Source organism: Bacteroides sp. D55t1_190419_B8, from assembly GCF_015558905.1.
Classification (GTDB): Bacteria; Bacteroidota; Bacteroidia; order Bacteroidales; family Bacteroidaceae; genus Bacteroides; species Bacteroides vicugnae.
In genome coordinates this window covers 1-57,671 of record NZ_JADMOU010000007.1, presented here as the reverse complement: position 1 = coordinate 57,671, position 57,671 = coordinate 1, and the positions used below count along the sequence as shown (strand labels likewise).

At 43.6% G+C, this 57,671-nt stretch carries 35 protein-coding genes (1 of these 35 running past the window's edge); 22 read left to right on the top strand and 13 right to left on the bottom strand.

Annotated features, from left to right (window positions below; all coding sequences use genetic code 11):
• The 6 genes in view from I2I13_RS08695 to I2I13_RS08670 are tightly spaced (at most 36 nt apart) and all read left to right on the top strand, a layout consistent with a single transcriptional unit that may run on beyond the window.
• On the top strand, nt 1–688 hold the final stretch of the coding sequence (locus I2I13_RS08695) for a LamG domain-containing protein (protein WP_195649263.1). Its footprint begins 1,286 nt before the window's first position; 688 of the gene's 1,974 nt are visible here — the last part of the coding sequence; the start codon falls outside the window, past its left edge; the stop codon is at nt 686–688.
• A 15-nt stretch (nt 689–703) separates the two neighbouring features.
• Nucleotides 704–1,951: a SusE domain-containing protein gene (locus I2I13_RS08690; protein ID WP_195649262.1), complete on the top strand. Its 1,248-nt coding sequence runs from the start codon at nt 704–706 to the stop codon at nt 1,949–1,951.
• A 14-nt stretch (nt 1,952–1,965) separates the two neighbouring features.
• A complete protein-coding gene (locus I2I13_RS08685) occupies nt 1,966–3,357 on the top strand; it encodes a glycoside hydrolase family 76 protein (RefSeq protein ID WP_195649261.1) in 1,392 nt (463 codons plus the stop codon).
• 36 nt (nt 3,358–3,393) lie between these two features.
• Nucleotides 3,394–6,639: a TonB-dependent receptor gene (locus I2I13_RS08680; protein WP_195649260.1), complete on the top strand. Its 3,246-nt coding sequence runs from the start codon at nt 3,394–3,396 to the stop codon at nt 6,637–6,639.
• A 13-nt stretch (nt 6,640–6,652) separates the two neighbouring features.
• Nucleotides 6,653–8,581 carry a RagB/SusD family nutrient uptake outer membrane protein gene (locus tag I2I13_RS08675; protein WP_195649259.1) on the top strand — a complete coding sequence of 643 codons (1,929 nt, stop codon included), beginning with the start codon at nt 6,653–6,655 and terminating at the stop codon, nt 8,579–8,581.
• Between the two features lie 36 nt (nt 8,582–8,617).
• On the top strand, nt 8,618–10,171 hold the full coding sequence (locus tag I2I13_RS08670) for a LamG domain-containing protein (RefSeq protein ID WP_195649258.1): 1,554 nt from the start codon (nt 8,618–8,620) through the stop codon (nt 10,169–10,171).
• A 105-nt stretch (nt 10,172–10,276) separates the two neighbouring features.
• Here the strand turns inward: I2I13_RS08670 and I2I13_RS08665 are convergent, their stop codons facing one another.
• The 7 genes from I2I13_RS08665 to I2I13_RS08635 all read right to left on the bottom strand — a co-directional run bounded on the left by I2I13_RS08665 (nt 10,277) and on the right by I2I13_RS08635 (nt 20,812).
• Entirely contained in the window at nt 10,277–10,543 is a 267-nt protein-coding gene (locus tag I2I13_RS08665) for a hypothetical protein (protein WP_167511699.1), read from the bottom strand.
• 271 nt (nt 10,544–10,814) lie between these two features.
• On the bottom strand, nt 10,815–12,377 hold the full coding sequence (locus tag I2I13_RS08660; RefSeq protein WP_195649257.1) for a sulfatase: 1,563 nt from the start codon (nt 12,375–12,377) through the stop codon (nt 10,815–10,817).
• Nucleotides 12,378–12,446: 69 nt separating this feature from the next.
• On the bottom strand, nt 12,447–12,677 hold the full coding sequence (locus I2I13_RS08655) for a hypothetical protein (protein ID WP_370540815.1): 231 nt from the start codon (nt 12,675–12,677) through the stop codon (nt 12,447–12,449).
• A 10-nt stretch (nt 12,678–12,687) separates the two neighbouring features.
• A complete protein-coding gene (locus I2I13_RS08650) occupies nt 12,688–14,070 on the bottom strand; it encodes an alpha-L-fucosidase (RefSeq protein ID WP_148363885.1) in 1,383 nt (460 codons plus the stop codon).
• A 17-nt stretch (nt 14,071–14,087) separates the two neighbouring features.
• Complete coding sequence (locus tag I2I13_RS08645; protein ID WP_229128594.1) at nt 14,088–15,545, bottom strand: sulfatase; 1,458 nt, start codon at nt 15,543–15,545, stop codon at nt 14,088–14,090.
• Between the two features lie 52 nt (nt 15,546–15,597).
• Nucleotides 15,598–17,532 (bottom strand): RagB/SusD family nutrient uptake outer membrane protein, encoded by a 1,935-nt coding sequence (locus tag I2I13_RS08640; protein ID WP_195649256.1) that lies wholly within the window; start codon nt 17,530–17,532, stop codon nt 15,598–15,600.
• Nucleotides 17,533–17,551: 19 nt separating this feature from the next.
• Entirely contained in the window at nt 17,552–20,812 is a 3,261-nt protein-coding gene (locus tag I2I13_RS08635) for a TonB-dependent receptor (RefSeq protein WP_195649255.1), read from the bottom strand.
• 179 nt (nt 20,813–20,991) lie between these two features.
• Here I2I13_RS08635 and I2I13_RS08630 point away from each other — a divergent pair, with 179 nt between their 5' ends.
• Nucleotides 20,992–25,086 carry a two-component regulator propeller domain-containing protein gene (locus I2I13_RS08630; protein WP_195649254.1) on the top strand — a complete coding sequence of 1,365 codons (4,095 nt, stop codon included), beginning with the start codon at nt 20,992–20,994 and terminating at the stop codon, nt 25,084–25,086.
• Nucleotides 25,087–25,306: 220 nt separating this feature from the next.
• On the opposite strand, the gene I2I13_RS08625 is transcribed toward I2I13_RS08630, so the two are convergent.
• Nucleotides 25,307–26,680 (bottom strand): sigma-54 dependent transcriptional regulator, encoded by a 1,374-nt coding sequence (locus I2I13_RS08625; protein ID WP_148363881.1) that lies wholly within the window; start codon nt 26,678–26,680, stop codon nt 25,307–25,309.
• A gap of 87 nt (nt 26,681–26,767) precedes the next feature.
• Between I2I13_RS08625 and I2I13_RS08620 the strand changes: the two genes are divergently transcribed.
• From I2I13_RS08620 to rodA, 15 genes are all read left to right on the top strand, one after another.
• Nucleotides 26,768–27,607: a peptidylprolyl isomerase gene (locus tag I2I13_RS08620; RefSeq protein WP_195649253.1), complete on the top strand. Its 840-nt coding sequence runs from the start codon at nt 26,768–26,770 to the stop codon at nt 27,605–27,607.
• Nucleotides 27,608–27,612: 5 nt separating this feature from the next.
• On the top strand, nt 27,613–28,851 hold the full coding sequence (locus tag I2I13_RS08615) for a pitrilysin family protein (RefSeq protein WP_195649252.1): 1,239 nt from the start codon (nt 27,613–27,615) through the stop codon (nt 28,849–28,851).
• A gap of 83 nt (nt 28,852–28,934) precedes the next feature.
• Nucleotides 28,935–30,293, top strand: coding sequence for an MATE family efflux transporter (locus I2I13_RS08610; protein WP_195649251.1), 1,359 nt, complete (start codon nt 28,935–28,937; stop codon nt 30,291–30,293).
• Between the two features lie 40 nt (nt 30,294–30,333).
• The gene (locus I2I13_RS08605) at nt 30,334–32,667 is read left to right on the top strand and encodes an ATP-binding protein (RefSeq protein ID WP_195649250.1); all 2,334 of its coding nucleotides are present in this window, start codon (nt 30,334–30,336) and stop codon (nt 32,665–32,667) included.
• Nucleotides 32,668–32,781: 114 nt separating this feature from the next.
• Complete coding sequence (locus I2I13_RS08600; RefSeq protein ID WP_195649249.1) at nt 32,782–37,293, top strand: translocation/assembly module TamB domain-containing protein; 4,512 nt, start codon at nt 32,782–32,784, stop codon at nt 37,291–37,293.
• A gap of 2 nt (nt 37,294–37,295) precedes the next feature.
• Nucleotides 37,296–39,638: a BamA/TamA family outer membrane protein gene (locus tag I2I13_RS08595; protein WP_195649248.1), complete on the top strand. Its 2,343-nt coding sequence runs from the start codon at nt 37,296–37,298 to the stop codon at nt 39,636–39,638.
• 128 nt (nt 39,639–39,766) lie between these two features.
• Nucleotides 39,767–40,678, top strand: coding sequence for a nucleotidyltransferase (locus I2I13_RS08590; protein ID WP_074558949.1), 912 nt, complete (start codon nt 39,767–39,769; stop codon nt 40,676–40,678).
• A gap of 142 nt (nt 40,679–40,820) precedes the next feature.
• Nucleotides 40,821–42,788 (top strand): ribosomal protection-like ABC-F family protein, encoded by a 1,968-nt coding sequence (gene abc-f / locus I2I13_RS08585; protein WP_195649247.1) that lies wholly within the window; start codon nt 40,821–40,823, stop codon nt 42,786–42,788.
• A 47-nt stretch (nt 42,789–42,835) separates the two neighbouring features.
• The gene (locus tag I2I13_RS08580; RefSeq protein WP_195649313.1) at nt 42,836–44,872 is read left to right on the top strand and encodes a M13 family metallopeptidase; all 2,037 of its coding nucleotides are present in this window, start codon (nt 42,836–42,838) and stop codon (nt 44,870–44,872) included.
• Between the two features lie 151 nt (nt 44,873–45,023).
• Nucleotides 45,024–46,547: a bifunctional phosphoribosylaminoimidazolecarboxamide formyltransferase/IMP cyclohydrolase gene (gene purH / locus I2I13_RS08575; protein ID WP_074637238.1), complete on the top strand. Its 1,524-nt coding sequence runs from the start codon at nt 45,024–45,026 to the stop codon at nt 46,545–46,547.
• 89 nt (nt 46,548–46,636) lie between these two features.
• Nucleotides 46,637–47,659 carry a rod shape-determining protein gene (locus I2I13_RS08570; RefSeq protein ID WP_004304915.1) on the top strand — a complete coding sequence of 341 codons (1,023 nt, stop codon included), beginning with the start codon at nt 46,637–46,639 and terminating at the stop codon, nt 47,657–47,659.
• Between the two features lie 7 nt (nt 47,660–47,666).
• Entirely contained in the window at nt 47,667–48,512 is an 846-nt protein-coding gene (gene mreC / locus I2I13_RS08565) for a rod shape-determining protein MreC (protein ID WP_122136129.1), read from the top strand.
• Entirely contained in the window at nt 48,509–49,006 is a 498-nt protein-coding gene (gene mreD, locus I2I13_RS08560; RefSeq protein ID WP_195649246.1) for a rod shape-determining protein MreD, read from the top strand. Before mreC ends, mreD begins: the two co-directional genes overlap by 4 nt.
• A gap of 2 nt (nt 49,007–49,008) precedes the next feature.
• Nucleotides 49,009–50,871, top strand: a complete 1,863-nt coding sequence (mrdA, locus tag I2I13_RS08555) for a penicillin-binding protein 2 (protein ID WP_148363874.1) — start codon at nt 49,009–49,011, stop codon at nt 50,869–50,871.
• Nucleotides 50,852–52,309, top strand: coding sequence for a rod shape-determining protein RodA (rodA, locus tag I2I13_RS08550; RefSeq protein ID WP_148363873.1), 1,458 nt, complete (start codon nt 50,852–50,854; stop codon nt 52,307–52,309). Before mrdA ends, rodA begins: the two co-directional genes overlap by 20 nt.
• A gap of 10 nt (nt 52,310–52,319) precedes the next feature.
• Here rodA and gldH read toward each other — a convergent pair whose 3' ends face one another.
• The 5 genes from gldH to I2I13_RS08525 all read right to left on the bottom strand — a co-directional run bounded on the left by gldH (nt 52,320) and on the right by I2I13_RS08525 (nt 57,100).
• Nucleotides 52,320–52,793, bottom strand: a complete 474-nt coding sequence (gldH, locus tag I2I13_RS08545) for a gliding motility lipoprotein GldH (RefSeq protein ID WP_195649245.1) — start codon at nt 52,791–52,793, stop codon at nt 52,320–52,322.
• Nucleotides 52,771–54,306, bottom strand: a complete 1,536-nt coding sequence (locus tag I2I13_RS08540; RefSeq protein WP_195649244.1) for a regulatory iron-sulfur-containing complex subunit RicT — start codon at nt 54,304–54,306, stop codon at nt 52,771–52,773. The genes gldH and I2I13_RS08540 overlap by 23 nt, the downstream gene beginning before the upstream one ends.
• 14 nt (nt 54,307–54,320) lie before the next feature.
• Nucleotides 54,321–55,445 carry a DNA polymerase III subunit delta gene (locus tag I2I13_RS08535; protein WP_195649243.1) on the bottom strand — a complete coding sequence of 375 codons (1,125 nt, stop codon included), beginning with the start codon at nt 55,443–55,445 and terminating at the stop codon, nt 54,321–54,323.
• Between the two features lies 1 nt (nt 55,446).
• Nucleotides 55,447–56,400, bottom strand: coding sequence for a methylenetetrahydrofolate reductase [NAD(P)H] (gene metF / locus I2I13_RS08530; RefSeq protein ID WP_074558936.1), 954 nt, complete (start codon nt 56,398–56,400; stop codon nt 55,447–55,449).
• Between the two features lie 187 nt (nt 56,401–56,587).
• Nucleotides 56,588–57,100, bottom strand: coding sequence for a ferritin-like domain-containing protein (locus tag I2I13_RS08525; RefSeq protein WP_004299950.1), 513 nt, complete (start codon nt 57,098–57,100; stop codon nt 56,588–56,590).
• Nucleotides 57,101–57,671: the final 571 nt, after the last annotated feature.

The window sequence follows — 57,671 nt, the reverse complement described above, 5'->3', positions numbered from 1 at the left end:
GCAATCGTTTATAGGTTTGGAAAGTGTATTCCTGCTTCGTGCAGAAGCTAAGGATGTGAATCCGCGTTTTGAAATAGCCACTAAAATTAATGGTAAGAGTGACCCCCGTTTCCGTAGTCAGCAGACTATTTATTGTGATGATCCGGAAGGTGGACGTAAGACTCCGGGTAAATGGTATCATATAGCCATTGTATATGATGGAACGAAATCAAGTACAAAAGAGGCTTATAAAATGTATATAAACGGAGTGAGAGAAACGTTGACTCCTGCAGATAACTCTTATGAAGATTGTGCCCCTAATTCATCTCTCAATCTGACAGATGTAGGTGGAAATGATAAGGCGTTGTTGATAGGACGTTCCGGAGATTCATATCGGGTAGGATATTGCAAAGTTTATCAGGCACGGATGTGGAAGAGAGCGTTGGACGAAAGTGAAATTAAAGCGAATATGTGCAAAATCCTTAATGCAGAAGAACACTCTGACTTGATGGGATATTGGGTATTCTCGAAAGGTGTCGGAGGTTCTACAGTTTTTGAAAATTGGGGAAATGGCGGTAGCGGATTGGATGCGCAAGTTTGTTTGCAGAATATAAGCGAAAATAAACCAGCTTGGGGAGCGGAACTTCCTGCAACTTATAATGGAGATAAGAGCCGCTTTGAACCAATTGGATGTCCTCATTCATACTAAAACTAGGAATATAATATGAGAAACAATATGATAACAAAGAAACTAATCAAATTTGCCCTGCTGTTTTTTCTTATCGGACTGACGGCCTGTGACAATAAACTGAATCCGGGCTTTGATCCGGATGATTATGAACCGATTGTTCCGCCTGAACCAGTCAGAACAATGGATGCAATGGCTAGCGGTGAGCGGGTAGTACTTTCGGGTGCTTCGTTAACGGATATTATCTTAAAATGGACGCCTACCGAGAAGCACGGAAATACTGTATATCGTTATGAAGTATTGATTGATACGATCGGGGGCGACTTTACCAAACCGGTAGAAACTTTTTTTTCGGATAATAATGGGCTGGAATCACAGCTGACTTTTACCCATTATCAGGCAAATACAATAGGTAAACTGGCTAAGTTCCGTTGCAATACCAACGGCACACTGCGTTGGAAGGTACGTGCTTATTGCGGATTGGATCAGGCTCTTAGTAGTTTGGAAGGCTATTTCGTAATTTTTATGATGGACGGCATCGATGATATGCCTTCTGAAAACGAGCCGGTTTATATCACTGGAGCAGGTACAGAAGATGATGGCGATGAAGCGGAAGCGCAGCAGATGCTTCGTCAGAATGAGGGAATTTATCAGACATTTACTCAATTGAAAGCTGATCAGCCATTTGTCTTTACATCTACTGTTGAAGGTCGCAAGTGCTATTATTATGTAGATGATAACGGAGTGTTGCGTGAACGTAATGACGGTGAAGATTATACAATTACGGTTCCTCAATCAGGCATCTACCGGATTACTATCAATATGGGTGAGCAGACAATCAGTTATGATGAAATAGGAGAGGTGTATCTTTATAACCATTCAGGCGGGTATAGACAGAACTTCAACTATCTGGGATATGGCAAATGGGGTGTGAAGAATTATACTGCCCGGAAACAAACGGAAAGTTGGGCAGGAAGCGGTGAAACCCGTCATAGCTTTAAGATGGAGATCAACGGAACAACCTACCGTTGGGGACATAAGGAGAAAGATAAAGGGCAACCGAATCTGACTACCGACAACAGCTATTATAATTTATATCAACTGGCATTGGGCACAGATCCATGGGATTACAGTTTCCGTTTTTGCGACGAGTTACTGCAATGGGGCGAAAAGCAGGGAAATGTCTATTATGCTACGGTGAAAACCGATGTGACCCTCTATTTCAATGCAGAGTTTGGAACGTATACCCACCGTTGGGTAGCTTCGGAAACGAATGAAGATTAAAACTGAATAATAATATGAAGAACTATATAGTATCATTATCAAAAAGAGCTTTGCTGTTAAGCGGTGCACTGGCAATATTTACAGCTTGTGACGACGGCGATTTGGGAGATATCTACAAGGGCAATTCGTCTGGCGAATATGTGTCGGATGTGAACTGGACAGATGCAGCCGACAAAAGTACGGGAACTTATATCAAATATTTTTATGAGAATGCCAGCGGACGGGATACCTTTTGCGGAAGCATTTACTGGGAAAAACCGAATACACCGGAAACCGGAGAACCGGCAAGCACAGGCGGTAGCGGTGGATGGTCGCAGGGACATGCATTGGATATCGTGATCGATGCTTATATCCGTCATGCAAACAATCCCGAATATCAGGCTCATTTGTATGAAAATATCATGAAACCTTTCCTGCCGGCTTTTGATGACTGGAATGAACATTGCGGTTATGGTGGCAAAGACTTCTGGAATAACTTCTATGATGATATGGAATGGATGGCACTGTCTTGTCTGCGGGTTTATGAGTTGACTGGCGATCAGGATTATTACAGTGCGTTGATGAAGATGTGGAACCATATTAAGGGAGCGAAGAATGACTATAAAGGGGTAGGAGGAATGGCATGGAAAACGGATGCGCCGGCTTCACGTATGTCTTGTTCTAATGGTCCCGGTTGCCTTCTGGCTATGAAATTGTATCAGCTTACCGTTAAAGAGGCTAAAGACGGCTGGGAAGAGCAGGCTGCTTATTACCTGAACTTCGCCAAAGAGGTATATAACTGGATGACGGCTTATCTGTGTGATATTTCCACCGGACAGGTATATGATAATCTTAGTATTAAAGATGACGGTACACCGGGAGATCCTGATAAAGTAGCCTTGTCTTATAATCAAGGAACATTTATGGCGGCTGCTCTGGAGTTGTACAACGCTACCGGTGAGGATGAATATCTTCGTAATGCAGTTGCTTTCGGCTCTTACCAGGTGAATAAGAAAATGGATTCCAACTATCCGGTATTCAGTGGTGAAGGAAATTCGGGAGATAATCTTTTATTCCGTGGAATATTTGTCCGTTACTTTTTGGATATGGTGAAACAGCCGACTAGCAGCCTTTATCCGGAAAAGACCAAGAATAAGTTTATTGCTGCATTGCGCAGCTGTTCTGATGTGCTTTGGACGTTGGCTCATCCCGAAGGCTATTATGTGTGGGAGTACGACTGGGCAAAAGCACCGGTCTTCGGTAATCGCGACAACAGGGAAGATCGTCTGACAATCTCCTTGAATGCGGAAGTCCCGGGAGCAACAATGATTGAAATCCGTGCCCGTTATGAAGACTGGGTGCAAGGTAAAGCAACGGAAAAGGCCAACTGGGTCGGACCGGATTTCGGTAAGAAAGCAGAGGAATAAGATTGATTTATTACACATAGAAAATCGAAAAGAAAGATGATACATATAAAAAGAAATATTTGTCTGGTGGCTGTTTCTTGCACTCTTCTTGCAGGTATACCTTTGCAGGGTGTGGCGCAAACGGGAAGAACGGCAAAGGTGCAGGCCACACAAAGCAATAAGATAACAGTGTCAGGTACGGTATTGGACAAGACGACAAATGACCCGTTGATCGGTGTGTCTGTTGTCGTGAAAGGAGTGGCCAATGCAGGTACGATTACGGATATGGATGGTAAGTTTACATTGAAACTGCCTTATGCAGAAGCTCCGTTGGTGTTTTCCTATCTGGGTTACCAGCCGCAGGAAATTGTTCCCGGTGCAAAGAAGGAACTGACTGTCTTACTACAGGAAGATACGAAAGCCCTGCAGGAAGTGGTTGTGGTAGGTTATACCAAACAACGTAAAGAAACCATGATCGGTTCTGTTGCTACCATTACGACAAAAGATTTGACGCAGAGTCCTACGGCTAATATCAACAATGCACTTGCCGGACGTCTGCCTGGTTTGATTGTAAACCAGTATGCGGGTGGTGAACCGGGTGTTGACCAAAGTGAATTGTTTATCCGTGGTAAGGCAACTTACGGTAATCAAAGTGCTATTGTCATTGTCGATGGAATCGAACGTGACATGAGTTACCTCGCACCAGATGAAATTGAAACATTCACTATTCTGAAAGATGCTTCCGCTACTGCCGCTTATGGTATCCGTGGTGCAAATGGTGTAATCGTTATTACCACCAAACGTGGTAAGGCAGCGGAAAAGGCAACCGTGAACCTGAAAGCCTCTATCGGTATTAACCAGCCGATCGGTTTCCCCGAATATTTAGGTTCTGCCGATTATGCAACCTTATATAATGAGGCCAGATTGAACGATGCCAAGATGACGGGTGCAGACATCAGCAGTTTGAACCTCTTCTCTCAACAGGCGATTGATAACTTCCGCCGCGCCAAAGGAGATAACTCCGATGGCTTGGGATATGACTGGGATTATTATGATTTTGCCTTTAAACCGGGCTTGCAGGAAGATGTAAGCCTCTCCATCCGTGGAGGTACGGACAAGGTACGTTATTATGTATTGGCTAATTACTTCTCACAAGGAGGTAACTACAAATATGCGAATGCTGGTGAATATGACTCACAGACCAAATTCACCCGTTACAACTTTCGTTCAAACATTGATATTAACATTAATCGTTATTTGAGTACCCGTCTGGACTTGGGAGCCCGTATTACTGACCGTAATGCACCGGGTACAACGGCTAGTCGCCTGATGACCATCTGTGCAACTCAACCTCCCTATCTGCCCATTTTGGTGGAAGAAAACTCGCATCCGCAGAATGAGGAATATATTCAGCAGAACCCTCGTGGAATGCTTTATGGTGACAACATCTATCGCTACAATCTTTTGGGTGAATTGAGCCGTACGGGTTATTTGAATGAGAAGAATACTTATCTGAACGGTAGTTTTGCGATGAATCTGGATATGGGATTTCTGACGAAAGGATTAAAGGCGGAACTGATGTTTTCTTATGATGCTTCCGAAGGACGATGGATTAACCGCAAACTGGATACTTACAAGGATGGATATCGTGAATATCCGAAGTATGCAACGTTTATGCCGATTGAAGGTTCAGATGCTTATATGACTGGCGGCCATTATACCGGTGCTTATAAAACAGGTAACAAGTATGATATTGACCAGACTATCGGTAACGGATTCAGTCATAATGCTTCTGATGGACGTACTTATATACAAGCACGTTTGGATTACAACCGTTTGTTTAGCGATCGTCACGAAGTGACAGCCATGTTATTGGCAAACCGTGGTAATCGTACCGTTAACAATGAGCTGGCTTATCATAGCCAAGGTATCACCGGGCGCTTTGCTTATTATTATAATCAGAAGTATCTGATGGAATTCAATTTCGGTTACAATGGTTCCGAGAATTTCGCTCCGGGCAAACGTTACGGATTCTTCCCCGCGGGTTCAATCGGTTGGGTAGTCTCAGAAGAAGAATTTATGAAAAAAGCTTCCTGGGTTGATTTCCTGAAAGTAAGAGCTTCTTATGGTTTGGTAGGTAGTGACAATGTCAGCAGCCGTTTCCCTTATCTGGCTTTCTATGGTGGTGGTAGCGGTTATGATTTCGGTAATAACTTTGGTACAAATGTAGGCGGTAATTCCGAAGGTAATCTGGCTAATGCAAGTTTGACTTGGGAGAAAGCTCGTAAACTGAATGTCGGTATTGATTTTACTACCCTGAATCAAAGGTTGGCATTGACGGTAGATGCATTTTATGAATATCGTTTTGACATTATTACGGATATGAACGGTGACGGTATCATGGGATATCCGGACATTGTAGGTAAGGATGCGGCTTTACAGAATCTGGGTGAAGTAAGCAACCGCGGTGTGGATATCGAATTGAGCTGGAACGATAAGATTGGAAAGGATTTCCGTTACTATATCCGTCCGAACCTGACTTTCTCCCGCAACCGTCTGGAATATAAAGCGGAAGTTGCCCGTAAGAATTCCTGGCGTAAAGAGACCGGTAAACGTTTATACGAAAACTTCGTCTATGTGTTCGATCATTTTGTAGCCGATCAGGAAGAAGCTGACCGCCTGAACAAAATCGGTTATCAGCCGTGGGGACAATTAATTCCGGGAGATGTTGTTTATAAGGATTTGGATCGTAACGGAGTGATTGATGATGAAGACCGTACGGCAATGGGAAATCCGCGTAGTCCGGAACTGATGTTCGGTATTCCTTTCGGTTTCCAGTATAAGAACTTTGATTTTAGTGTATTATTGCAAGGTGCGACAAAATCATCTATTCTGTTGAATGGGGCTGCTGTATTTGACTTCCCGCAATTTGAACAGGATAAGATCGGACGTGTGAAGAAAATGCATCTGGACCGTTGGACACCAGAAACGGCTGCTACTGCCAAATATCCGGCATTACATTATGGAACACATGATAACAACAAGAATGGAAACAGCAGTTTGTTTTTGTATGATGCTTCATACCTGCGTCTTAAGAATGTGGAAATTGGTTACAATGTATCGCCCAAATTATTACGTAAATTCCATGTGCAACAGGCACGTATCTATGTGCAAGGTCTGAATCTGTTGACTTTTGATAAACTGGGTGATGTGGATATCGATCCGGAAACGAAATCCGGAGACGGAGCTTCCTGGTATCCTATTCAAAAGGTATTCAATTTTGGTATTGATATTACATTCTAAATAAGATAGAAATATGAAAAAGTTAGATAGATTTTTAGCAATTGCTTTATTGGTCCTGCCTTTGGTCTTTACTTCCTGTAGCGATTACCTGGACCGGGACGATGATGATAATATTACGGAAGCGGACGTTTTTGCCCGTTACGAAAAAGTGAACGGACTAGTCTCCGACGTATATGCGGCTGCAAAGAAAGCAGACCGTCCGTTGGTATTCTTCGAACACTTCAGCAACAGTGCCATTACGGACGAATGTGAAGGAACCAACGTAGAGGGAAACATAACGAATAACTTCAATAACGGCGCTTGGAACCCGAACTCTTTGCCCGGTAGTTTTGGACAATATTGGGAGGCTCTTTATGAAGGAATCCGTAAAGCGAATCTGATTATAGAAAATGTACAAAAATATAACACTCCTGATAATCCTCAACAGGATGGTGATCTTCGTAACCGTATCGGTGAAATGTATTTCATGCGTGGTTATTTCCACATGTTGTTAATGCGTATGTATGGCGAAGCTCCTTATATTGATCGTGTGATTAATGCCGGAGATAATATGGACTTCAAGAAAGAGTCTGTTCATTCGATGGCCGAGAAGATTGTGACGGATGCGCAAACAGCTTATGGCATGGTTCCCAATAAATATGTGAAAACTTCTGAGAATTTCGGTCGTGTGGATAAGGGAGCCTGTCTGGGATTGATTTCTTTTGTTCGCTGGGTAGCAGCTACTCCGTTGTGGAATGGTGCTTCTCAATATGGATATAACCTGCGTCGTGTGTTCGAAGATGAGTATGCTTACGATGCTACTCGTTGGAGAAAAGCAAAAGAAGCGGCCAAAGCCGTTTTGGATTTCGAAGTCGGTGGCACCAAGCGTTATTCTCTCTATACGAAACATGACGCAAATGATTTCAAGGATCCGGCTGACGGTAATCTGAATGACAGCCGTGTATATGCTCGTTTGTGGGATATGTTTTATGATATGGATGCCTTTGCCAATGAGTATGTGTTCTTTATGACGAAGAGCAAGGATCAGGCATGGCAGGGAGATATTTATCCGCCCAGCCGTGAGGGAAGTTCGCGCCAGCAACCGGTGCAGGAACAAGTGGATGAATATGAATATATCGTAGGTGATTATGGTTATCCGGTGTATTCGGCAGAAGCCCGTAAAGGTGGCTATGACGATGCTAATCCGTATGTGAAAGGTACTCGTGACCCGCGTTTCTATCGCGACGTAATTTATCACGGAGCTCCTTACCGTAATAACAAGAACGAGTCGAAAACGATCAATACCGCGAGTGGTTCCGATAAGATTGGTGCTACCAATGCAACTACTACTGGTTATTATTTACGTAAATTCCAACAGGAGTCATGGAACAAATCCGGTAATTTCAGTATCAATGCGCCCGCCATCTGGCGTCTTCCGGAGTTTATATATATTTATGCGGAGGCTTGTAATGAATTGGGAGAGGATATTGATGAAGCTTATAAATTGGTGAATATGGTTCGTGAACGTTCTTTTATGAAACCGATGCCGCCGGAAGTAAAAACGAATCAGCAGTTGATGCGTGAATACATTCAGCGCGAACGTCGCGTGGAACTCTTTTATGAGGGAAAACGTCCGTGGACTTGCCGTTTGTATTTGGAGCCGACAAGTAAGGAAGAACTGGCAAAGGAAAGCCTTTGGAAATCTAGTGGAAGCGACAACTCAAAACGTACACAGAAATACTGGGCTGCCAATAACGGTGCATTGCCTCGTTGCCAGCGAATGATTAACGGAATGCGTCCGGTACAGGATGAGAATGGAGCGATTACGGTTGACGGTGTAAAATATAGAATGGAGCGTTTCTGCGTGGAAGAACGTACTTTCTCTATTCAGCATTATCTGTTCCCGATTCGCCAGAGTGAGTTGCAGAAGACACCGACCATTGAACAAAATCCCGGATGGTAAACCGGTAGGAATGTATAACTTTAAAAAGAAAATCAGATGAAACGAATCTATACATATATGTGTCTGTTGCTTTTGTCGGTATTATCGTTTGCCGTTATAGGTTGTGATGACGATGATGATGACGATGTGGCTAAAGACTTGATAGAGTTGATTGTGAATAAACCGGTGATACGTATCGGGCAGAATGAGGAAGCCAAAGTGAATGTAGTGGTTGGAAACGGAAACTATACCGTGAGAAGTTTCAACACTGCCATTGCAACGGCTACTGTTTCCGGTGAATTGATAACTGTAAAAAGTGGCTCACAGAATGGAGCCACTACCATCGAAGTAATGGATGGAGAAGGAGTAGCTGCCAATATCTCTGTGAATGTAGGTGTATTTGAACTGGAAGTGAATGAGCCGGAGGTGATCTTGGAAGTTTCCGGTGAAAAGCAGTTGATTGTCAGCATGGGGAATTTTTCCAGCAATGATGAATTATCTTATGAGGTGGAGGACGAAACGGTTGTCAGCATGGTCAATACAGACCAGTTCCGTCCTTTCTATACTTTGACAGGCTTGAAGAACGGACATACAACAGTGACTTTTACAGACCATAAAGGAAAACAGGCAGTGGTTCAGGTGACGGTAAATCCGATTTCTATTGATGTCTCCAATCTGACACCGAGAGTGGGAGTCAACAATAAGATCATGATTACGGTAGAAAAAGGAAACGGAGGTTATAGTCTGACAGCAGAGAATGAAGAGATTGTAGCTATTCAGCAGGTGGATGACACTCGTTTCAATTTAATAGGTAAAAAAGCGGGTATCACTACCGTGTTTGTCAGAGACGAAGCGGAGCAGGAATTAAGTCTGACTGTAACGGTGGTACAGGCAGATAAAGTAGCGAACCTGGGTAGCGGTAATTACTTTAAAGTACCGTTTGAATATAATGGTACGGCAGATGAATCGCTAAAGAATTTGAGTACGATCACGTTTGAAGCCCGTTTCAACATTGAGTCGTTGAATGGAGATGACAATGGAAATGCCCGGATTAATACAGTGATGGGTATAGAGAAGAAATTCCTGCTGCGTGTCGATGTGCATAAAGGAGGAAGCAATAATGAGGAACGTTTCCTTCAGCTTGCTGCAGATGATAAAGGCAGTATCCGCTATGAAGGTTCTACCAAGATAGAAACTAATAAATGGTATGATGTGGCTGTGGTATTGGATAATAGTAAGAGCGGAAGTGAACGGATTGCATTGTATGTAAATGGTGCCAAAGAAACGCTTCAATTATCAAACGGTACGCCGGATGATTTGAAAGAGATCAATCTTACTTCTGATTTCTACATCGGACAGTCTGATGGTAAACGCCGGTTGAACGGAGCTATCAGTTATGCCCGTATTTGGACAAAAGCCTTATCGGAACAACAAATTTCCGAGCAGAGCGGCAAGTTGTTGAGTGAGGATAAGGATGGAATGGTAGCTAATTGGTTGTTCAATAATGGAAATGGCAATACTAAGACATTTGTGTCTTTGGTAGGAAAGAGTTTTGAAGCAGAGGCGGCAAATATTGTTTCAAGTTGGAAAGCTGATCCGATATTGGAATAAAAATAAAAAAAAGCCATCCCCGGAATAGACGAAAGTAGGGATGGCTTTTTTTGTAGTGTGCTTACTATTGTTCAGCAGACTATGTCCTGCTTGTTGTTGGCAAGGTTATTCCTTGACAGGCACAGCCGGTTTGTCTTTAGATGCAGTGTCTGTGACAACTGTATCATTGACATTAGCGGCTAATGCAACCAGTGATGCCGTTGCAGGCTCGTCTTTTTTAGTTACAGTATCTTTTACTACTGTATCATTGACAACTGTCGCATTGACTTCTGTCGGGGCTGTCACAGCTTCTGCAGAACTCTGAGCCTTTACAAGGAATGAACCACCACAAACAAACATAAACATTGCTACTACTAATACTAATTTTTTCATAATCGTTTGCTTTAAAGATTATTAGACATATGTTTTCAATTCTCTACTTTTGTGTTAAGGAATTGGTTATTACTTTTTCGCTAACGTTTTATTAAAGATCAAAGCGCGTGCCAAAAAAAATAGCGATATGCTAAGTGGTTGATAAATAAAGGTGTATGTGCTTTCGAAAGGCGTAGGACTGTGTAGAACCGTATGTGGAATGTGTGGAAATAGTGGCGGGGAGTGTGGAATTATTCCACACTCCCTGCCACACTCCTTTTGTTTGGGCAATCTATTTTATTTCGTCCGGCCAGGGACAAGGATTGCCGGTAGCTTTGGAAGTAGGTCGTTGTGCATCTACTTTTCTTAGATAGTCTCCTAACTCTTTGGAAAGTTTTTTCACGATATCCGGATGTTGTGCACTAAGGTCGTTGCTTTCACCTATGTCATCAGGGATATTGAACAACTCTTTCTTGCCTGTTCCATAGTAATAAATCAATTTCCAGTCGCCGTTACGAACGGCACAATTGAAGTTGATTCCGGGACCGTCATTTCCCCAGTTGTTAGGCATATTCCAGAAAAGGCTCCGGCCTTTGGAGGGATTGCCTGTCTGTTTCAACAGAGGTATGAAGCTGATTCCATCTATTGGCTGGACTGTTTTGTATTTTTTGATTCCTGCCATTTCGAGGATAGTGGGGTAGAAGTCCTCTATCAGCAGGTAATTGTCGCATTTGCTTTCTGGAGCCACTACACCCGGCCAGCTGACAATCATCGGTTCGCGAATACCACCTTCATAGGTAGAGCCTTTGCCACTGTTCAAAGGGTAATTCTGTGTATTCAATTTGCCGTCACGCCATTGGGGTTCGGAGGCAAGTCCTCCGTTATCACTCATAAAAATGATAATCGTGTTATCAGCTTCTCCATTCTTTTCCAGCCAGTTCATTAAGTCGCCAAGACTCTTGTCCATGCCTTCAATGAGCGTTGCATAGGCAGCTTCGTGGTCAGTCATCCCTTTCTTCTTGTATTTGTCATAGAAACGTTTATCTTTGTTCAGCGGGATATGGATGGCGTATTGAGCCATATACAGGTAGAAAGGCTGGTTGTATTTCTTTGCCTTATCCAATGCTTTAATAGCTTCCAAAGTCAGCGCTTCGGTTACAAAAGTTTCTGTACCCCAATATTTTTCAAGCCCGGGAACAGCCATCAATGAAACCGGTTTCCCTTCTTTGGTATGTCCGTAATTTTCTTCTCCAAGATAACTGGCAAGCCCTCCGGCGGCATGTCCGGCGATATTGACTTCAAATCCCCAATGATGTGGATCTTCTCCCGGCGTGTCTATGGCACCGAAGTGGGCTTTTCCGCAATGGATGGTATGATAACCGCTGTCTTTTAGGAGTTGTACGAAAGAGGTTCCGACAAAGGTGTTATTAGTGCCGGCTACTTGACTTACTCCGTTATAGTTCCAATCCGGAACATCCAGTAATTTGTCTTCGCGATCCGTCTTTGTATTCTTTTGTAGTGTCCAATTGGTTACCCGGTGGCGGGCTGCATTCGTTCCGGTGATAAGACTGCACCGGGAAGGAGAACTGATGCTGCTGGCATATGCTTGGGTAAACATCATTCCTTGCCGGGCGAGGCGTTCCATATTAGGTGTTTCATACAGTTCGTTGTAACGTGTCTTTTGCGTCCAGAATGGGAGGGAAGTGTCTTGCCATCCCATATCATCCACCATAAAGAGGATGATATTCGGACGTTTGTCTGTGCATTCACTTCGGAGACTGCCGTTGTTCTGTGCCTGCAAATAAGTTGCGGCCAGCGGCAAAAGTGTGAGAGGAAATAGAGCTTTCTTGTTCATGGGGGGAGTTTTTGGGTGTTATTTCTTTATTTCAATTATGCCTATCTTGTTGATGGGGATACTTCGTAATTACTGCTTTCCGTTAGAATCAACCCATACTATATTCAAAACATTCTGTACCATACAATTCATCAATCCCAGCTGCATACGATGGGCTTGATGTTCTAATGCGAGGTTACAGTACTTTGCCTGTCGAACGGCCTGCGTTCCGTCCATATAAAACGGGAGCGTGAAAGATTGGTTATCTATCTTTAAAAAGTCAAATCCATACTCTTTCATGGTGCGGATGGTTCTTTTCATGTTTCCGATTTTATTGGACGGAGTATGCACTGAAATTGATAATATCCGGTAATGCGGTAGATTCGAGTACAGTCAGTCTTAGTGCCGTTGCTTCTACCGGTTCAAACTTTTCAATCCGTTTGTGGCCTACGGATTCTCCTGTGCAGACGGTTTTCCATTTGCCGTTCACTTTCGCTTCTACTTTATATTGACGGATGCGTTCTCCATTTTTGATGTTCTCCTGGATGATGCAGTAGTTTACGGGTTGCTTTTTGCCAAACTTAAGGGGCAGGCTTTTCTTCTGTCCTGCGGTTTGTGCTATCGGTGAAGCGAACCGGCGATTGATTTCATCTCCCATTTCTTTGAGCCGTTGCACGTCTCCGGTGGGAAGTAACCCTGTGGGGTCGGGCGTAAGTCCAAGGATTAGCGTGGCGTTTCTTCCTACCGATTTTTCATATTTGTCCATTAGCACGTCCACCGGGTAAATATTGTTTTCGTCATCTGGTTCCCAAAACCATTCGTGACGTCCGTTAGCCCCTCTTAATGGAGTGTCTGCCATGGCGGGAACCCAATATTTGCCGTCCTTGCTTCCGTGTTTTAGCAACTCCAAAAGGTCTTTGTCTTGTTCCAAACGCTTATGGTGCGAGCAGGGAGCGGGAAAAGTAGACCAGCAAGGATAGCCCACAGTACCGGTTTCCGACCCTCCCCAGCGGAAGTCGGCACGGTCTATATTATGGTAAAACAAACAATTCGGTTGGTATTTGTTCACGATAGGTTCCACATCCGGACCGTCACTGCGCGGGTCATCGGCTCCACCGTCAAACCATATCATATAGAGATCGCCGTAGCGGGTGCACAGCTCGGTAACCATTCTCTCGCACAGGCGTTTATACCATGTCTGGCGGTTGACTGCGAATTCTCCTTCTCCTTCGGCTTTGAAATTGTGGATGCCTAGCAGAGCATTCCATCGTACACCGACATAAATGCCCGGTTGCACACCATATTTGCGGCAGGAGTTCACGAAGTCGCGTACAATATCTCCTTTGCCGTCCCGCCATTTCACGGCTTTCAGGCAATAAGGGTTGACATCACTTTGCCAAAGACAGAAGCCGGTTTCGTGACTGGTTGTCAGCACAGCGAATTTGCATCCGGCAGCTTTGGCGGCTTGCACCCATTGGTCGGTATTCAGTTTGGTAGGATTGAATATGTTGTAATCTTCGATGGGGTTAATGCGGTTGTTGCCTTGCTCATAGCGGATGCCATCGAACACATGCAGGTCGTAGTGGAAGACGGCTCCTAATTCCGCCTCATGCCATTTTAGTTGGTGAGGCTTGGGGACAGGGATGTTCTGCTGTTGTGCGAGACAGGTAACTGTGCAAAAGATAAAAAGAATAAAGTAATGTAGTTTCTTCATGGTCTTTAATTTATTTATTAGGGGGTCAGATAATTGGCAAATGAATCATGGGTATGGTGTAGCCATTTCTTGAGTTGTTCCCGGAACTGCCGGACTAACTTGGGGGAGTGTTCGGCTATATTGTTTATTTGATATGGGTCTTTTGTGCGGTCGAAAAGAACTGTTTCGTCTATAATACCATTTTGGGCATGTACTACAAAGGTATGGGTTGCTGTGCGTAGTCCGCGATAACCTGTGGCATGATTGTCGAACTGTACGAAATAATAAGGTTGTATGACCTCTCTTCTACTTTCGCCGAGGATTTCCCGGGATAAGTCGAATGTTTGTACCGTTTCGGGAATCTCTTTCCGGAATCCCATCATGGATAGGAGAGAAGGATATAAGTCGGCGAAAGCAATCATCAAATGTTCGTCTTTACGCGGCTGAATTTTTTCTGGCCAGGAAATAATCATGGGGATACGCATAGACTCTTCATAAAAAATATCTTTCCCTGCATGGTTGTGAGCACCCATACAGATGCCGTGGTCGGAAGTAAACACTATAATCGTATTCTTGAAGAGCCCGTTTCTTTTTAATTCGTCTACGATACGTCCTACGTTCTCGTCCACTCCTGTAACACATGCATAATAGTTACGTATGTTGTCTCTGAAATAGTCACCCATTTCAGTCCCTTTGGCAGGTATATCGGGGCGATTGGCACACAAAGCTTCTACATTCAAGTCCCTATACATGGCTTTATAGTTGTCGGGAACCAGTTCATAACCTGTATGTGGAGGATTCATTGAAACGACTAATGCGAAAGGCTGTTTATTCTCTTTTTGTGCCTGAATGTATTCGATGGCTTTATCTGCCTCATAGGCAGGTCCCCATTGGTTTACATAATAGAAACTATCGCGTGGGGCGGTAGTATCCCAATACATGGGCTTTAGATGGTAATCGTACGTCCCGTAGGCTATCCAATGATCGAAACCATGACGACGTTCGGGCGGACACCATTCGTTCCATGCTACTTTACCGCGGTTGTTGTAGGTGTCTACATAAGGTTTATGAGGAGAATCCAAGTGCCATTTACCTATATATCCGGTCTGATAGTTCATTTCTTTCAGTACGTTGCTCCAGCAGCGGGCTTCTTGAGGAAGTTCTACATCATAGGGGGCAGTTTGTGAATTACAATTGCCTACCACCTTATTGTGGAGCGGATACATACCTGTCATCAGCATGGCCCGTGCCGGTGATGAAACGGGATAACTGCTGATTGCATTGGTCAACAGGATTCCTTCGGAAGCAAGTTTATCCAGACAAGGGGTTTTTACAGGTTCTTTGCCCACACAACCTAATGCATCTCCCCGATATTGGTCGGCCATGATAAAGACTAGGTTAGGGGGGACCTGTGATGAAACTGGAAGAATCGGAGCAGCAAGTGCTGCTCCGATTATCCATGTCCGGTGATATATCATACTTGTTGTAATACTCATAATGGCAAAAATAGCTTTTTATTTCTAATGGATTATGATTTATATTGAATTGCTACTGATTTGCATAGAGATTGGAGCCTATCGGCCATCCCGGATTCTGATATACAACTGAAGTGGTTGGGTCTCCTCCTTTCACTGGTGTCGACATGCGGAAGATGTCATAAGAAATCGGGGTAAGATAGTTTGCTTCTTCAAAGTTATAGCCATTGTTGTTGATAATCAACTCGTTGAAGGCATATGGTCGCAGATATTTGCTATCATAGATTTTCAATCCCAGTTGCGTCTGATGTACATAATACTCCTCTTTCTTATATTCTTCCCAGTTGAATCCTTCCACTATATAATTCTTCATTTTATCTAGTGAACGCCAACGGAATAAATCGTCTTTGCGCATACCTTCAGCTATAAACTCACAACGGCGTTCACGTCGGATATTATAAAGCAGTCTGCTGACTTGTTCATTGCCCGACCATACAGCCAGGTCATTTTCTTTGTTCAGGTCAGTGTTGTCTATGGTCTTTTGATAATCATCTGATACTCCCGCGCGTTTTCTTAATGCTTTCCAGTATTTCTGGCTGTTTGCATCTATGGAAATTCCTCCGTTTTTCATACAATCGGCTTCCATATAGTTGAGGAATGCTTCTGAAGCACGGAAAATCATATAAGCCAATGGCGAATTATCATTCATAGTAACGTTGCTGTCTCTCCATCCTTTGCGTACCATATAACCGGTAGTGGAATGAGATACGCTTTCATATGAATTCAGCAAGTTGACATATCTCATGATACCTGTCTGGTCAAGGTTTGCTCCCCTCCATATGAGATCTCCCGGTTTGGAAGTTGATTGTACCAGGCGCAGATCTCTGTTTTTCATCACATCTTCAATACTTGCGTCACCCTGATATTCTGTGTTGCCGGTTGCGTAAATAGGCAAACCGTTAGTGGTCAGGAATGTTTCCATTAATGAGCGTGTGTATCCTCCGTCTTTGCCGGCACAACCTTGGGCTTCTGTTTTTTCTCCGTAGTAGATACTATGATACGTACCCTCCACCTTGCTGTTGACTGTTGCATCTACGGCATACATACGCCATAACAATACTTCTTTATTGGATGATAAATCATATTGGTTGAACAAATTCATGTAGTCTTCAATTTTATCGGTGATATTGGGTAGAAATGCTTCTGCTATAGGTTTTGCTGCCTCCATTGCCTGTGTCAGGAAAAAGTCTGTTTCTGTGTCCAGATTACCATCAAATGTTCCTCCCGGCCATCCCGGACCACCCGGTACGCGGGCTGTTCCTTTGTGATAGGTCTCCCAACTGGCTTCATAAAGAGCAACACGTGACTTAAACAATAATGCGGATTCCTGATTCAACCGGTGGTTGGTTAATGCATTGCTACGGGGAAAAAGACGGCTGATAGCTTCATCCAGATCGCTAAGAATAAAACGTGCTACCTCATTACGTGGCTTACGTTTGTTTGCTTCCACATTGGCGGCATAGTCATCAGCGGTAAGTTCTTCCGTAATGATAGGGAAGTCTCCAAACTTTCTTAGGTATTCAAAGTAAATATAGGCACGGAAGAAATACATTTCGCCTATATATTGCTGTGTTTCATTGGTATTATTAAGTCTTCCGCTTTTCAGGTTCTCAAGAGCATAGTGCAGGAAGTGGTTACAATCCCGCAAATGTTCCTGCCGGTTATAGCTGCCATCTGTTGCTACTTTGATGCGCTGGGGCAAAAAGAGATCTTTCGGTGCGTCTGCTGCCTGATTATCACTCGTTTCGTCATCATTGAAAAGATTGACATCTTTATAATCGGGGAGCAAATCATATTTTTTATTGCAATATGCCTGCAATTGAATCGGTTCGGTGAAGAATCCTTCGTCCGTATTGTCTGTCAAGGGTTGCCTGTCGAGAAAGTCACTGCATGAACTCAAAGTGAATGAGGCAGCCATGAATGAAAAGAATATATATTTTAGTTTCATAATAATCTGTTTTTAAGGTTTATAATGTGATGTTGACACCGAAGGAGAGTGTATAGCTTAGTGGGTAACTCATACCATTCTGATATAATAGCTCCGGATCAAAATTCTTACTCATTTTACTTCCTGTCCAAAGATTGTCACCAGAAAAGAAGATCCGTATTTTTTGTAAACTGATTTTTTGTATCAGCGCTTTCGGTAAGGTATATCCGATTTGTAGATTCTTCAGGCGGATATAAGCGGCATTTTGCAGGTAACGAGTCTGTACTTGTTGATTTTGCTTGCTTCCGATGATGGGACGAGGGAAGTAAGCGTTCAGGTTTGTTCCCAGTTCGTCACCTTCCGGGCGGAAGAAATCATAATGTTCTTCGTATCCTGTAGAGTCCCATTGTCCTCCGTTGACTCCCCAGAAAATCATGCCTTTTGAATATGCGATTCTGTCATCTCCACCTACCCATATATCGCGTTTCGCCACTCCCTGGAACATCATGCTGATATCAAAACCTTTGTAATCTGCTCCCAATGTGATGCCAAAACGATAGCGCGGCGTACTGTTGCCGATAATGCAGAGGTCCTTCGGGTCGTTGGCGGAAGTCCCTTTTTCAATAGCAGCATTATCATCGAGATTCGCATACATGATGTCACCTGCTTTCCAGATGTTATTGCCAACATTGGGAAGTCTGCTTTGGTCATGGATAGCTATATAATCTTGTATTTCCTGATCGGTTTTTGCCATGCCTACTGTCTTGAATCCCCAGATTTCACCTAGTTTTTTTCCTTTCCAGTAACTTTCTATTGTATTACCATCAGAGTCTTTGGTATAGAATGTCTTGTCAGGGTTAGGATATTCTGTCACTTCAGTCTGCGCATCGGATAAGTTGAGAGATATGTGATAACCTACCTGACCGATTCTATCCTGCCAATTTATTTGTAATTCCCATCCTTTGGTTCGTAAAGATGTATTGTTCAGTTTCGGGGCTGACGCACCTACAATCGGAGAAATCTCTTCGGCAGGTCCTACCATGTCTTTTGTGTCGCGGACATAATATTCCGCATATCCGGTCAGACGGTTGTTGAAAGCTCCGAAGTCCAGACCGGCATTGTAACTGGTGACCCGTTCCCAAGTGAGCAATGAACTTACAAGTCCGGGAGTAGAAGCTATACTTGACTTGTTGGCCTGCTCAAGCAACCAACGGCCTCCGTCGTCTGCGCTACCTACTGTAATGTTCTGAATGGAATAGGTAGGGTAGAAGCTCTCTGTGTTCTGGTTTCCCAGACTACCATAAGAGAAACGGAGTTTCAAAAGATTTACTTGTTGTTGTATCGGTTCCCAAAATGCTTCGCGTGCAATATTCCAACCGACGGATACGGAAGGGAAAGTTCCCCAACGTTGATCTCCACGGAAACGGGAAGTCGCGTCACGACGGATATTTCCTTCAATCAGGTATCTGCCGTCGTAGTCATAGTTGACGCGTGCGAAATAACCCATTGTAGCCCATTCTCTTGTGAAGGCTTTCAGTACACTCGTTCCTGTTGCGGTATTGATACTGGGGACCAGTTCGTTGACTACGTCATAGCGTTTGCCTACCATGTTGTTGATGCGGTAATATTCCGAATTCATACCTGCGGTAGCTTTGAAATTATGCTTCATCCAAGAGTATTCATAGTCTGCGTAAAGAGCCGTAGTTACCATGGAAGTTTGTTCCGTTTCGCTTTGTGCAGATGTTCTTCCGGCGGCAAGATCGTCGTCACCACCCAGCCATTGTTCTTCAACCGGCTGATTGTCACGAGTGTATAGATATACTTTGTTAATGTTGTATTGATGTTGATAGCTTTCGGTACGCAGACTGGCTTGCCCGTGTATGCCTAATCCTTTGATGGGGGTTAAATGAAATCCTCCCTGGGTGAAGTAAGTATCTTTCGTTGAGTTGGAACGCCCTCCGGAAGTTAACTGCATTAACTTGGGGTTACGTGTATAGTGTCCGTTGTTGTCATATAATGGCATTGTAGGATATAACTTGGTTGTTTCTGCAAAGAAACGGTCGCCATAGAGATTGATAAACGTAGGCATTGCAATATCTTCACGGATAAATCGTGCATTGAAGTCAAGGTTTAACCATTGGGTTACCTGTCCGCTGACTTTTCCGCTGATATTAAAACGTTTCTTTTTCTCGTCAGAGTAGTTCATTTGTCCTTCTTGCGAAAGAAAAGCACCGGAGATATAATACTTGACCTTTTCACTTCCACCGGAAATACTTAAATTATGTTCTTGTCCGAAAGATGTTTTGTCTATGAAGTTTCGCGGCCAGTTTTGGTTATCATTAGACGCTCCATTGAAAGGGAAAAAATTACTCCCTTGAGAACCTTCCGGATCAGAGGTGTATGGATACTCGCCTGCCATGTATCGTTGGATACGATCAATAGTGTTGTCATCGAAAATAAATTTCTTGTTACCATCTCCAGTATTAAGTTGCGCTGCATTGAAATATCTGGCAAAACGATAGGAGTCAAGCATGTCGGGTATATTGGTCGGACGAGACCAACGGAAGTTATCTGAATATTGAATCGTTGTCTTTCCTGCTTCTCCGGATTTAGTAGTAATCAATATCACACCAAACGGAGCGCGAGATCCGTAGATAGAAGAGGAAGCTGCATCTTTTAATACGGAAATATTAGCAATATCCTGTGGATTAAGCGTGTTAATATCTCCTTCGGCACCGTCAATCAAAACAAGTGGTGAAGCACTGGAACCTGTTCCCAGGTTACCGACGCCACGGATGTTCATTGTCGGATTCTTATCCAGTCGTCCGCCTTTATCATTCACGTCAATGTTCAATCCCGGCATGACCCCTTGCAGGGCCTGTGATACGGAAGTAACCGGGCGGGATTCCAACGTTTTGGTATCTACAGTTGCTACTGCTCCGGTTAGGTTCACCTTTTTCTGTGTTCCGAATCCTACTACAACCACTTCATCCAATGTTTGCGTATCTTCGGTCAGCATGATTTTGAAAGTCGTTTGATTGCCGTCGAATGTCAGGCGTTGAGGCTGATATCCTATATAAGATATGATCAGCACATTTCCTTTAGCGACATTTTTGAGAGAGAAGTTACCATCTATATCTGTGATGGTTCCGTTGTTTGTGTTTTCCACTAATACACTGGCACCGATAATCGGCTCATTAAGCCTTTTGTCTGTAACGGTACCTTTGATGCTGACTTGCTGCGCATACACGAAACTGATACCTAGCAATAGCATGGTGAGTAATGATGTTAGTTTTCTCATTGCATTTTATTTAAAGTTATACATAAGGTTATTGTACTGCAAATGTACGCGAACAAAGTCTTTACGGATATGCATATTTCTTTCATTCAGTGTACATGTTTAATTCATGCGGCATTTCTTTATTCTTTTTTTTTGTATGTTTTGACTTTATTTCGTTTATTTGCCCTAAATTGATTAATATGACAAAACGCTTAAATCTAATCTTACTAGTTCTGATAATAAGCAGTATTCCTTTGGTTTCCGTTTATGCTTTTTTTGATAAGGATATTCGTTTGTTGACAATGCAGGATGGACTGGCAGACAATACCGTTTCTTGCATTTGTAAGGATGCGGATGGATTTATGTGGTTTGGTACGAATAATGGCTTAAGCCGTTATGATGGGAAGATGATTAAAAATTTCAGTCCGATGGAAATGTCTGTTTCGGTTGAAAAGATTGTGAAATTATCTGAAGACTATCTGGGTATTATTGCCGGAAACAAACTTTATTGTTTTAATAGAAAATCCGAATGTTTTACTCCTGTCATATCCGGAAAGGAGACGGATGGAGTCAGGCTCTGGGGATTGTTACCCTTGAATGAAACTTCTTTTTGGGCTATATTCGAAGATAAATTATTGTTGTATCAATGGAAAGAGCATAAAAATCAGTCAGGCGATGCAGACTTTATTTGTGCGAACCTTCAGAAGGACTTTAAGCTACTATCCGCAAAAGGAGAATTTTTTTCTGCTGTTTGCTTTGATGAAAATAGAGGGTTGTGTCTGGTTACCAATTTCAGTAACTTGCTGTTATTTCATCCGGATAGTGAGAAGTTGTGCCGGACGTTGATCCCATTAGATACAATAAAGTCTATTCAGATTACTTCTGTCATGTGTAAGGATGATATTGTATGGATTTCAACCATTGCCCGGGGGATTATTCGCTATCATTTGCGGACTCATCAGATTGACCGGATCTCGTATGACGGGACAACTGAGGAAAATCAGCTTTCCCATACGGATGTCTATCAAGTCATACCAATAGATAATAACCGTTATCTGGCGGTAACTTGGAGTGGCTATACACTGTTGATACCGGATAAGGAACATCCACAGAAACTCACTACTGAAATTTACAATAATACAGCTTCACAAGTTCAGCAAAACTTGGAAACCCGTATGATTTCATCCTATTATGATCCGAATGGGGTGCTTTGGATTGGGACAAACGGTGGAGGAGTGATGTGTTCGGACTTGCGGTCACAGTTCTATAACCGTTTTTATCAGGATAGGCATAATGAGATTTGCAGTATAACGATGGACGACGACTGTTTTGTATGGCTGGCCACTTTTCATAAAGGTATTATGCGAAGTGATGAACCTTATGAATCAGGTAAGAGGCTACAGTTTTCTACTGTATATTCCGGTTCGGGAAATAGTAGTGAAACTGTGCTCTGTTCTTTGAAAGATGGACAGGGTAATTTATGGTTCGGGAATAGAAATGGGACATTGACCGTTTATGATGTTAAATCCCGCCGATTCATAACTTATACTTTGCTGGTGGATGGTATCATCTATACTTCGGATATTTGGGCTATCTATATAGATGCTGAAGGAGTTATTTGGGTGGGTACTGAAAAAGGACTTTTGCTCTTTGAACCTAAAAAAAGAATGTGCAAGCGTTTGCCGGTTGAACAGAAACTAGATAAAAAAGAAGCACTTGCCATACGTTCTATTGCTGTAACAAAAGACGGGGGTATCTGGCTGGGCACAAGCAATCAGGGAGTATGTAGGGTGTCTGTCTCTACTTCCGGTGAAATATCAGCCAAGTCTGGCTATGAGCAGAAAGCAAATGTAAAGAATCATTCAGTGCGGTCATTGTTAGCTTCTACAGATGGAAATCTGTATGTAGGCTATATGGATGGTTTTGCAATTCTCTCTCCTCAACAGGATTCGATTCGTGAATTTTATACAACTGCTGACGGATTGTGCAGTAATTTTGTCGGTTGTATTACGGAAGATGCTAAAGGACATATATGGCTGGGCAGCAATTCGGGAATTTCCCGTTATAGCCGTCATCAGCACCTTTTCTATAATTATTATATTGCAGGTAGTAACCGTTCGGCTTTATTCAGTAACCATACGTTGTTCTTTGGGAATAATCAGAGTATGACTTACTTTCATCCGGATGATGTAGATGTGTATCCTGCAAATGAACGGGTATTGATAACGGGATTGGAAGTCGACAACCGTCCGGTGGAAATAGATAAGGAGATAAACGGTCAAATAATACTTCGGGAGGGAATCTCTTATACCAATCAAGTTATTTTGAATAATGATAATCGCGATTTTTCTTTGACTTTCAATAATCTGTCTCATTCCAATGAACAACAAAAGTATAACTACCGGCTTTTGCCCTATCAGGAGAATTGGCTGATATCTGATGATGGAGAAAAAGCCTCATATACTAACTTGCCGGAAGGGGACTATGTATTCGAGGTAAAGAATATATTTCCGGATGGACAGACGGGAGCAGTGACTTCCCTGAATATAAAGATACTTCCTCATTGGAGTCGCACAGTGGCTTTTCGGTTGTTTATTCTCTTTGTGGTGATTGGCATGATAGCTTATTTTGTGCGATTGTTAAGATTGAGACAACGGCGTCTGGAACATGAAATGCAGATGAAACATGAATTGCTGACTGTTGGTCTGGAGCGTGAGAAAGAACGGCAGATACGTATGGAACGTGAAAATTTCTTTACTGGTGCTGCCCACGAACTGCGTACTCCGCTAACTTTGATTCTTGCTCCATTGCAGGAATTGATGAAACAAGCTAATCCGTTGGAACCTTTTTATAAGAAATTGCAGATAATGCATAAGAATGCTACTTCCTTGCATACTTTAGTAGATCATTTACTTTATGTGCAAAAAATAGGGGCAGGAATGGTTAAACTCCAATTGTCCGAGACCGACTTGGCTCGGGTGATAAAGAGTGTGTCGGAACCATTCCGGCAAATGTCGGAGATCAAGGATTTGCGCTTTGAGGTTAATCTGCCTGAAGGAAAACTGTTGTATTGGGTAGATGAACCCAAAATTACTTCGGCCGTGCAAAATCTTCTTTCGAATGCATTTAAGTATACATCTTCGGGTGGTAGTGTCCTGCTCTCTGTCTCCCATACAATGAAAGATGGACAAGGATATTGCCGGATTGCTGTTTCGGATACAGGGGCAGGGATTCCGAAGGATTTGCAGAAACATGTTTTCGAATCGTTCATAACAGGAGAAAATATACCGGAAATATCAACAAAGATAGGGATTGGATTATACATTGTGAAGAATACGATGGATTTGCATCATGGCAAAGTGACATTGGAGAGCAAAACGGGTGAAGGGAGTACGTTTGTTTTATATATTCCTGATGGCAAGGAGCATTTTGCAAAAGATGATTATGAACTGGTTGACTGTCAGCAAATGAGTACGAAACCGAATGAAGAGTTGAAGTCGGAACTATTTCTTTCTGCATCAGAAAATAGCCAAGAAACAACATCCAAAAAAAGCTTGTTGGTTATTGAGGATAATGAAGAAGTCCGTGAATATATCCGGAGTTTGTTTATTTCTAAGTATTTAGTATATGAAGCCGGCAACGGTGAAGAAGGGGTGCGTATGGCAAAAGAACAATTGCCCGACCTCATTATCTCGGATGTGATGATGCCTGTAAAAGACGGCTTTACTTGTTGCCGGGAGATTCGTGCACAACAGGAAACGGCGCATCTTCCGATTTTGATGTTGACTGCAAAATCGGAAGATGCTGATATCTTGCATGGTTCTTATAGTGGAGCGGATGATTATATGCTGAAACCTTTCAATCCGGAGATTCTTCTTGCCAAAGTGGATAACCTGATTTTACAACGAGAACGGTTGAGACGGATTTATACAAAGGCCTTGATGCTGAAACAAGAATCGGAAGAGGGAGGGAAAGAAGATACTTTCCTGCAACAGCTTATTCATGTTATAGAGGTTAATCTTTCCAATGAAGATTTTAATGTGAAGATGTTGGCGGAACAATTAAATATGAGCCAGCCTACGTTGTATCGGAAAGTGAAGCAGCGTAGTGATTTGTCGGTCATAGATATGATCCGCAGTATACGTATAAGCAAAGCGGCGTCATTAATTCTGGAAAACCGCTATTCTATTCAGGAGATTTCGGAAATGGTCGGATATTCTGATACTCGCACTCTTCGCAAACATTTCACGGAACATTTTGGAGTATCTCCTTCTAAATATATGGGAGAAATATAGAAAGGTAGCCAATTATTAGCAGGTTATTACGCAATCATTCTAATCAACCTGTAACAAGAATAAAGAAAGAACTAGTCAAATAGTATCAGGGAAGTACAATCTAAAGTGTTCTCACTGTGATGAGAAAAAATACTCATTATAGTGAGAACTTTTTCTCATGCCTATGAGAGTTTTTTCTCATAGGCATGAGAATGCTTGAGAAATATAAGATTGTAAATTGCTACAAATCAATATTATATAATTTCAATTTATTATATAATGTCTTCCGGTCAATATTCAGTAACTGTGCAGCTTTGCTCTTATTATTTCCGGTTTGGCGCAATGCTTCCAGAATATGTTCCTTTTCGGTATCTTCATTGCGTAATGCTATGCTTGTGACACTGGATACGGGAGTTTCCAAAAGTTCGGTCCCAAGTTCAAGGAGAGTGATGAAACTGCCTTGTGCCAATAAGGTCGCTCTTTTCACGATATTCTTCATTTGGCGTAAGTTACCCGGCCAATGATAGTTCAGTAAAGCCTGTGATGCTTTTGCATCAAAGCCTATCAGATGCTTGTCCAGCTCCTTATTTGCCTGATCAAGAAAGAAATTTGCAAAGAGCAGGATGTCCTCTTCCCGCTCTTTCAGGTCAGGCATTTTCAACGTAAATTCATTAATACGGTGATAAAGATCTTCACGGAAAGTTCCTTTTTCGATAGCTTGTTCCAGATTTTCATTTGTTGCAGATACCAGACGGATGTCTACTGATATTTCCTGCATGGAGCCTACCGGACGTATCTTTCTCTCTTGCAGGGCACGGAGCAGTTGTATTTGTACTTCGTAACTAAGATTCCCGATTTCATCCAAGAAGATAGTTCCGCCGTTGGCAGCAACGAAAGCCCCCGTCTTATCTGTCAAGGCTCCTGTGAACGAACCTTTTACATGACCGAAAAATTCGGAGGCCGCCAGTTCTTTGGGGATAGAGCCACAATCTACGGCAATAAACGGCTTGTCATTCCGTTTGCTAAGTTGGTGGATGCGGTGTGCCACATATTCTTTTCCTGTTCCGCTGGAACCGTTGATAAGTACGGACATATTGGTAGGAGCTACCAGACCTACATAGTTGTAAAGTTGTTTGGCTGCATCACTTTCACCTTCCAGATAGGCATGATGATTTTCTGTTGAATCTTTAGATGAAATGGAGGTGCTTTTTTTAGAAGAAGATTTGGCGGTATTATGAGTCACCGGAACCTTTCCGACCTGTAAGGATTCTGCGATTTTCTTCAGCAACTCTTCCGGATTCACAGGTTTGGCGATATAATCACGTGCTCCCAGTTTCATTGCTTGCACAGCCGATTGTATATCTGCATAACCGGTCATGATTATTAAAGGAATATCAATGCCTTGTTCGTTCATCCATTTCAGTAGATCAATGCCCTCGTGGTCAGGGAGTCTCAAGTCTGATAAAATGAGGTCGACGCTTTGGCTTTCAATATGTTTTCGGGCGCGGGCAATATTACTCACTGATGATACTTCAAAGCCCTTTTTGCCTAACCAGGTTTTTAGCATCATTCCAAAAGTGATATCATCTTCAACGATCAATATGGAGCTCATCATGTCAGGTTTTGATTCTTTTAAGTCACAAAGGTAAGAGGATTTAGGCGAAAATGGTATATTTGCAAACTTAAATTAAATAAAAGCGTTATGAAAAAGATTTTATTGATCATATTAACCATATCGTTTTGCGGACTTACTGCCTGCAAAACCGGAACAAAAAAAGGAGGAGACATGGATAAAGAAACGTTGGTAAAGATTGAAACCACTTTAGGAGACATTGAGGTAAAGCTCTATAATGAGACACCGAAGCATCGCGATAATTTTATCAAACTGGTGAAAGACGGAGTTTATGAAGGTACGTTGTTTCATCGCGTTATCAAAGATTTTATGATTCAGGCAGGTGACCCGGACTCAAAAAATGCGCCGAAAGGAAAAATGTTGGGTACCGGAGATGTAGGTTATACTGTTCCCGCTGAATTTGTATATCCTAAATATTTCCATAAGAAAGGTGCCCTGTCCGCTGCTCGTCAGGGAGATAATGTGAACCCGAAGAAAGAATCTTCCGGTTGCCAGTTTTATATCGTGACGGGTAAGGTGTTCAATGATTCTACCTTGCTGGGTATGGAAAGCCAGATGAATGAGAATAAGATTAATGTTATTTTCAATACGCTGGCACAGAAACACATGAAAGAAATCTATAAGATGCGGAAAGAAAATGACGAGAACGGTCTTTATGATTTGCAGGAAAAACTGTTTGCACAGGCACAGGAAATGGCTGCCAAAGAACCGGAATTTCATTTCACTCCGGAACAGCTTGAAGCCTATACAACGGTGGGAGGAACTCCGCATCTGGATGGCGAATATACCGTATTCGGCGAAGTCGTGAAAGGTATGGATATTGTGGATAAAATCCAGCAGGTGAAAACCGACCGTAGCGACCGTCCCGAAGAAGATGTAAAAATAACAAAGGTGACAATACTTGACTGAAATATATGAAAATCAACAGGCATATTCTTGATAATGGGTTACGTTTGGTACATTCGCAGGACGAAAGTACGCAGATGGTTGCCCTTAATATATTATATAATGTGGGAGCCCGTGACGAAGATCCCGAACATACCGGTTTTGCCCATTTGTTCGAACACCTGATGTTCGGAGGATCGGTGAATATTCCCGATTATGATATGCCGCTTCAACTGGCGGGTGGAGAGAATAATGCCTGGACGAATAATGATATAACCAATTACTACCTCACTGTACCTCGTCAGAACGTAGAAACCGGCTTTTGGCTGGAATCCGACCGGATGCTGAGTCTTGATTTTAGTGAACGGAGTCTGGAGGTACAGCGGGGAGTAGTAATGGAAGAATTCAAACAGCGTTGTTTGAATCAGCCCTATGGAGATGTAGGGCATCTTTTGCGTCCTCTGGCTTATCAGACGCATCCTTATCAATGGCCTACTATCGGAAAAGAGTTGTCGCATATAGCCAATGCTACGCTGGAAGAAGTGGAGGCATTCTTTTTCCGTTTTTATGCTCCCAATAATGCTATATTGGCTGTGACCGGCAATATCTCTTTTGAAGAAGCGGTTGCTTTGACGGAAAAATGGTTTGCCTCTATTCCTCGTCGGGAAGTTCCTCAACGGAACCTGCCACAGGAACAGGAGCAGACGGAAGAACGTCGACTGACAGTTGAGAGAAATGTTCCTCTCGATTCCCTGTTTATGGCTTACCATATGCCCGATCATCATCATCCGGATTATTATGCGTTTGATATTCTGTCGGATGTGTTGAGCAACGGGCGTTCCAGCCGTTTGAGCCAGCGTTTGGTACAGCAGAAACAATTATTCTCAAGTATAGATGCCTATATTTCCGGCAGTGTAGATGCGGGGTTATTCCATATTAGTGGCAAACCTTCGGCAGGTGTCACCCTGGAACAGGCGGAAGCGGCAGTACGGGAAGAACTGGATTTGTTGCAACAAGAATTGGTTGACGAACAGGAACTGGAAAAGGTGAAGAATAAATTTGAGTCTACCCAGATATTCGGCAACATCAATTATTTGAATGTGGCAACCAACCTGGCTTGGTACGAATTGCTTGGCCGGGCGGAAGACATGGAAAAAGAGGTTGATCGTTATCGATCTGTCACAGCTGACCAATTGCGGGCGGTGGCTCAATCTGCTTTCCGTAAGGAGAACGGAGTAATACTTTATTATAAGAAACAACAAAATTAAATTTTCCCTTTTATAATCTACCAGTGAAAGGGAAAAGTCCCTTTGCCTGAAAATGGAGATTCGTTTAGGTAACGGAAAAGTAAATGAGACATATTTATAGTACATATAAAGAGCATTATAAAGCACTGATTTTTCTCGGATTGCCGATTGTGATCGGTCAAATAGGAGTAATCGTTCTTGGATTCGCGGATACGTTAATGATCGGACATCATAGTACGATTGAGCTGGGAGCAGCTTCCTTCGTCAATAATGTGTTCAATCTGGCGATTATTTTCAGTACAGGGTTTTCGTATGGGCTGACTCCCATTGTGGGAGGTTTGTATGGAACCCGGCAGTATGCCCCTGCGGGACAGGCTTTACGCAACAGTTTGCTGGCAAACCTGATGGTTGCATTGCTGCTGACTATCTGTATGACTGTTCTTTATCTAAATATAGAACGTCTCGGACAGCCGGAAGAATTGATTCCCCTGATTAAACCGTATTATCTTGTTTTGCTCGCTTCGCTAGTGTTTGTCATGCTTTTCAATGGATTTAAGCAGTTTACAGACGGAATTACGGATACTAAAACCGCCATGTGGATATTGCTTGGTGGAAATGTCTTGAATATCATAGGAAACTATATCCTGATTTATGGAAAGCTCGGATTGCCCGAATTAGGTCTGTTGGGAGCAGGTATCAGCACGCTGTTCTCGCGTATCGTGATGGTGATTATATTTATCATTATCTTTATGCGTAGTCCGCGTTTTGTCCGCTATAAGATTGGCTTTTTCCGTTTGGGATGGTCACGAGCTATATTTGGACGTTTGAATGGGATCGGATGGCCGGTTGCCTTTCAAATGGGAATGGAGACAGCCTCCTTTAGTCTAAGTGCGATCATGATCGGTTGGCTGGGTACTATCGCTCTGGCTTCCCATCAGGTTATGCTGGCTATTTCGCAGTTTACATTTATGATGTATTACGGTATGGGTGCCGCTGTGGCTGTTCGTGTCAGTAACTTCAAAGGTCAGAATGACATCATCAATGTACGTCGTTCTGCCTATGCAGGTTTTCATCTGATGATGACATTGGGCGTTGTGCTTTCTTTGATTGTTTTCCTTTGCCGGAATTACTTGGGAGGCTGGTTTACCGACAGTCAGGAAGTGGCTGCTATGGTGACCTCTCTAATCTTACCTTTCCTCGTTTATCAGTTTGGCGACGGACTGCAGATTACTTTTGCCAACGCTTTGCGTGGAATTTCAGATGTAAAACTAATGATGGTGATTGCCTTTGTCGCCTATTTCATTATTTCCCTTCCTGTAGGTTATTTCTGTGGCTTTGTGATGGGATGGGGAGTAGTAGGTGTCTGGATGGCGTTCCCTTTTGGTTTGACGAGCGCAGGATTGATGCTTTGGTGGCGTTTTCATCACATGACGAAGCTCCCCGAACCCCATCCCAAAACCTGATACTAAATACTTGATACTTAAAACTTAATACTTAACCCCAATGGCTTCCTTCCGTTTTACAAAGTTGAAAATAACCGCCGGTTACACTTTGTTGCTGGCGATCCTCCTTTTCTCGCTGGTGTTTGTACATCGTGAGATGGAAGCATTGTCGGCCGCCGACGATCAACAGAATTTAAGAACAGACAGTCTGTTGACCCTTCTCCATGAGAAAGATCAAAACACGATTCAGATGTTGCGGGTGCTAAGTGAAGCAAACGACAGTCTTCTCTCTGCTTCGGAAATCGAAGAAATCATTTCCGAACAGGATTCAGTTATTACCCAGCAGCGGGTACAACATCGGGTCATTACCAAGCGTGACTCTTTAATCACTACGCCTAAAAAGAAGGGATTCTTTAAACGACTCGCCGAGGTGTTTTCCCCTTCTAAACAAGACAGTGCCGTATTAGTAAATACATCGTTGGAAGTCGCTACCGATACCATTCTTCAACCGACCACTTCCAAAGATTCTCTTCAGCAGAAAATCCGCATGGCTACCGAAGAAAAACGACTGCAACGGAGGAAAACAATCCGGCGTACCAGTACAAAGTACCAGCGGATGAATACGCAGTTGACGGCACGGATGGATAGCCTGATTAAACAATATGAGGAAGAAATGACCTTGCGTGCCCGTCAGGATGCCGAACTTCAGCAGGAAGTGAGGATGCGGTCGGCACGTATCATCGGCGGTATCGCGGTTGGTGCCGTACTATTATCTGCTTTTTTCCTGATATTGATTATGCGGGATATTTCCCGTAGCAACCGTTACCGCCGGCAATTGGAGGTAGCGAATAAACGGGCGGAAGATTTGCTTGTTGCCCGCGAGAAATTAATGCTTGCCATTACCCATGATTTTAAAGCTCCGTTAGGCTCAATTATGGGATATACCGAGCTTCTGTCCCGGTTGACAGAAGATGAACGGCAACGATTCTATCTCGACAATATGAAAAGTTCTTCGGAACATTTATTGAAGTTAGTCAGTGACTTGCTCGATTTCCACCGGCTTGATCTCAATAAAGCGGAAGTGAATCGTGTAACCTTTAACCCCTCCCAGCTATTTGATGAAATTTATGTCAGTTTCGAACCTCTGACTGCTGCCAAAGGATTAGCCTTGCAATGTCACGTCGCTTCGGAACTGAACGGAGGATATATTAGCGATCCTTTGCGACTTCGGCAAATTGTGAATAACCTTTTGTCCAATGCTGTAAAATTTACTCAAAAAGGCGAGATTAGCCTGACAGCCGGTTATGATTCTTCAAAGTTAACCATTGCTATAGCCGATACAGGAAAAGGAATGGCATCAGAAGATCGTGAACGTATTTTCCAGGAGTTCACACGTCTTTCCGGTGCACAGGGGGAAGAAGGATTCGGACTCGGACTGTCTATTGTGAAGAAGCTGGTAACCTTGCTTGAGGGAACAATCGACGTGCAGAGTACATTGGGTGAGGGGAGCTGTTTTACGGTCGTTCTGCCTTTGTATCCGGTAGGTAAATCCCTTACGGAGAGTGAATCTCCGGAAAGTGAATCATCGGAGAACGAAAGTCCATACGCTCCCAAACAGTCGGCTGGCATTCCTCCCATGAAAGTCATTCGTGTGCTCTTGATTGATGACGATAAGATTCAGTTGAATCTGACTGCTGCCATGTTGAAACAGCATGGTATTGATGCAGTGTGCTGTGAACAGCTGGAACAGTTGATTGAGCAACTTCGCTCTTCCGTCTTCGATGTATTGCTGACAGATATACAAATGCCTGCCATTAACGGGTTTGATCTGGTAAAACTATTACGGGCTTCTAATATACCACAAGCAAAAACAATCCCTGTTATTGCTGTGACTGCCCGTAGTGAGATGGATAAAGCCGCTTTACATGAACATGGTTTTGCCGGTTGTTTGCATAAACCGTTTACAGTAAAGGAATTGTTGCTAACAGTAAATGAAGGTCAACTTTCGGCCGATGAAGCGCATATTACAGAAGATATGGGAACTGTCGGGATCAACTTTTCTGCACTTACTGCTTATTCTGAAGATGATCCGGAAGCAGCATACTCCATCATTCATACTTTTATTGAAGAGACAGGTAGGAATATCGAACGGATGCAACAAGTATTGAACGATAAAGAAGTGGATGGGATAGCTGCCATGGCGCATAAACTTCTCCCTCTCTTCACAATGATCGGAGCGGAGGAAACCATCGCTCCGCTAAAATGGTTGGAGGCTTGTCGTGGAGAAGAATTCTCGGAAAAAATAGAAGAAATAACATTTAATACATTAGAAGCTGTCCGTAAAATAATTAGTGAAGCGGAGCTTTATTTGGAGACAATGAAGAAGCCCCAATAAGCTGGTTTCTCCTACTCCTTAGCTACTATTTATATCTTTCTTACTATTACCCAAACCTTTTTTCAAAATAATTTGTTTACTTTGTGTCACCTTATTTACACTGACACATTTTACATGAAACGAAAATGGATACGTTGGGTAAGCTGGATACTGCTTACTCCTATAATACTCTTTGTAATACTAATGGTATTGCTTTATGTTCCTCCCGTTCAGAATCTTTTGCGTCGGGAGGTTACTGCATACGCCTCTAAAGCAACCGGCATGCAGATTCAGGTGGAGCGGATAGACCTTCGTTTCCCACTTAATCTGTTGGTACGTGGTGTGGAGGTCATTCAACAGCCGGACACCCTTTTGTCTTTAGAAAGCCTCAATGTCCGTGTACAGGCATGGCCGTTGATAAAAGGAAAAGTAGAAGTGGATGAAGTGACTTTGAGCCGGGTAGCCGTTAATTCAGCCGATTTGATGGAGGGAATGAAGATTAAAGGCGTTTTGGGACGTTTCTTCCTGCAAAGTCATGGCGTCGATCTATCTAATGAAGTAGCGGTAATCAATCAGGTCGAACTATCCGACACTCACGTGCAGCTACTGATGAATGATACCACAACTACGCCCAAAGATACCGCAGCTTCTACTCCGATCAACTGGAAAGTAGCTCTTCATCAGTTGAAATTGAAAAATGTATCGTTCAGTATGCAGCTTCCTGCTGATTCCATGCGTATGGCGACCCATATTGGAGAAGCAGCCATCGATGATGCTCAAGCGGATTTGAAGAATCAGTACTACGACTTGAAGAAGTTCTTATTATCGGGAACCTCCGCCAGCTATGATACCGGAACTGCTCAACCGGCAGAGGGCTTCGATGCTTCTCATATTGCCGTCCGGGATATTCGCATCGCTCTGGATTCCTTGCTGTATAAAGGGAGGGATATGAACGCAGTCATTCGTGAATTTACCATGAACGAACGTTCCGGATTGAGCGTCACTTCCCTGACGGGTAGAGCCTACTCCAATGATTCTGTTATCTGTGTTCCCGGTTTGAAACTGAACACTCCCCATTCTGAAATCGATTTATCTGCCCATACCTATTGGGAACTGGTCAATATCCCCACTACGGGACGCTTATCCGCCCGTCTCAATGCCTATATCGGCAAAGAAGACGTCATGCTATTTGCCGGCGGTCTGCCTGAAAGCTTCAAAGAAGCCTATCCCTTCCGCCCGCTCGTCATCCGTGCCGGCACGGACGGCAATCTGAAAGAAATGCAGATTTCCCGTTTCACGGTAGATCTGCCGGGTGCTTTTGCATTGGAGGGTGGTGGTCTTCTGGAAAACCTTGCTGACAGCCTCACACGCACCGGAACCATCGGCTTGAAAATGACCACTCAAAACCTGAACTTCCTGACCGCTCTGTCGGGAGAAGCGCCGAATGGTACGCTTGTCATTCCTGACAGCATGAATCTGGTGGCGAAAGTGGATATCAAAGGTCCTGAATATAAAGCAAATCTCCGTTTGAAAGAAGGACAAGGAGCTATGGACGTGAATGCAGCCTTAAATACCACTACCGAAGTCTATAAGGCTGATCTGAAAATAGACAATCTGCAACTTCATAGTTTCCTCCCGAAAGACTCTATCTATGAACTTTCTCTTTCGGCTGCGGCTAATGGTCGTGGATTAGATGTCATGTCCTACCATTCATTTGCCAAATTGAATCTTTCACTAGATCAGCTTCATTATGCTAAATACCATCTTTCCAATCTTGATCTGACGGGAGAACTTAAAGGCGCATTGGTCACTGCACATCTAACAAGTGACAATGCTTTATTGAAAATGACAACGGATGCTGAATACAATCTGGCACACAGCTACCCCGACGGTAAAATAACGATTGATGTCACCCAACTGGATTTGCATGAACTGGGAATCATGCCAGAGCCAATGAAACGTCCGCTGACTTTTAACTTAGTTGCCGAAGCACGTCGGGATTTAGTTTCGGCACATTTAATCTCCGGAGATATGAAACTCGATTTGAGTGCACGTTCCGGCGTTAATCCTTTGATTCGCCAGTCCACTCATTTTGTAGATGTACTGATGAAGCAGATTGATGAGAAAGCCTTGAATCACGCTGAATTACGCAAAGCATTGCCAACTGCTATTTTCTCTTTCTCCGCAGGACAAGAGAACCCTTTGGCATATTTCCTGGCTACCAAGAAGATAGCTTACCATGACGCTTCAGTGAAATTCGGAACGGCTCCCAACTGGGGAATCAATGGAAAGGCCGCTGTCCATGCCTTGAAAGTAGATACTTTGCAATTGGATACCATCTTCTTTACCGTCAAACAAGATACCACACTCATGAAATTGCGTGCCGGAGTTATTAACGGCCCCAAGAATCCGCAATTCTCCTTCTCTACCACACTGACGGGAGAGATTCGTGACCGGGATGCCGAGTTGTTGGTAGACTTTAAAAATGGAAAAGGAGAAACAGGAGTATTACTCGGTGTCAATGCACGTCCCTTGTTTGAGGGCAAAGGAAAAGGCGATGGACTGGCTTTCACCTTGATTCCGGAAGAACCGATTATCGCCTTCCAGAAGTTCCATTTCAATGAAAAGCATAATTGGATTTATGTACATAAGAATATGCGCGTATACGCCAATGTCGATATGTGGGATGACGAAGGAATGGGATTCCGTGTACATTCCGTACGGGGAGACACCGTTTCTCTACAGAATATTGATGTGGAAATCCGAAGAATCAGTTTGGCTGATTTGAGCAGTGTACTTCCTTACTTCCCGGAAATAACCGGTTTATTCTCTGCGGAAGCGCACTATGTACAGACCGAAAAGGATCTTCAGCTTTCGGTTGAAGCAGCTATTGATGAGCTGACTTATGAACGTCAACGCATTGGTGACGTGACAGTGGGAGCTACTTGGCTACCGGGCGAACAGGGAAAGCAATACCTGAACGCCTATCTGAATCACGACGAAGTAGAAGTGATGGTGGCGGATGGTAAGCTGCTTCCAACCCGGACAGGAAAAGACAGTCTGGAAGTAAACGCTACTCTGGAGCATTTCCCGCTACGTGTAGCTAACGTATTTATTCCTGATAAAATGGCTACGCTGGCCGGTGATATGGATGGTAATCTGAACATTACGGGTAGCACCGAACAGCCTTTGATTAATGGCGAACTGGTGCTGGATAGCGTTTCTGTCCTTTCTCAACAGTATGGTGCTAATTTCAGGTTCGACAACCGTCCGGTACTGATAAAGAATAATCGGTTGGAATTTGATAAATTCGCTATCTATACAACAGGAAAAACTCCATTTACGATTGACGGTTATGTTGATTTCAGGGATATGTCCCGACCGATGGCAAATCTGAATCTGCTGGCGCAGAACTATACGCTTCTGGATGCCAAACGCACTCGTGAGAGTCTGGTCTACGGAAAAGTCTTTGCCGATTTCCGGGCAACAGTGAAAGGACCGTTGGATGGATTGAACATGCGTGGAAACATGAGCCTGTTGGGTAATACAGACGTTTCCTATATCTTGACCGACTCACCGTTGACGGTACAGGATCGTTTGGGAAGTCTGGTAACCTTTACTTCGTTTAGCGACACCACTACGGTTGTTCAACAAGAAGTGCCGACTGTTTCTTTAGGCGGGTTGGACATGGTGATGATGGTACATATCGATCCATCCGTCCGTTTGAAAGTCGATTTGGATGCAAGCAATGACAATCGTGTCGAACTGGAAGGGGGAGGTGACCTCTCTATGAAATATACTCCGCAAGGTGATCTGACATTGACCGGACGCTATACGTTGAGCGGCGGTTTGATGAAATATGCTTTACCTGTCATTGCTGCCAAAGAATTTGCTATCGATAACGGTAGCTATGTGGAATGGACAGGAAACCCCATGGACCCGATGTTGAACTTCAAAGCAACCGATCGTATCCGTGCTTCTGTTTCCGAAGGAGAGAACGGTGGAACGCGTTCGGTTAATTTCGATGTGTCCATTGTCGTCAAGAACCGGTTGGATAATCTTTCCTTTGCATTTGATGTATCTGCTCCCGAAGATGCAACCATACAAAACGAGTTGACAGCCATGGGGGCGGAAGAGAGAGGTAAACAAGCTCTCTATATTATGGTTATGAAAACCTATCTTGGCACCGGACCGATTGGTGGCGGAGGTGGTGGATTGGGTAAATTGAATATGGGTTCCGCACTGAACTCCGTATTAAGCAGCCAAATCAATTCATTGATGGGAAATCTGAAAAATGCCAGTGTTTCTGTCGGTATCGAAGATCACGATTTGTCGGATACGGGTGGTAAGCGTACGGATTACAGTTTCCGTTATTCACAACGTCTCTTTAACAATCGTTTCCAGATTGTAATCGGAGGTAAGGTTTCTACAGGTGAGAGTGCGACGAATGATGCGGAATCCTTTATTGATAACATCTCTCTGGAATATCGTTTGGATAGAACTGGAACCCGTTATGTCCGTCTGTTTTACGATAAAAACTACGAGAGTGTACTCGAAGGCGAGATTACGGAAACCGGAGTCGGTCTGGTACTTCGCAAGAAACTGGACAAACTCAGTGAACTGTTCATCTTTAAGAAAAAGAAGTAAGCATGAAAGGGATATATAATAACATATTAGCAAGTTGTCTGATTGGTATCATTTTGTTTTCGGGCTGTTCGGTGACAAAACACCTGCCTGAAGGGGAGGTACTCTATACAGGAGGAAAAACGGTAGTAGAGAATAAGTCGGCAACACCGGTAGGAGAGACGGCCTTAACAGAGATTGATGCGGCTCTTGACAAAACTCCCAGTACAAAGATGTTAGGAGGCCTTCTGCCTATTCCTTTTAAAATGTGGATGTATAATGACTTTGTGAAATATAAAAAGGGATTTGGAAAGTGGATGTTCAACCGCCTGGCTGCCAACCCTCCGGTATTTATTTCCACTGTCAATCCGGAAGTGCGTATCAAGGTGGCTACTAACTTGCTCCGTGATTATGGCTATTTTAATGGGAAAGTGACTTATGAAACCTTGGTGGATAAGAAAGACAGCCTGAAAGCAAGCATTCTTTATACGGTTGACATGAAGAATCCTTATTTTATTGATACGGTCTATTATCAGCGTTTCACACCCCAGACTTTACGTATTATGGAACGGGGGCGCCGGATGTCCTATATAAATCCCGGTGAGCAGTTTAACGTGGTCGATCTGGATGAAGAACGTACCCGTATCAGTACGCTGTTACGTAACCGGGGATATTTTTATTTCCGTCCCGACTATATGACTTATCAGGCAGATACAACTTTAGTGCCCGGAGGACACATCAGTCTTCGTCTGATTCCTGTGTCGGGATTGCCTGCTGCTGCGCAGCGTCCTTACTATGTAGGAGATGCTTCCGTCTATTTATTTGGGAAAAATGGAGAAATGCCGAATGATAGCATGATGTACAAGAATCTGAATATTCATTTCTATAAGAAATTGCAGGTTCGTCCGAATATGCTTTATCGGTGGTTGAACTATCAGCAATTTGTGCGGAATACACAGATGCGTGCTTCCAACCGCACCCGGCTTTACAGTCAGTATCGACAGGAGCAGGTGCAGGAGAAACTTAGCCAGTTGGGAATCTTCAGTTATCTGGATTTGCAATATGCTCCGAAAGATACGACAGCCGTTTGTGATACATTGAACGTAACCATGCAAGCTACTTTTGCCAAGCCGCTGGATGCCGAGCTGGAATTGAATGTCGTAACCAAAAGTAACGACCAGACCGGTCCGGGAGCCTCATTCGGCGTCACCCGGAACAATGTGTTCGGAGGTGGAGAAAGCTGGAATGTAAAGCTGAAAGGTTCTTATGAGTGGCAAACCGGAGGAGGAGAGAAGAGTTCTCTGATGAATAGCTGGGAGATGGGAGTTTCTACTTCTTTGACTTTCCCACGGGTGGTTTTCCCGCATTTGGGAAAACGGGAGTTCGACTTTCCGGCAACAACGACTTTCCGCCTGTACGTCGACCAGTTGAACCGCGCCAGATATTACAAACTGCTATCCTTCGGTGGAAATGCTACCTACGATTTCCAGCCGACACGTACAAGCCGACATAGTATTACCCCTTTCAAGTTGACATTCAATGTCCTGCAACATCAATCGGACGAATTTATCGCAATAGCCGAAGCTAATCCGGCCTTATATATCAGTTTGAAAGACCAGTTTATTCCTGCCATGGAATATACTTATACGTATGATAACGCTTCCGCACGCGGTATAAAGAATCCGATTTGGTGGCAGTCCACCATTACTTCTGCCGGAAACTTGACCTCCTTGATTTACCGTGCTTTCGGTCAGCCTTTCAACAAAGAGGATAAGCGTTTGCTCAACGTACCTTTCGCACAGTTTGTAAAGCTGAATACGGAGTTCCGCCATTTATGGAATATGGACAAGAATAATAAGATTGCCTCCCGTGTGGCCTTGGGTGCTCTCTTCTCTTACGGTAATGCAACGATAGCCCCTTACAGCGAACAATTCTATGTAGGCGGTGCCAACAGTATTCGTGCCTTCACGGTGCGTAGCATCGGACCGGGTGGCTACCATCCGTCGGAAAGCCGCTATTCCTACCTCGATCAGACGGGTACTTTCCGTTTCGAGGCAAATGTAGAATATCGTTTCCGTATCTTTAAGAGTATCTGGGGAGCTACTTTCCTAGATGCCGGAAATGTCTGGTTGATGCGTAAAGATGAGGCTCGTCCGGACTCACAGCTCGAACTGAAAACTTTCCCGAAACAAATCGCCTTGGGTACTGGTGTCGGTATTCGGTATGATATGGATATTCTGGTGTTCCGTCTCGACTTCGGTATACCTTTGCATTTGCCTTACGATACCGAAAGAAGCGGATATTACAATGTCACAGGAAGCTTTATGAAGAATCTGGGAATACATTTTGCTATCGGTTATCCCTTCTAATGAATGATTTTTGTACGATTTTGGTAAATAATGATTGATATTTGTCCTGTTGGATTCAACTATTTTTGTAATTTTGCAACGAAATCTGATGCCGTTGACATCACTAACCTTTTAATATTACACAATTTATGAAACCAACTTTATTCTTATTGGCAGCCGGTATGGGTAGCCGTTATGGAGGCTTGAAGCAATTAGACGGATTGGGTCCTAATGGCGAAACTATTATGGATTACTCTATCTATGATGCTATCAATGCCGGATTTGGTAAGCTTGTATTTGTAATCCGCAAAGATTTTGAGCAAGATTTCCGTGATAAAATTATTTCCAAATACGAAGGTCACATCCCTTGCGAACTGGTATTTCAGTCTATCAACGATCTTCCGGAAGGCTTTACTTGTCCGGCAGACCGTACAAAACCATGGGGTACAAACCATGCAGTAATGATGGGTGCTGATGTGATTAAAGAACCGTTTGCAGTAATCAACTGCGATGACTTTTATGGTCGCGATTCTTTCCAGGTAATGGGTAAATTCCTTTCAGCTCTTCCTGAAAATTCAGAGAACGTTTATTCAATGGTAGGTTTCCGTGTAGGAAATACCTTGAGCGAAAGCGGTACGGTATCTCGTGGTATCTGTAGCACAGATGCTAAAGGATTGTTGACATCTGTAGTAGAACGTACGAAGATTCAACGTCTTGACGGTGAAGTGAAATATATCGGTGATGATGGCGAATGGACTGCTACTCCTGACACGACTCCGGTAAGTATGAACTTCTGGGGCTTCACTCCTGATTACTTCGCTTACAGCCAGGAATTTTTCAAGACTTTCCTTAGTGATCCGAAGAACATGGAAAACCTGAAGAGCGAATTCTTCATCCCATTGATGGTGGATAAATTGATTAATGACGGAACTGCTACTGTTGAAGTATTGGATACTACCAGCAAATGGTTTGGTGTTACTTATCCGGAAGATCGTCAGAGCGTAGTAGACAAGATTCAGGCATTGGTAGATGCCGGCGAATATCCTGCTAAGTTGTTCTAAAGAAGATACATAGGTAAAGATAGAGGGCAGTCATTCAATCAGAATGACTGCTTTTTTGTTTTTCATAACGTATAATACTAAGCTGTATCTAATAAATATTCAGTATCTTTGCAGTCCAAAATGTTATAAATCAGAAGCAGAAGTGATTTCAGTAGAAGGATTATCAGTAGAATTTAATGCGACGCCGCTTTTTGAGGACGTCAGCTATGTAATTAATAAGAAAGATCGCATTGCGTTGGTCGGCAAGAATGGTGCCGGCAAATCAACCATGCTGAAAATATTAGCCGGCTTGCAGTCGCCGACACATGGCATTGTAGCCACTCCGAAAGATGTAACCATCGGATATTTGCCGCAGGTCATGATTCTTTCCGACAACCGGACGGTGATGGGAGAGGCGGAACTGGCATTCGAACATATTTTTGAACTTCAGGCGAGGTTGGAACGGATGAATCAGGAACTGGCCGAACGGACAGACTACGATTCGGAAGAATACCATCAGTTGATAGACCGTTTCACGCATGAAAATGACCGCTTCCTGATGATGGGTGGTACAAACTATCAGGCGGAAATCGAACGGACTCTGCTCGGACTGGGATTCAGCCGGGAGGACTTCGAACGTTCTACTTCGGAATTCTCCGGCGGATGGCGTATGCGTATCGAATTGGCAAAATTGCTTTTACGTCGCCCGGATGTACTCTTGCTCGATGAACCGACCAATCACCTCGATATTGAAAGTATCCAATGGCTGGAAAACTTTCTGGCTACACGTGCCAATGCAGTCGTATTGGTCAGCCACGACCGTGCTTTCCTCAATAATGTAACGACCCGTACCATCGAAATCACTTGTGGCCAGATCTATGACTACAAAGTGAAATATGATGAATTTGTAGTCTTGCGTAAAGAACGTCGCGAACAACAGCTTCGTGCATACGAAAACCAGCAGAAACAGATACAGGATACGGAAGACTTCATCGAACGCTTCCGCTATAAAGCTACCAAAGCCGTACAGGTGCAGAGCCGTATCAAACAGCTGGATAAAATAGACCGCATTGAAATAGATGAAGAAGATAACTCCTCGCTTCGTTTGAAGTTTCCTCCTGCCAGCCGTAGCGGAAACTATCCTGTGATTTGCGAAGATGTACGCAAAGCGTATGGCAGCCATGTTGTTTTCCATGATGTAAACCTCACTATCAACCGGGGAGAGAAAGTAGCTTTCGTCGGTAAGAATGGAGAGGGTAAATCTACATTGGTAAAGTGTATCATGGGAGAGATTGACTTTGATGGTAAGCTCACCATCGGTCATAATGTACAAATCGGCTATTTTGCGCAGAATCAGGCGCAAATGCTGGATGAGAACCTGACTGTATTCGATACGATCGACCGGGTAGCTACAGGCGATATCCGTCTGAAAATACGTGATATACTGGGAGCTTTCATGTTTGGAGGCGAAGCCTCGGACAAAAAAGTGAAAGTCCTCTCCGGTGGAGAACGTACCCGATTGGCAATGATTAAACTTCTTCTGGAACCCGTCAACTTCCTGATTCTGGACGAACCGACCAATCATTTGGATATGCGTTCGAAAGACGTATTGAAAGAAGCGATCCGCGAATTTGACGGAACCGTAGTTCTTGTCAGCCACGACCGTGATTTTTTGGATGGACTTGCGACTAAAGTATATGAGTTCGGTGGCGGACTGGTAAAAGAACACCTCGGCGGTATCTATGAATTTCTGCAAAAGAAAAAGATAGATAGCTTGAACGAACTTCAGAAAGGGGCAGGCTTATCCACTTCTCCTACGGCATCTGCCAAAGGAAATAATGAACAGGAAGCCGCACAACCTTCGGAAAACAAACTCTCTTATGAAGCTCAAAAAGAACTGAATAAGAAAGTGAAGAAACTCGAGCGCCAAGTTGCGGATTGCGAAACCTCGATCGAAGAAACCGAATCGGCCATAGCCATTATAGAAGTGAAAATGGCCACTCCCGAAGGAGCTTCGGATATGAAACTGTATGAGCAGCATCAGAAACTGAAACAGCAGTTGGATACTATTGTTGAAGAGTGGGAGCGAGTTTCGATGGAACTGGAAGAAGTGAAAGAAGTGAAAGGCTAGAACTTCCTTTCCAATAGCATGATAATTCTATAACATATTATATGAGTATGAAAGTAACCAAGTATTTACCAATTCTTGCCGTATGCCTTATGACAACAGGATGTAACAGTAAGAAAGAGGCCGTGCTGACGTCCGGTATCGACCTTGCTAATCTGGATACCACGGCTGTGCCGGGTACAAGTTTTTATCAATATGCCTGTGGAGGTTGGGTGAAAGATCATCCGCTGACAGACGAGTATTCACGTTTCGGTACATTCGATATGTTGCGCGAAAACAGCCGTGAGCAACTGAAAGCGTTGATTGCCGAATTGGCTGCAAAGAAAGATAACGCACCGGGCAGTGCTGCCCAGAAAGTAGGCGATCTTTATAATATCGCAATGGATAGCGTGAAACTGAATCAGGAAGGTGTAGCTCCGATCAAAGCGGAACTGGCAGCCATTGACGCTCTCAAGGATAAAGGAGAAATCTATGCATATATCGCCGAAAGCCAGAAGAAAGGCATCCGTCCTTACTTCACCATGTTCGTAAGTGCAGACGATATGAACAGTTCCATGAATATCGTACAAACCTATCAGGGAGGTATCGGAATGGGACAACGTGACTATTATCTGGAAGATGACGAGCAGACTAAAAATATCCGTAACAAATATCAGGAACACATCGCCAAGATGTTCCAGTTGGCAGGTTATGATGACGCTACTGCACAGAAAGCGGTAAAAGCAGTGATGGACATTGAAACCCGTCTGGCGAAAGCAGCTCGTTCACAAGTGGAATTGCGTGATCCTCATGCTAATTATAACAAGATGGACATGGCAACGTTGAAAAAGAACTTCCCGACTTTCGACTGGGATACTTATTTCACCGTTTCCGGTTTGAAAGATCTGAAGGAAGTGAACATCGGTCAGCCTGCTGCCATGAAGGAAGTAGCCGATGTGATTAACACCGTATCGCTGGACGATCAAAAACTGTATCTCCAATGGGGATTGATAGATGCTGCCGCTTCTTATTTAAGCGATGATTTTGAAGCACAGAATTTCGATTTCTACAGCAGAACAATGTCCGGCAAGAAAGAAATGCAACCTCGTTGGAAACGTTCTGTGAGCACCGTAGACGGTGTGCTTGGCGAAGTGGTAGGACAAATTTACGTGGAAAAGTACTTCCCTGCTGCTGCTAAAGAACGCATGGTTACACTGGTGAAGAACCTGCAAACTTCTTTGGGTGAACGCATCAAAGGTTTGGAATGGATGAGCGAACCGACCAAAGAAAAAGCGTTGGAGAAACTGGCTACCTTCCATGTAAAAATCGGTTATCCTGATAAATGGAAAGATTACTCTGCACTGGAGATCAAAAATGATTCTTACTGGGCAAATATTGAACGTGCGAACCAATGGGATTACAACGAAATGATTGCTAAAGCCGGCAAACCGGTAGACAAGGATGAATGGTTGATGACTCCCCAGACTGTGAACGCTTATTATAACCCGACTACCAATGAAATCTGCTTCCCGGCAGCCATCCTGCAACCTCCGTTCTTCGATATGAATGCGGACGATGCTATGAACTACGGTGCAATTGGCGTGGTCATCGGCCATGAGATGACTCATGGATTTGACGATCAGGGACGTCAATATGACAAAGACGGAAACCTGAAAGACTGGTGGACGGAAGAAGATGCTAAAAAGTTCGAAGAACGTGCCCAAGTAATGGTGAACTTCTTTGACAGCATTGAAGTGGCTCCGGGCGTACACGGAAACGGTAGCCTGACATTGGGAGAGAACATCGCCGACCACGGAGGTTTGCAGGTTTCTTTCCAGGCTTTCAAGAAAGCAACAGAAGCTGCACCATTGGAAATTGTTGACGGATTTACTCCGGAACAACGTTTCTTTCTTGCTTATGCTAATGTGTGGGCAGGAAATATCCGTCCTGAAGAAATTCTCCGGTTAACTAAACTCGATCCTCACTCATTAGGAAAATGGCGTGTGGACGGTGCTCTTCCTCATATCGAAAATTGGTATGAAGCATTCAAAATTACCGAGCAGGATCCGATGTTTGTACCTAAGGATAAACGAGTGTCTATCTGGTAATAGATTTTGAATAGAGAATACATATGCGAAGAGGCGTTGATTTTCCATTGAGGAGGGTCAACGCTTTTTTTTATTAATTCACACCTTATTTATTACGTACGATAAACAATATTTCGTAACTTTGCACACCAAATACTTAATAAGCAATTCAATGTCAGAGTCTAAAAAAATAAAAACTGCATTGGTATCTGTATACCATAAAGAAGGTTTGGACGAAATTATTACCAAACTTCATGAAGAGGGAGTAGAGTTTTTGTCGACAGGCGGAACTCGTCAGTTTATTGAATCATTGGGATATCCTTGCAAGGCAGTGGAAGATTTGACCACTTATCCTTCTATTCTCGGTGGTAGAGTAAAGACATTACATCCGAAAATATTCGGAGGTATCCTTTGCCGTCGCGGCTTGGAGCAGGATATGCAACAGATTGAGAAGTATGAAATCCCCGAGATAGATCTGGTGATTGTTGATTTGTATCCGTTTGAAGCTACGGTAGCTTCCGGTGCATCTGAAGCAGATATTATTGAAAAAATCGATATAGGCGGAATCTCTCTGATTCGTGCCGCAGCCAAGAACTACAACGATGTAATCATTGTGGCTTCTCAAGCTCAATACAAACCATTGCTGGATATGTTGATGGAGCACGGTGCTACTTCTTCACTCGAAGAACGCCGTTGGATGGCAAAAGAAGCATTTGCCGTTTCTTCTCATTACGATTCGGCTATTTTCAACTATTTCGATGCCGGCGAAGGCTCTGCTTTCCGTTGCTCGGTAAATAGCCAGAAGCAACTTCGTTACGGTGAGAACCCACATCAGAAAGGTTATTTCTACGGAAATCTGGAAGCGATGTTCGACCAGATTCACGGAAAAGAAATCTCTTATAACAATCTTCTCGATATCAATGCTGCCGTTGACCTGATTGACGAATTCGACGACCTCACTTTCGCTATCCTGAAACATAACAATGCTTGTGGGCTGGCTTCCCGCACTACTGTTCTGGATGCTTGGAAAGACGCATTGGCCGGTGATCCGGTTTCTGCTTTCGGAGGTGTATTGATTACGAATGGCGTCATTGACAAAGAAGCAGCGGAAGAAATCAACAAGATTTTCTTCGAAGTGATTATCGCACCGGATTATGATGTGGATGCACTCGAAATCCTGGGACAAAAAAAGAACCGCATCATCCTCGTTCGTAAAGAAGCCAAATTGCCTAAAAAGCAATTCCGTGCTTTACTGAATGGCGTATTGGTGCAGGATAAAGATACTAATATTGAAACGGTAGCTGACCTGAAAACCGTGACAGACAAAGCTCCTACTCCGGAAGAAGTAGAAGATATGTTGTTTGCCAATAAAATTGTAAAGAACAGCAAGTCTAATGCCATCGTATTGGCAAAAGATAAGCAACTTCTTGCAAGCGGTGTAGGACAGACTTCGCGTGTAGACGCATTGAAGCAAGCAATTGAAAAGGCCAAATCATTCGGTTTTGATCTGAATGGTGCAGTGATGGCTTCCGATGCTTTCTTCCCGTTCCCCGACTGTGTGGAAATCGCAGATAAAGAAGGTATTACGGCTGTTATCCAACCGGGAGGTTCGGTAAAAGACGATTTATCCTTTGCTTATTGCAATGAGCATGGTATGGCGATGGTGACTACCGGTATCCGTCATTTTAAACACTAAAAAAATAAGTATTAAGTTTTTAGTGTTAACTTGCACTGCACAGTTATAATACTTAAACTTAATACTCCACTTTAATAAATTATTCAAGAATGGGATTATTTTCTTTTACACAAGAGATCGCAATGGACTTGGGCACAGCCAATACCATTATCATCACGAATGGGAAAATCGTGGTGGATGAGCCGTCAGTCGTTGCTTTGGATCGCCGTACAGAAAAGATGATTGCCGTGGGGGAAAAGGCGAAGTTGATGCATGAAAAAACCCACGAAAACATACGTACTATCCGTCCGTTGAGAGATGGAGTGATTGCCGACTTTTATGCTTGCGAGCAGATGATGCGCGGTTTGATAAAGCAGGTGAATACTCGCAACCATTTGTTTTCACCTTCTCTTCGCATGGTGATTGGCGTTCCTTCGGGAAGTACGGAAGTCGAACTCCGTGCTGTTCGCGACTCTGCGGAACATGCCGGTGGCCGTGATGTCTATTTGATTTTTGAACCGATGGCTGCGGCAATCGGTATCGGCATCGACGTAGAAGCTCCGGAAGGAAACATGATTGTCGATATAGGTGGTGGTTCTACGGAAATTGCCGTTATCTCTTTGGGAGGTATCGTTTCCAACAACTCCATTCGTACTGCCGGTGATGACCTGACAGAAGATATTCGCGAATACATGAGCCGTCAGCACAATGTGAAAGTCAGCGAGCGTATGGCAGAACGTATCAAGATCAATGTGGGTGCTGCTTTAACCGAACTGGGTGAAGATGCTCCGGAAGATTATATCGTTCATGGTCCGAACCGTATCACAGCTCTTCCAATGGAAGTGCCTGTATGCTATCAGGAAGTAGCTCACTGTCTGGAGAAATCTATTTCAAAGATTGAAACTGCTATCTTGAGTGCATTGGAAAATACGCCTCCTGAACTGTATGCTGATATTGTGCACAATGGTATCTATCTCTCCGGAGGTGGTGCATTGCTTCGTGGACTGGATAAGCGTTTGACCGACAAGATCAACATTCCTTTCCATATTGCGGAAGATCCTTTGCACGCAGTCGCCAAAGGTACAGGTGTGGCATTAAAGAACGTAGACCGTTTCTCTTTCTTAATGAGATAAACCGGGAATGAGGAATTTATTAAACTTCCTTCTGAAATACAATTACTGGTTCCTCTTCATCGTATTGGAGGTAGCCAGTTTTGTTTTGTTATTTCGGTTCAACCGTTATCAGCAGAGTGCATTCTTCACTTCTGCCAATACGGTTGTGGGGGCAGTTTATGAAGTTTCGGGAGGAGTTTCCTCTTATTTTCATCTGAAATCGGTCAATGAAGACCTGATGGACCGGAACATGGTGCTCGAACAACAGATTACTAATCTGGAGAAAGCATTGAGAGAGCGTCAGCTTGATTCTCTGACTATCAAAAGTATTCGGCAGGTGTCGCAAACGGATTATGAGCTGTTCAAGGCTCATGTGATAAAGAACAGCTTGAATCTCGTTGATAATTATATCACACTTGATAAAGGCTCTTCTTCCGGCATTCGCTCCGAAATGGGAGTCGTGGACGGTAATGGAATTGTAGGGATTGTTTATGAAACATCCCCTTCTTATTCGGTGGTGATTTCGGTACTGAACAGCAAGTCGAATATCAGTTGTAAGATTGTCGGTAGCGATTACTTCGGCTACCTGAAGTGGGAACATGGAGATTCGCGCTATGCTTATCTGAAAGACCTGCCTCGTCATGCAGAGTTTAATTTGGGAGATACGGTCGTCACCAGCGGTTTCTCGACTGTCTTTCCGGAAGGTGTCATGGTGGGAACGGTGGATGATATGTCCGATTCTAATGACGGACTTTCCTATCTGTTGAAGATTAAGCTGGCTACTGATTTCGGTAAGTTGAGTGATGTTCGCGTGATAGCCCGGACGGGACAGGAAGAACAGAAGAAACTTGAAAACAAGGTGACGCAAGAATGATAATTACTTATATACATAGAATCGGATGGTTTATCGGCTTGGTGCTTCTTCAGGTACTGATTCTGAATAATGTGCATATTGCCGGATACGCAACTCCTTTTCTCTATATCTACTTTATTCTGAAGTTCAGCTCCGGCACTTCCCGCAATGAACTGATGCTGTGGGCTTTCTTCTTCGGACTGACCATTGATATTTTTTCCGATACTCCGGGAATGAATGCAGCGGCTGCCGTGTTGCTTGCTTTTCTCCGGCCCTCTTTGCTTCGTCTGTTCATGCCCCGTGATAATCCGGACAGCCTCATTCCCTCTTTCAAGACGATGGGAATCAGTCCTTTTCTAAAATATACTACTGCAAGTGTTTTTGTGCACAGTCTGGCATTACTCTCCATCGAGTTCTTCTCATTCACCAGCATTTGGCTGTTATTGTTGCGAGTGCTCCTTTGCACTGTTCTGACTGTAACCTGTATCATAGCTATAGAAGGGATTAAGAGGTAACGATGGCAAAAGATTATATCTTAGAGAAGCGCAAATTTGTAATCGGAGGTATTGCTCTCTCCATTGTTCTGATTTATCTGATACGTCTTTTTGTATTGCAGATCATGACTGATGACTACAAAAAGAATGCTGACAGTAACGCTTTTCTGAATAAAATTCAGTATCCTTCACGCGGTGCTATTTACGACCGGACCGGCAAATTGCTGGTATTCAACCAGCCGGCCTATGACATAACAATTGTGCCGAAGGAAGTCGAGAATCTCGATACCCTCGATTTATGCCAATCGCTGAATATCACCCGTTCGCAGTTCCTGAAAATTATGAGCGACATGAAAGACCGTCGCCGTAATCCGGGATATTCCCGCTATACCAACCAGTTGTTTATGTCGCAACTTTCGGCAGAGGAATGTGGTGTCTTTCAGGAAAAACTATTTAAGTTCCGTGGCTTTTATATTCAACGGCGTACCATTCGCCAGTATACCTACAACGCTGCCGCTCATGCTTTAGGAGATATTGGAGAAGTCTCCGCAAAAGAAATGGAGGCTGATGAAGAAGGATACTACATTCGTGGTGACTATGTCGGCAAACTGGGAGTTGAAAAATCGTATGAAAAATATCTTCGTGGCGAGAAAGGAATTGAAATTCTGCTTCGTGATGCACATGGCCGTATCCAGGGGCATTATATGGATGGCGAATATGACCGTCCTTCCGTTCCCGGTAAGAATCTGACATTGAGCCTGGATATTGACTTGCAGATGCTGGGCGAGCGTTTATTAAAGAATAAAATCGGAAGTGTTGTAGCTATCGAACCGGAAACCGGGGAAATCCTTTGTCTGGTATCCTCTCCCAATTACGATCCGCACTTGATGATTGGCCGTCAGCGTGGAAAGAATCATCTGGCTTTGCAACGTGATATGACGAAACCACTTCTGAATCGTGCCTTGATGGGAGTGTATCCTCCGGGATCTACTTTTAAAACAGCGCAGGGACTGACCTTCTTGCAAGAAGGAATTATTACCGAACAAAGTCCGGCATTCCCTTGCTCGCATGGATTCCATTACGGAAGATTGACAGTAGGTTGCCACGCTCATGGTTCTCCCTTGCCTCTGATTCCTGCCATTGCCACTTCGTGCAACTCCTATTTCTGTTGGGGACTGTTTCGTATGTTCGGCGATCGTAAATACGGTTCACCGCAAAATGCCATAACGGTCTGGAAAGATCACATGGTTTCGCAGGGATTCGGCTACAAACTGGGAGTCGATTTGCCGGGAGAAAAACGTGGTTTGATTCCGAATGCACAGTTCTACGATAAAGCTTATCGCGGACATTGGAACGGATTAACCGTAATCAGTATTTCTATCGGACAGGGAGAAATTCTGTCCACTCCTCTTCAGATTGCTAACTTGGGGGCGACGATTGCCAATAGAGGATATTTCGTGACACCGCATATTGTAAAGGAAATCCAGGATAACCAGTTGGATAGCATCTATCGTGTACCGCGTTATACCACTATTGAGAAGAGGCATTATGAATCAGTAGTAGAAGGGATGCGTGGCGCAGCCACCGGTGGTACCTGCCGTATGCTGTCCGTAATGGTTCCGGGGCTGGAGGCCTGTGGTAAAACAGGTACTGCACAGAATCGTGGGCACGACCACTCGGTATTTATGGGTTTTGCACCTATGAATAAACCCAAGATAGCTATTGCCGTCTATGTGGAGAACGGTGGGTGGGGAGCTACTTATGGAGTGCCTGTTGGTGCGTTGATGATGGAACAATATATAAACGGGAAGTTATCACCGGAAAATGAATTAAGAGCGGAAGAAATTAGTAACAGAGTGATATTGTATGGTAACGAGGAACGATAGTTTGTGGAAATCACTGGACTGGGTAACGATTTTTATTTACCTGCTCCTGATTGTTGGTGGATGGTTCAGCGTTTGCGGAGCCAGTTACGACTATGGTGAACGTGACTTCCTGGATTTTTCGACCCGTGCCGGTAAACAGTTTGTGTGGATTATCTGTTCCTTCGGGCTCGGATTTGTGTTGTTGATGCTGGAAGACCGTATGTATGATATGTTCGCGTACATTATATATGTAGGAATGATTCTCTTGCTCATCGTTACCATCTTCATAGCGCCGGACACAAAGGGGTCACGCTCTTGGCTGGTGATGGGGCCGGTTAGCTTGCAACCTGCCGAATTTGCCAAGTTTGCCACAGCCTTGGCTTTGGCCAAATACATGAACTCTTATTCATTCAGCATCAAAAAAGAAAAGTGTGCCTTTATCCTGGGATTTATCATTCTGCTTCCGATGTTATTGATTATCGGTCAGCGGGAGACGGGTTCTGCATTGGTTTATCTCGCCTTTTTTCTGGTTCTTTATCGTGAAGGAATGCCGGGGGTAGTGCTCTTTGCAGGCGTATGCGCGGTAATCTACTTTGTGGTCGGCATCCGTTTTGATGAAGTATTTATTGCCGATACTCCTACGCCGCTGGGAGAATTTATCGTATTGCTGTTGATTTTATTATTTGCCGGTGGCATGGTATGGGTATATCGCAAGAAATGGGCTGCTACCCGCAATATCATTGGTGGAAGTTTGATCATATTGCTGATTACCTATTTAATATCGGAATATTGGGTGCACTTTAGTCTGGTTTGGGTGCAATGGGGGCTTTGTGCTGTAATGATAGGCTATCTGATTTATCTGGCATTAAGTGAGCGGCAACGTACTTATTTCCTGATTGCTCTGTTTGCAATCGGTTCTGTCGGGTTCCTGTATTCTAGTAATTATGTATTTGACAATGTGCTGGAACCCCATCAGCAAGTCCGTATTAAAGTAGTGCTTGGTTTGGAAGAAGATTTGACCGGTGCCGGATATAATGTGAATCAATCTAAGATTGCCATCGGTTCCGGTGGATTAACAGGAAAAGGGTTCCTGAATGGTACGCAAACGAAGTTAAAGTATGTGCCTGAACAGGATACCGACTTTATCTTCTGTACAGTAGGTGAAGAGCAAGGTTTTGTTGGTTCGGCTGCTGTCCTGTTGGCATTCCTTATTTTGATTTTGCGATTAATCTTCTTGTCCGAACGGCAGACTTCGAATTTTGGCCGGGTTTATGGATATTCGGTCGTCAGTATTTTCCTTTTCCACTTGTTTATCAATGTCGGTATGGTGCTGGGCTTGACTCCGGTTATTGGTATTCCATTACCTTTCTTTAGTTATGGAGGCTCTTCTTTATGGGGATTTACGATATTGCTGTTTATTTTCCTGCGGATTGATGCAGGCCGTGGCAGAAGGCTTTAACTTTTACCTTTTACTGTTTTTCAATGCGGATGCCTATATCGCTCAATCCTTGTAGTTTTTCATCTTTCATTCCGTTTATCACTTTGATAGTATAGTTGCCGGAATGCAAGGGGAGGAGAGATTTAAAAAAAGTTTCCGATTGGTAAATGCTTCCCCATCCATGTCCAGTCCATTTTCCTTCAGAATCAGCCAAGCTGAAAGCGATTGTGTCAGTGCGCCATACCGTAGAATCCTGTAGATTCTGACTGATAAATAAGTGGAGGTCATGATAAGGATACTCTATTCTGTTGCGGACTTCTGCAAAAAGCCGGAGGGTAGTGGGAATACTGTCGGTTATGGATATTTGAAAAGAGAGTGTATCACTCTTTTCCCATCCCTCGTCAGGGAGGGATTGATAGGAGTGATACACCGTATTATCATTGCAGGCTGTCAGTAAGCAAGCACTGAATAGAATAAATAAACTATTCTTGAGTAGACTTTTCATTATTTGGCAGTTTCTCCTGATTCTGATTTCTTTCCGGTTTGGAAGGACGCTCCAGATTAGGACGACGTTCTTGACGTTCCTGTCCTTGCTGCTCCCGTTGGCGGTCTTGTTGTTGCGGGCGTTCCTGACCTTGCGGACGTTCTTGACTGGGGCGCTCTTGTCCTTGTGGGCGTTCTTGGTTCTGTCCCCTTTCCGGACGTCTGTTTTCGTTATTCCGTCCCTGGTTCTGTCCTCTGTTCCGGTTGTTATTGTTATTTCTCGGTCGATTGTCCCTTTCCCCTCTGTTGCCGTTTTCTGACGGCTGCGGGCGGTTTTCATTCTCCCGTTGAGGTTGTTGCGGACGATTTCCACCTTCCGTTTGTTGTTGCGGGCGGTTACCGTTATTATTGTTATTGTTTCCTTTCTTCTTCTTTTTATTGTTCCGGTTAGCGTTATTGCCGCCATCTTTATTATTCCGGCTACGGTCAAAGCGGGTAACGCTTTCCTGTTCCAGTAAGTCAACCGGTTTCTTCGGTTCCGGTTTCTTTTCTTCTTCGATCAAGCTGTCCGGTTTCATCCCTTTTTTATTCATGGAGATGACTTCAAAAGCGCGTTTGCCGCTGATTGTAACCAGATTGGCGGGGAAGTTCTTATCCGTAGAGTAAGAAACCTGATTGCTTAGAATATCTGCTTTGAAGAAATAGAAAGTACCATCTTTTGTTTCCAACTCTATCTCTCTCGAAGGAAGTCGTTTTTGCGCTTCTACATAACAGTCTACCTCATAGTTCAGGCAACATTTCAGTTTAGCACACTGTCCGGCAAGTTTTTGCGGATTTAGTGAGATGTCCTGAAAACGGGCGGCACTGGTAGACACAGACACAAAACTTGTCATCCATGTGGCACAACACAGTTCGCGTCCGCAAGGGCCAATTCCGCCGATACGTCCGGCTTCCTGACGGGCACCGATTTGTTTCATCTCGATACGTACACGGAAAGCTTCGGCCAATACTTTGATTAACTGACGGAAGTCTACCCGTTCATCGGCGATGTAGTAGAAGATAGCCTTATTACCATCTCCCTGATACTCCACGTCACCGATTTTCATATCCAGATTGAGGTTCAATGCAATTTGGCGTGCGCGGATCATGGTAGCGTGTTCTTTGGCTTTGGCTTCGTTGAACTTCTCCATATCCACTGGTTTGGCTTTCCGGTAAACACGTTTGATTTCCGTATCTGCCTTGAAGTTTGCTTTCTTCATTTGCAGGGGAACAAGCCGGCCGGTTAATGTAACTACTCCGATGTCATGGCCCGGAGCAGCTTCTACGGCAACTATATCTCCTTTTTCCAGTTTGATCTTGTTGCTGTTCCGAAAATATCCCTTCCGGGTATTCTTGAATTGCACTTCTACCATGTCACTCTCCTCCGCATTGCCCGGTATGTCAGCCAGCCAGTCGTAGGTATTCAGTTTTTTATCTTGTCGGGAACATCCTTTGCAGCAAAGGCCACCGCTCCCATTATGAAGTTTATATTCCATAAGTTATATATTTATTATTGCTTCAACAGTACGATCATCTTCAGTGAGAAGTCGAAAAATACCATTTTAGCATTTACATTTTGTTCTATATGTAGTTGCGCTTCGCTTAATTCGTCCATGATACCCATCACATTACGTTCGTTGACAAAAGGTGCAAAGCGGGTTGCAAAATTCTGTTCGTTAATAGTCATATACGTCAGATCGCGCTGGTGCAGGTTGAAGATAAAGTTTTCGCGGATCATACGTTGGCAATATTCCAGAAAGTTTTTCTGGCGTTCGCGTCCCATGCTGGCCACCTGTTCACTCCACATCTTCATCTCCTTTATTTTCCGTTGATAGGATAAGCGCATCAGGTTGACAAAGAGCTCGAAGAATAACTGATTCTCCTCATTCAGATGAATCGTTTCGAGTGCCTTGACGAAATTTCCGTTTGCCAGATGGGCAATCGAGATGCTATCCGCAGGCTGAACATGATATTTACTCTGCAATACCCGGTCGATGCTGGCTTCGTCAATTTTTCGCACATTCATACGTTGAGTACGGCTCAAGATGGTAGGCAGGATCATGTCCGGAGCTTCGGAAACCAATAGAAAAATCGTCTTTTCGGGTGGCTCCTCAAGCAGTTTCAACAACTTATTGGCGCATACCGGGTGCATTTTCTCCGGCAACCATACAATCGTAATCTTGAATCCACCCTCACTGGATTTCAGACTGAGCTTCTTCAGGATCTCATCGCTCTCTTTGGCATAAATCAGCGCTTGAGAGTTCTCTGCGTCCATTTCACTTAACCAATGGTTGAGGTTGAAATAAGGATGGTTGATAACGAATGGCCGCCAATCGGCAATATAATCATCGCACACTTCTTTCTTGCCTTTCGCACTTTTCACGATGGGGAATACGAAATGCACATCCGGATGTACCAGCTTATTGAATTTCACACAAGACGGACAGACACCGCAAGCATCTTCCTCGCCCCGATTGGTGCAACTGATGTAGCGTGCGTATGCGATAGCCAATGGCATTTTACCAACTCCCTCGGGACCGCAAATGAGTTGGGCATGTGGAATACGCCCCTCGTTCACTTCCTGAATGAGTCGTTGCTTGATTTCTTCTTGTCCGATTACGTCTCTGAAAAACATATCAATAAATGATTTTGGCTACTTCCTTGATACTGTCTACTGCTCCGATGGAGTAGAAATGGATGCTCGGAACCCCATGTTCCATCAACTCCTTGCATTGAGCCACGCACCATTCAACACCCACCTGTTCGGCTTCCGCGTCATTCTTGCATTTCAATGCTTCTTTCACCAGAGCTTCCGGCAAATCCACCTTGAATGTTTTGGGGACCATGCTTAGTTGGGAGATTTTCTTGAAAGGCTTGATTCCCGGAATGATAGGTATGTTGATACCTGCTGCCTTAGCCTGCTCCACAAAATCGAAATATTTCTTATTATCGTAGAATAATTGTGTTACAGCATACTCTGCACCAGCTTCTACCTTCTTTTTCAGCCAGTAAAGATCTGTCTCTATGTTAGGAGATTCTTCATGCTTTTCCGGATAACACGCCACGCCATACGAGAAAGGACTGGCGGTGACTTTCATTTCTGAACCGTCAACGAAGATTCCCTTATTGAAATTATTAATCTGCTCCTGCAATTCAATCGCATGATGATATCCGTCTCCTTCGGGAGTAAAGACCGATTCATGTTTAGCCTTGTCCCCACGAAGTACCAGCAAATCAGTGATATTCAGAAATTGCAAATCCAGCAATACATATTCGGTTTCCTCACGCGTGAAACCACTGCACAGGATATGAGGAACCACAGTAATATTATATTTATTCTGAATGGCTGCCGCTACGGCAACTGTTCCCGGACGTCTTCTCAGGCGGTTTCTCTGAAAGAGCCCGTTGCCGAGATCTTTGTAGACATATTCGCTGCGATGCGTGGTGATATTGATATATTTCGGATCAAATTCTCGAAGAGTGTCGATTGTCTGATAGAGCTTTTCGATTCCGGTTCCCTTCAAAGGAGGGAGAATCTCGAAAGAAAAAGCTGTACCTTTACTGTTATTTATTAAATCAATTACTTTCATTCCTTTTCGTTGATGTTGTTATCTACTTGGATTAAACATGCATATTGGGACAAAAATACGAAAAAAGAAAGATTTCTTCTTGATTTGTTTGAAAATAGTTTGGTTTTTATCGTACTATTACATAAAAGAGGGCATATCCTGTATTTCGGACGCACCCTCTCTCACCTAATCATTATTAAATTAGAATTTACTTTTCGAGAAATGATTTCTTCATTCTGGCAATGTCAGTCAGATAATCTTGTAAATCTTGTTCATGTTCTTCCTCTTCGGCAAGAATATGTTTGGCGATATCACAAGTGGTGAAATCTTTCCCGTTAGTAAAGTCGGCAATTTCCTGATAACGGAGAATGGCACAGCGTTCGGAAGCAACATTATCCTTTAGCAAACTGACTGAATCGAAGCCTTGCGGAGCATCATATTTACATCTTGCCAGTTCGAACCATTGTTTCGGATCAAGTACCGGAACCCCTTCCAGCTCGATGATACGGTCGGCAAGCAACTGTGCATGTCTACGTTCTTCTTCGGCATGTTCCTCGAACTCACCTTGTACGTCGGCACGCATGGCGCCTTCCACTACTAATGCACCTACCCAATATTGGTAATATGCCAACCACTCTTCAGCCAATGCTGCGTTCAACTGTGAAATTAAACTTTCTACATCTAATTTACCTTGTAGGATTTTTACACTTTCTCTAGCCATAATTTTAAAGTTTAGGTTACTATGTTTAAATCGCTAATGTAACAGACGGAGGTTCTTTTTGTTTGAGTATCCCGGAGGTTTTAACAGAAAGAATGCATTGCATTGTGCAGCTCCTTCTTTTTTAATAGAACATGGATGCTTTTAATATTTCATTTCAACTAAATTTTTGTATCACTTTTACCCTCACACCCTCACACCTTCGCTCAATCCCTTTATTCATCGTGGTTACAACGTGTGAGGGTAAGTGCGGTAGTAGGGTGAGGGTAACTTTTTACCCTCACCCTGTCTCGTCCTGATTCTATCTTAAACAGTTTATAATAAGTGTCTTGTCTATTCGCTTTTATCCTATACTCTCCTATACAATAGACGTCAATGTCTTATATAATAGATGTTTATCCCTCGTGATTCTTCTGATAAGCCCTAATGTCTTTTAACAGCTCACTGCAGTGAACGAATTTGTTTACTATCGTTAGCTTATTTGTTTACATCTGATACAGGGCAGACGCATTATATTTTTTACTATCCCACTCCTGTTTTTATTCTATTTATATGATTGATTATTAACTTATTA

Coding starts and splice junctions, on each gene's coding strand:
- I2I13_RS08605 (WP_195649250.1), top strand. CDS start 30,334: ATGGCTTCCTTCCGTTTTACAAAGTTGAAAATAACCGCCGGTTACACT.
- I2I13_RS08630 (WP_195649254.1), top strand. CDS start 20,992: ATGACAAAACGCTTAAATCTAATCTTACTAGTTCTGATAATAAGCAGT.
- I2I13_RS08635 (WP_195649255.1), bottom strand. CDS start 20,812: ATGAGAAAACTAACATCATTACTCACCATGCTATTGCTAGGTATCAGT.
- I2I13_RS08665 (WP_167511699.1), bottom strand. CDS start 10,543: ATGAAAAAATTAGTATTAGTAGTAGCAATGTTTATGTTTGTTTGTGGT.
- I2I13_RS08655 (WP_370540815.1), bottom strand. CDS start 12,677: ATGAAAAGAACCATCCGCACCATGAAAGAGTATGGATTTGACTTTTTA.
- I2I13_RS08580 (WP_195649313.1), top strand. CDS start 42,836: ATGAAAGTAACCAAGTATTTACCAATTCTTGCCGTATGCCTTATGACA.
- I2I13_RS08600 (WP_195649249.1), top strand. CDS start 32,782: ATGAAACGAAAATGGATACGTTGGGTAAGCTGGATACTGCTTACTCCT.
- I2I13_RS08590 (WP_074558949.1), top strand. CDS start 39,767: ATGAAACCAACTTTATTCTTATTGGCAGCCGGTATGGGTAGCCGTTAT.
- rodA (WP_148363873.1), top strand. CDS start 50,852: ATGGTAACGAGGAACGATAGTTTGTGGAAATCACTGGACTGGGTAACG.
- I2I13_RS08540 (WP_195649244.1), bottom strand. CDS start 54,306: ATGGAATATAAACTTCATAATGGGAGCGGTGGCCTTTGCTGCAAAGGA.
- I2I13_RS08610 (WP_195649251.1), top strand. CDS start 28,935: ATGAGACATATTTATAGTACATATAAAGAGCATTATAAAGCACTGATT.
- I2I13_RS08690 (WP_195649262.1), top strand. CDS start 704: ATGAGAAACAATATGATAACAAAGAAACTAATCAAATTTGCCCTGCTG.
- metF (WP_074558936.1), bottom strand. CDS start 56,400: ATGAAAGTAATTGATTTAATAAATAACAGTAAAGGTACAGCTTTTTCT.
- I2I13_RS08670 (WP_195649258.1), top strand. CDS start 8,618: ATGAAACGAATCTATACATATATGTGTCTGTTGCTTTTGTCGGTATTA.
- I2I13_RS08625 (WP_148363881.1), bottom strand. CDS start 26,680: ATGATGAGCTCCATATTGATCGTTGAAGATGATATCACTTTTGGAATG.
- I2I13_RS08650 (WP_148363885.1), bottom strand. CDS start 14,070: ATGAAGAAACTACATTACTTTATTCTTTTTATCTTTTGCACAGTTACC.
- mreD (WP_195649246.1), top strand. CDS start 48,509: ATGATAATTACTTATATACATAGAATCGGATGGTTTATCGGCTTGGTG.
- I2I13_RS08525 (WP_004299950.1), bottom strand. CDS start 57,100: ATGGCTAGAGAAAGTGTAAAAATCCTACAAGGTAAATTAGATGTAGAA.
- I2I13_RS08645 (WP_229128594.1), bottom strand. CDS start 15,545: ATGAGTATTACAACAAGTATGATATATCACCGGACATGGATAATCGGA.
- mreC (WP_122136129.1), top strand. CDS start 47,667: ATGAGGAATTTATTAAACTTCCTTCTGAAATACAATTACTGGTTCCTC.
- purH (WP_074637238.1), top strand. CDS start 45,024: ATGTCAGAGTCTAAAAAAATAAAAACTGCATTGGTATCTGTATACCAT.
- I2I13_RS08685 (WP_195649261.1), top strand. CDS start 1,966: ATGAAGAACTATATAGTATCATTATCAAAAAGAGCTTTGCTGTTAAGC.
- I2I13_RS08680 (WP_195649260.1), top strand. CDS start 3,394: ATGATACATATAAAAAGAAATATTTGTCTGGTGGCTGTTTCTTGCACT.
- I2I13_RS08675 (WP_195649259.1), top strand. CDS start 6,653: ATGAAAAAGTTAGATAGATTTTTAGCAATTGCTTTATTGGTCCTGCCT.
- I2I13_RS08570 (WP_004304915.1), top strand. CDS start 46,637: ATGGGATTATTTTCTTTTACACAAGAGATCGCAATGGACTTGGGCACA.
- mrdA (WP_148363874.1), top strand. CDS start 49,009: ATGGCAAAAGATTATATCTTAGAGAAGCGCAAATTTGTAATCGGAGGT.
- I2I13_RS08535 (WP_195649243.1), bottom strand. CDS start 55,445: ATGTTTTTCAGAGACGTAATCGGACAAGAAGAAATCAAGCAACGACTC.
- I2I13_RS08640 (WP_195649256.1), bottom strand. CDS start 17,532: ATGAAACTAAAATATATATTCTTTTCATTCATGGCTGCCTCATTCACT.
- I2I13_RS08615 (WP_195649252.1), top strand. CDS start 27,613: ATGAAAATCAACAGGCATATTCTTGATAATGGGTTACGTTTGGTACAT.
- I2I13_RS08660 (WP_195649257.1), bottom strand. CDS start 12,377: ATGAACAAGAAAGCTCTATTTCCTCTCACACTTTTGCCGCTGGCCGCA.
- I2I13_RS08620 (WP_195649253.1), top strand. CDS start 26,768: ATGAAAAAGATTTTATTGATCATATTAACCATATCGTTTTGCGGACTT.
- I2I13_RS08595 (WP_195649248.1), top strand. CDS start 37,296: ATGAAAGGGATATATAATAACATATTAGCAAGTTGTCTGATTGGTATC.
- gldH (WP_195649245.1), bottom strand. CDS start 52,793: ATGAAAAGTCTACTCAAGAATAGTTTATTTATTCTATTCAGTGCTTGC.